This window comes from Streptomyces sp. Je 1-4 4N24, assembly GCF_026239515.1.
Lineage (GTDB): Bacteria > Actinomycetota > Actinomycetes > Streptomycetales > Streptomycetaceae > Streptomyces > Streptomyces nigrescens.
The window spans coordinates 2286190-2343860 of sequence record NZ_CP110836.1 but is presented as its reverse complement, the minus strand read 5'-3'; the positions used below and the strand labels follow the sequence as shown (position 1 = coordinate 2343860).

Here is a 57671-nt window from a genome sequence, read left to right as displayed (position 1 = left end):
GTCACCTGGCAGATATCATCGGTGACTTCGCTACCGCTGTGCGAACTGCCGCCCAGCGCAGCCGAGAAGCACGCATGCCTGCTGGAGGTGAACGCCCTTCCGGGCTCACTGGCCGGGGGTAATTGGCCTCATGGCCCCTGTCCGGACCCAGGCATCGAGGCCCGGCCCTGCGGCGAGCGGACCGCAGCACAGACCCGACCCGATTCCCAAGATGGTCCGCAGGAAGTTCGCGTCATGCCAAAGCCCGGCCCGCCGCGTCGACTGGCTGCACCGCTCGTCGCTGGCGCATGTCCGTTCCGTGAGCCGTTCGAATGAGCCTCGACTATGCTCGGACGAGATCGGGCAGCCAACCTATGTGGCGCAGTGTGGGTGCGACACGGCTCAGGACGAAGAACACGACTGGCGTCTCAGCATCGTTCCGCGGGAAGTAGAGAGCGTGCTGAAGGGAATCTGTGTCCTGCGGGCTTTCTAGATCGATCAGGAGTGAATCCGGCCGGTCAAAGGCCGTGTCCAGGGCTACCCCGGGACGCGTGGCCAGGTGGCGCAGGTCATCGAGGCCGCATACGTCAGCAAACTCAGCCGTGGTGAATGTCTTCTTGAAACGGGGACGATCACCGGGGACGGCGACCCATCCCATGATCCGCAGCTCTCTTCCTGCGGTTGCCTGGATGCCGGCACGCCGCCGATTGTGAAGATTGGACAGTGGCGCCGGCATCTCCGGCACGACGGCGGGCTGGTACAGGACGAGATCGCGCTCTCCGTTGTCCCACCGAGTGTCGTGGATCGTCAGTAGAGGGCGCCCGGGCAGCCGAACCCGCCACACGTCCGCCGTGCCCTCGGACTGCACGCCTGAGCATGTGCTGGCGCAGTCCTTGTGTGCTGTTCCTTCTCGTTGCAGCCTGAGCTGATCCATGATTCTCATGGCGCCGGTGTCCCTCCACCCGTGGGAGACACTCGTCGCCGCGCTCCCCTGAACGGATCGTATTCCTTTAACAGCGCTGATGAGTAGGGTTGTTGAAAATGGTGGCAATGCGAGCGGTGTCCGAAATCGAGGAGCAGCTGTGAAGGCACCGACGGCGAGCGGCGTCGTGGGTGCGTGTCTCATCGGGTGGAGCGGTCCTGGCCGTTCTTCGGCATCGCGGAGCGCGTCGATACAGAGCTCCGGCTACCCACCGATTGGAGCCGGCGGACAGGGGGACCGCCGTGACCGCGATCGCGTTGCGGACCGGGATGAGGCGGGATCCTGCGCCGGGAAGAGTGAGCACGAAGCATTCTCGCGAGGTGGCCTGACCTCGCGCACCGAGGTCAGGCTCTGGCGCACCGGCACCGGCACCGGCACCGCGCCTCTGACCGTGCCTCGTGACGGTCAGATCTGGGGATCCACGGAACGCAGCAGTTCGAGGAGTCCCTGTGCCGGAAGCAACTGGTCATCGGTGACGGGGTCGGGGCTGAAGTGCATCAGGCCGTTGCGGAACCGGCGGCAGTCCTCAAGTGCCGCCAGGAAGTGCTGCTGGTCGATGGCCCACCCCAGGGCGGCCCAGTTCTCGGGGGTCTTGAGCAGGTGCCCGTAGGCCCCGAAGGTCAGATTGGCAGCGGAGTTCACCTGTGCGGCGCGGCCCCGAGGGACGGCCGCCTTGATGCGGTCGAGCGGAATGCACCGGTCGACCACGCGGCGCAGACGCTGCTCGATCTCCTCCACGAGGACGAAGGGGCGTACGCGTGTGCCGAACTGAACGGTCAGGTCGGAAGCGGTGATCAGGCCGCAGACCTTGTGGTCGTGATCGCGCACCAGAACGTACCCGGACTGCTGGATGGTCCCGATCCAGTCGAGCAGATCGTCCGATCGGTCCGCTTCCTGGCCCCGTACCGTTGCCGCCTGGAGATCGGCTCCGGGATCGGCCATGCGGGCGCGCCCGATCGACTCCCAGCTGACAACGCCACGCAGCCGCCCGTCCGCGTCAAGGACCGGAAGCTGGCCGTAGCCGCGCAACACCATGATCGTCATGGCGGTCCCGAGGCTGTCCCCGACCTGTACGGACTCGGGCATGCGGTTGGCGGATTCGAGGTTGCTCACCCGGTACGCGACGGTCTGCACATCGGCTTCCTCGTCGGGCAGCTGACCGGCGGCGTGCGCGGCGCTCTGGACCGCGGCCGACAGACCGGTGCTCCCGGAGAGCCGGGTTACCGCGCTCGTTCCGGACTCGTCCGGTTCGGCGCCGCCCGCCAGTACCGCGATCTGACTGTCCAGCGTGCCCTCGGTGAAGGGCGGGACGGTGACGAGTCCGCGTGCTTCGAGGCCGTTCTTGATCTGTTCGGTGGCTGCCGGGTAGCGGCGCTGGACACCCCAGACACCGAGGAAGTCCCGGATGGACAGGGTGAGCGGCTCGTCTGCGCTGCGCCGGCGCACTTCCTCGTACAGCTTCGCGGGCTCGGTGAGGGTGGCGGCGAACTCGTCGGCGTCGGGGCGCCCCGGGTCGGGCTTGCCGTCGGCCAGAGCGGCCACCCGTTCCGCCGCCCCGAACCTGCTGAGTTCGAAGACGGTGAGCAGTGAGCCCATGCTGTCCAGGAGGTCGGACTGGACCGCTTGCCGGTCGAGGTCCGTGACGAGCCACTCCACCCGCCGTACATGGCGCATACCGTCGGCGGCCGCCGTGCGGTACTCGTAGTCCCCCGACACACGGCCGATGGCCACGAGCAAGGACTTCAGCGGGAGGACGACGAGATCTCCGGCCTGGATCTCGTGGACGAAGCGGTAGAGCTGACCGGTCCAGTTCCCGACCGTGTACGGGCCTTCGTCGGGATAGGCGGCGGCCACGGACGCCCTGATGTCGTCCCGTGTGGTGGTGTCGGAGAGATTTCCCAGACCGAGCCACCCGGCGAGGAGAACGCCGTCGTCCAGCGCCGCCTGTTCCCGCTCGCCGTTCTCTCCCGCACGTACCACCCAGGACCGCATACTGCTCTTCTCCATAAGAATCTGACGCATGATCAAGTGACGCGACCCTACAGCAATGAGCCGGTCAACTTCCTCTGGAAAAGGTCCACTTGAAAGCTGGGGAATGCTGCTTCTCAGTTGTCCATCCGGTTCCGGGCGCAGCCCGTAGACTGATCGGAAGCAGTGTGGCCGGGGTGAAGGTCGCGACGCGAGTGTGGGGGTACGAGAGCGCCAATGATGCCGCTGGACACCGATGTTGACCCATGTGTGGTGGGGCCGTTCGAACTGCTCGCCCGGCTCGGTGCGGGGGGTATGGGTGTTGCCTACGTGGCCCGCAAGATCCCCCTGGACGGTCTCTCGGACGAGCTGGCCGCGGCGTACCACATGATCGAACCCGATGGCGTCGAGGCCGACGACTCGCGGCTCGCCGTGGTCAAGATGATCCAGCCGGACCTGCTGGAACAGGTGCAGGCTCGTGACCGGTTCAGCATGGAGATCGACGCTGTACGCGCCGTCGTCAGTGAACGGGTGCCGGCGCTGCTCGCGGCAGACTCGGAGGCGGCGCAGCCGTGGTTCGCCATGGACTACGTCGCGGGGCCCTCCCTGCACACCATGATCAAGGAGGCGGGCGCCCTGGCCGTGGGGCCATGTGCTGCGCTCGGTCTGGCCTTGGTGGACGCCCTGCGGGCGATCCACAGCACGGGGCTCCTGCACCGCGACCTCAAACCGGGCAACGTCGTCCTCGGCCCGGACGGGCCTGTCGTGCTGGATTTCGGGCTCGCGGTACTCATCGAGCGGCGGACCAGCCAGGCCATCACCAGGCCGGGACAGGCCTGGGGGACATGGCCGTACACCTCGTACGAACAGCTCCACGACTTCATGAGTGCCAAGGAACCGACCGATGTGTACGCGCTCGGTGCCACGCTGTTCTTCGCGCTGACGGGAAGGCCGCCGTATACCGAGCAGCCCCTGCTCACGCCCCCCAACTGGAACGGCGTCGCCTCGCCCTTCCTCCCGTTGCTCGGACAGATACTCGTGGAGGCTCCGGGGCGGCGTCCGGACCTGGACGGCGTGGAGACCGGCCTTCGTGCCGTCCTCCTCGAAGCCGGTCTGACGCACGAGCTCGCGGCGGAGGAACTCAGGGCCCTCGTCATCGCTGCCGACTTGACGCCGAAGCTGCCCCCAGGGGCCCTCGCCGACCAAGCCGATCCGGCGGTCCGCGAGCTGGCCCAGAAGGCGGTTGACGAGGGCGCGGCACCGGATGCCCCCTGGGCCGAGGGCGCTGCCGTAGAGCTACCGGACGACGACCTGGGCTTCTACGGCATCGTGGACACGGACGAGATGGAGCGGGCGGCGGACGCGGCCGATCGGGCCGACAGCCCCGATGTCTATACGCCGACGCTCGTCGACCCCGCCCCGGCGCAGCCCGTGGAACCCGTCCCGCAGCCGGCGCCCGGCGACGACGCCCCTCCTCACCAGCCGGAGCCCGACAACGGCCGCCGCCCCACGAGCTACCGCCTCGCGCCGCCGCACTCCCCGAAGGAAGCGTCGTCTCCCACCCCGAAAGCGCCTCCCCGGGCCGCGCAGAATGTTGCTGCCCGGCTGTGCCGGGCGTACGCACACCGCGGAGACCTGTAACGCGGGCAAGAGGCGCGATGGGGGATCTGGTCGGGGTCCCTCGTCGCTCTGCCACCCCGTACCGGTCCTCCGGCATTCGCCGTACCGCTCCTCCGGCATTCGCTGACTGGTCCCGTACCGCTCCTTCGGAGCTCTAGGCTTCACTGGGACCCCACATCCCGGAGCAACCACCCGCGTCGCAGCGGCATCATTGCCGCTGTGCGCCCTCGCACGACCTGAAAGGACCCGCCCGACATGCCCGACGCAGTGCCCGGCAGCAGCTCCGAGGCCCGGCCCGCCGCCCAGGCCACGGCGGCCGAGGGACCTCCGCCGGCCGGCACGGTGATCGAGGTACGCGACGAGGAGTGGCTGGTCCGCAACAGCAAGCGACTGCCGTCCGGTGAGTTCCTCATCGAGGCGATCGGCGCCTCCGACCTGGTGCGCGGCCAGGAGGCCCGGTTCCTGGCGCCCACGATGGACGTGCCCCGCGTCCTGCGCCCCGAGGACACCCGGCTCGTCGCCGACAGCTCGCCGCACTTCCGGCGCAGCCGCCTCTTCCTGGAGGCCGTGCTGCGCAAGACGGCGCTGCCCCAAGGGGAGCGGCGTCTGGCGCTGACCGACGGTTTCCTGCTCGACCGCATGGACTACCAGCTGCGGCCCGCCGCCAAGGCACTGGCGAACCCGCTGCGGCCCCGGCTGCTGATCGGTGATGTGGTGGGTCTGGGCAAGACCCTGGAGATCGGGGCGCTGCTCGGCGAGCTGATCCGGCGCGGCCGCGGCGAGCGCATCCTGGTGGTCACACCCGCCCCGGTCCTCGAACAGTTCCAGCACGAGATGTGGACGCGCTTCTCCCTGCCGCTGGTCCGCCTCGACAGTGCGGGCATCGCCCGCATCGAGCGGAAGATCCCGGCGGGCCGTAATCCGTTCACGTACTACAAGCGCGTGATCATCTCCATGGACACGCTCAAGAACCCCAAGCGCTACCGTCCATGGCTGGAGAGCCTCCGCTGGGACGCCGTGGTCATCGATGAGTCCCACAACCTCATCAACCAGGGCAGCGAGCGCCGTGCTCTCGCCGATCTGCTCGCCGAGCAGACGGACGCACTGATCCTGGCGAGCGCGACTCCGCACAACGGCAACATGCCCGCCTTCACCGGCCTGATCCGCCTCCTCGACCCCATGGCGGTCAAGGACCCGCAGAACCCGAAGCCGGCGGAGCTGGAACATCTGATGCTGCGCCGGACCAAGGTCAGCGCCGAGGTGGCGGACCAGCTCAAGGGCCACTGGGCCCCGCGCGGCGGGTCCCACCCCGTGCGCTGCCAGGCCAATGCCCTGGAGGAAGAGGTCTTCCAGGAGCTCGCCGACCACTGGCTCAAGCAGCCCGACCAGCAGGCCGGCGCGGAGGACCGCCTCTTTCCGTACGTCCTGCTCAAGTCCTTCCTGTCCTCGCACCGCGCGCTGTTCGTCACGGTCCGCGAACGGCTCGCCAAGACCGGACACACCCTCCCCGAGCGGCACAAGATCACCGACGAGCCGCCGGCCGAGGTCGAGACGCACACACCCGAGGCGGCCTCCCTCCTGCGTCTGCTGGAGCTGGCCCGCGCGATCGACCGGGCGGCCACCGGGGACGCCGGGCTGACCGCCACGTCCAAGCTGGCGGGCCTGGTCGAGGAGCTGCGCCGCATCGGGGTGAAGGCGGGCAGCCCCCTGCGTGCGGTCGTCTTCTCCGAGCGCCGCGAGACCCTCGACTGGCTGGGCGAGGTGCTCCCGCCGTTGCTCGGCTGGACGGCGGAAGAGGACGCCAAGGCTGCGGTCAAGGTCCTGCACAGCACCGGTGTCTCGGACCGGGTCCAGATGGAATACGTCGACGAGTTCGCCCGTGCGGGCGGCGACGTACGGCTGCTGCTCACCGGCGACGGCGCCTCGGAGGGCGTCAACCTGCACCGTCAGTGCCACCACCTGATCCACTGGGACCTCCCGTGGAGCCTGATCAGGGTCGAGCAGCGCAACGGCCGCATCGACCGGTACGGGCAGACCAGGCCGCCCGAGTTCCGCGCCATGGTCCTGGAGTCGGCGACCGACGGGGCGCTGGACGACACTGACATCGCCGAGAAGGTCCTCGCCCGCGAGGAGCGGGTGCATGCGATCCTCGGCGCCGTCGAAGCGGCGACGAAGGCGAACGACGGCGCGCTGGAGGAGAAACGCGTCATGGAAGCACTGTTCAAGGGCGAGGCACCCCAGCAGGCCGTGGACGACCTGCAGACCGTTTCCCTGGACGACGGCGCCGCCCCCGCGGACCTGCCCCTCCCGCAGCAGCTGAACGCCGAGTTCGGTGCGGACTGCGATCCGTACGACGACTCGGCCACGTTCGGCTTCGACTTCGACGAGGACTACGAGGAGGACGCGGGCTTCGACTTCGACGACGCCGCGGACACCTCGGGCACCTCGGTCACCCCGGAAGTGCCGGCGGCGGACGCCTCCCGGGAAGCCCCGGCCGCGGACGGCGGCCACGCGCCCCTCCGCGTCGTCGAGGAGCTGCGGCTGTTCGCGGACCGGCGCGACTATGTCCTCGCCGGCCTGGACGAACTCGCGGACTTGGAACCGTTCCGTCTGGACACCACCGTGAACGGCACCGACCTCAGCTTCGACACCCCGGAGGACCTCGCCGACCGGCTCGACATCCTGCCCCCCGGTTATCTGCGCGACCACGGCATCACGCGCCGTATGAAGCTCACCTTCAGCCGGGAGGACGCGGCCGACTCCCTGCGGCGGGCGCGGGAGGACCTCGACTCCCCGTCGCTGTGGCCGGACGCCCACTACGTCGGTGAGCTGCACCCCGTCCTGGAGTGGATCACCGACAAGGTTCTGGTCCAACTGGGCCGTCAGCAGGCGCTCGTGATCCAGGTGAGCCGCGGCACCCGCGTGCCGGAGCCGGTCTTCCTCACCCAGGGCGTGTGGTCCAACCAGGACGGCCGCCCGACGGTCGTGGCCTGGCTGGCCGTCGACCGGCTGGGCCGCGACGGTGAGGATCCCCGGGTGCGGCAGCTGACCCGGCCGCTCCTCGCCGAGCTCGGACTGCGCCCCGACATGCCGGACCACTTCGCCCAGGGCGACCCGGCCGCGCTCCAGCACCACGTGCCGGCGGCCGTGGCCGCCACCCGCCGTGAGATGGACCGGCTGCGGGCCGAGGCGGAGAAGCACATCGACCGTCCGCTGCGGGAGTACGAGACGGAGGTCGGCCGCTGGCTGGAGCAGCCGCTGCCCGGCTTCAGCGGCGGGCGCAGCGCCCGCGAGCGGGCCGCCGAGAACCTCGAAGAGGCCGCGACCCGGCTGCGCACGACCGGCGACCCGATGATCCGGGTCCTGGCCGCCCTGGAGCCCAGCTCATGACCGCGGACACCGCGCCCGTCCCGGCACACACCCCGAACACCCCGGCGGACCAGGTCGACGATGGTCCCCGCCCCACCACTGACGCGATCCGGCAGGAGCAGCAAGCGTGAAGTTCGACGCGCTGATCAACGAGGGTGAGTACTTCCCGTCCTTCTACCTGGACGAGATCCTGCCCAAGCAGCTCAAGGCAGGCCGTCTGAAGGAGTGGACGGCCGAGGAGCGGCAGGGGCGCCCCACTCCCCGGCAGGGACTGCGGGACCTCACCTGGCCCTACCTCGACGTACGGATCACCGTGGGCGGCGAGGCCGAGAAGTTCAACCTCCTGCCCGACCCGGAGGCCATCGTCGCCCAGCAGACGGCGACCGAGGCGCTGAAGTCCCCGTCCGGTACGGAGGAGCCGCCCGTCTTCCGTCCCGAGACCGCGCCGCGCACCTACGGCGACAGCCCCGAAGAGGCATGGCGCGCGGACCTGCACGCCTGGCACGTCCGTATCCTGACCGCCCTCGGCTTCACCCCCACTCCCGGCCACCTCACCGTGCACGGCCCGGCCGGCCGCGCCGCCGTGCCCGTGGCCCACAGCGAGCCGGGTATCGCCGTGCTGACCGGCGGCTTCGCCGACGATGTCGCAGGCACACGGGGCGAAGGCTCGGCCAACCGCCTGGCCGCGCCCGTCCGAGTGGCCTCCGGCAAGACCCTCGCCACGGTCACCGATCTCGCCGCCTGGCTGCTCGCCGCCGACAACGCGCCCCGCTATCTGCTGCTCCTGTTCGGCGGGGTCATGGTCCTCGCCGACCGGGAGAACTTCGCGCGCGGTCGTCATCTGGCGGTCACCCTGGAGGTCGCCCTGCCCCGCAAGGGCATCAAGGGCGCGACCGCCGGCGAACTCGACGTGATCGCCGCCCTGTTCGGCGCGCCGTCACTGCGTCCGGCCCAGGACGGCGGGGACGACGACATCGCCCGTCTGGTGGCGGAGTCCCGTGACCACTCCGTGGGCGTGACCAACGATCTGCGCGAGGGCCTGAAGAAGTCCGTCCAGCTGATCGCCAACGAGGTCCTGGAACTCGCGGGCAAGAAGGGGGTCAGGCCCGCCGATCTCCCCGAGTGGCTCCCGGGCGCACTCGCGGAGCCCGGCGCACTCCCGCGCCTCCTCACCAACGAGTCGCTGCGCTACCTCTACCGCATCCTCTTCCTGCTCTACGCGGAAGCCCGCCCGGAGCTGGACATCCTCCCGATGAAGAGCGAGGAGTACGTCCAGGGCTACAGCGTGGCCCGGCTGCGTGAACTGGCGGTCCAGGAGAAGCTGTCCAGCACCTCCCGCGACCGCCACCACTTCCACGACTCCCTTGACCTGCTGTTCAAGAAGGTCTTCACAGGCCACCCCGTTGCCGACACCATCACCTCGCGCGAGGCCCTGCAGAGCACAGACCGCGCAGCGCCGGACACCGGGGCACCGGAGCTGTCCGAGGACGACGGCTACGAGGGCGTACGCATCGAGGCCCTGAAGTCCCGGCTCTTCGACCCGGCCTCGATCAAGCTCGTCGACCAGGAGATCACGCACCCCGACGACATCGCCCCCGACGGCACGGTCCCCGCCACGGCCCGCCGCCTGGACCTGCGCCTGCGCAACAAGGTCCTGCACCAGGTGCTGCGCAACCTGACCGTCGTCGAGGGCCGTGGGCGCGGCGGACGCGGCGGCTTCATCTCGTACGCGAACCTCAGCATCAACCACCTCGGCGCGGTGTACGAGGGCCTGATGTCCTACACCGGCTTCATCGCCGACGAGCCGCTGTACGAGGTCGCCAAGGGAGGTGACCCCAGCGGCGGCTCCTGGCTGATCCGGGCGAGCCAAGTCCAGTCCGGGCGTTATCCCGATGGCCCCAACGACAGCGTCTTCGTGAAGACGGAACTGAACCCGGAGACCAACCAGCGGGTACCGCTGCCGCACAAGGTCGACTCGTACGTGTACCGCTTGGCCGGGCGCGAACGCCAGACCAGCGCCTCGTACTACACACCGGAATCCCTCACCCAGGCCACCGTCGAGCAGACCCTGCGCTTCCGCCTCGACGAGAACGGCGAAGTCGACCCCAAGGAGCCGGAGAAGGCGTGGGTGAATGCGGCGGACGTCCTGAAGTGGCGGGTGTGCGAACCGGCCCTCGGTTCCGGCGCGTTCCTCAACGAGGCCGTCAACCAGCTCGCCGAGCTGTACCTGCGGCTCGCCCAGCGTGAGCGCGGCGTCGAGATCGATCCCGAGGACTACCAGCGCGAGCTGCAGAAGGTGAAGGCGTACATCGCCCTGCACAACGCGTACGGTGTCGACCTCAACGAGACGGCCGTCGAACTCGCCGAGATCTCCCTGTGGCTGAACACGATGCACCGGGGCATGAAAGCGCCTTGGTACGGCCTGCACCTCCACCGGGGCAACTCGCTGGTCGGCGCGGCCCGGAAGGTGTACCCCGGGAACAGCCTGAGCAAGGGCGGCTGGCTGACCACGAAGGCACCGCAGCGGCCCCGGCACGTTCCGCTGGGCGAGAAGCTGAAGACCCGCGAGGTGCACCAGTTCCTGCTTCCGGCGATGGGGTGGGGCTCGATCGGCGAGAAGGTGTCTCTGCGGACGCTGAAGAAGGGCACGCCGGAGGAGACGGTGAAGGCCGTCGTCGACGGTGATGTCGTGGACTGGCTCGAGCCCGAGCTGGTCGAGGCGATGCGCAAGTGGCGCTCGGCGATGCGGAGGAACCCGAAGGGCGACCCCAAGCGGGCGGCGCCGAAGAAGAAGGCGGCGCCGACCGCGGAGAAGCTGGCGGAGAAGGACGCCCGGCTGGGGCAGGGGGCGTTCGATTTTGGGCTGGAGATCTGGGAGCAGCCGTCGTTGGGGGTTGCTGCGGGGGAGGGCAACAGTGACGGCCGTGGCGGCGGTGCCGGTCGTGGTGGCGCCGGCGGCTCGGCGGGGGCCGCGGCCTCGGAGGAGGACGACAAGGAACCTGGGGCGGCGACGCAGACCGGACGGCTGATCAAACTCGCCCGGCGCGTCGAGTATCTGTGGGATCTGGTCGTGATGCGGCTGACGCTCTCCGAGCAGGAGATCTCACGGCATGTGGACGTCTGGGGCGCGGCGGTTCCGCGGGACGGACAGCGGCCGGGCGGCGGTGAGAGCCGTGCGCCGATGGATCGGGACGCCGTCCTGGAGGCGCTCCACCGCAAGGGCACGCCGTACTGGCGGCTGAAGCAGCTCATGGACGCCTGGTGTGCGCTGTGGTTCTGGCCGCTGGAGGAGATCGGGCTGCTCGACGGCTCGGATGAATTCGAGTACCGGCCGAACGGGGAGGACCGCACCGCGCTGAGGAAGGACGACCCCAGGCGTACGGTCCCTCTCAGATCCCTGGATGACTGGATCGAGTTCGCGGAAGCCGTGGTCGGGCGCGTCGATGTGGATACAGGGGAGGGGCAGCAGGCCTCGCTCCTGTCCTTTGAGGGCGTCAAGAGTCTCGACGAGCTGGATGACAAGGAGCATGAACTCGACCAGAAGATGATCGAGACTCTGGCCTGGTCCAGGCCAGCAGATCTGGGATCCACGTTCCCGTGGTACGGGACGATGATGCGGATTGCGGAGGAACGGGGCTTTTTCCACTGGGAGTTGGACTTCGCGCATGTCTTTGCGGAGGGCGGGTTCGACTTGATGGTGGGGAATCCACCGTGGGTCAAGCAGGAGTGGAAGGAGAGCGGTGTTCTCGCCGAGTTCGAGCCGTGGTTCGAGCTTGCGCAGAAGCCGACTAACGAGGCCTGGGACGAGCGCAAAGCCGAGGTCATGCAATGGGCGGGGGTCCGGTCGACGTTTCTGGGCGAGCTGGCGGACCATTCGGCGGTGTCGGGGTTCCTCGGGTCGGTGGACGCGTACCCGGAGCTGGTGGGGACGCAGCCGGATTTGTACCGGGCGTTCATGCTGCTGGGGTGGAGGGTCGTTGGGGAGCGGGGGGTTGCGGGGCTGATTCATCCGTCCACTCATTTCACAGGCGCGAAGGAGGCCGTGTTGCGGGGTGCGGCGTATCGCCACCTCCGGCTGCACGCAGATTTCGTGAATGAGCTCTTCCTCTTCGCCCGCCCCGTAGGGAACAGCAGCCACTTCAGCATCAATGTGTACGGCAGTGACAGAGACATCCACTTCCAGCACTTGAGCTGGCTCCTTCACCCCAGCGTGCTCGTCAAGTCTCTCCGACACAACGGAGAAGGCCCCCTGCCGGGCGTGAAGGATGCGGGCAAGTGGGACTTGCGCCCGCATCAGGACCGAATCGTCACTGTAGACAAGGCTCGTCTCGCCGAGTGGCGGGCTCTGGTCGGCGAAGAGAATCTGCCACTGGTCGAGCAGGCCAAGCTCCTATACCCCGTGACGCGAGCGGAGGAGTCGGCGATCACGGCGCTTGCGAGGTGGCCACACCGGCTTGCTGCGCTCGGTCCGCGCCTCAGTCCTGGCTTCCACGAAAAGAATGACCGCACTGCGGGGTATTTCACTTGGACCCCCGGACTGGTCGGCGGCTGGAAGGACGTCATCCTCCAGGGGCCGCTGATTAGCGTGGCAACGCCTTACCACCGGCAGGCTCCCGAGGGCGGTTCGAAGAGCGTGCGGGATTACGGGGCTTTGGACCATGTGAACATGTCAGCGAACGCGGTGCTACGCACCAACTACCGCCCGACTGGGGACCGTTCAAGATTCATCTCGCGACAGGACCGATGGTTGGATGGGAGCCGGTTCAATCAGTTGATCGCCGATCCGGAGGCAGTTGCGGCTGCGCAGGCAGACGTCAAGGCGGCTGATCCTGACTTGGGGCAAGGCGAACTCGACAAAGCCGTCGATGCGCTGCTGCGTGCGGCGAGTATGCGGCCATACTCAGAGTTCTATCGGGTGGCGTGGCGCGAAATGATCGCTTCCGATACGGAGCGATGCTTGTATGCAGCAATTATCCCCCCGGGTGCTACCCACATTCACGCAATGCGGAGTTCCGCGCTGCCGTCACCACGGCTCACGGCTCTTACTGCTGGGTTCTTCGCTTCGCTGCCGCTCGACTATTTCCTCCGGAGCTCAGGCCGCGGTCATCTCGACATGTCTGATGCCAAAGCCATGCCGGCGCCTACCCCAGGGCATCCCCTGGAGCAGGCCCTCCTCCTGCGCACCCTCCGCCTCAACTGCCAGGCGAACGCCTACGCCCCCCTCTGGGAAGAGCTGTACGACCCCACTTGGCAGCAGGACACCTGGGCCGCCGCCACCGAGTGGCCCGAAGCCACACGCCCACTCACCGAAGGCGTAGCCCCCGCCTGGACCCGCGAAACCCCCCTCCGGACGGAGTTCGCCCGACGCGCGGCCCTCGTCGAGATCGATGCCCTCGTCGCCGTTTGGCTCGGCATCAGCGCGGACGAGCTGGTGGCCATGTACGACGCCAGGTTCCCCGTGCTCCAGCAGTACGAGGAAAACATGTGGTTCGACGCGGCAGGTCGCCGTATTGCGAAGGCACACCAGCAGTACGGATACAGCCAGCCCAAGGGTGCCTGGAAGGAGCTGAGTTCACCCGAGGGGTTCCCGAACGAGTACAAGGTCCCGGGCGGTTACACCAGCCCCCTCTACCGGGCCCACCGCAAGGCCGAGACGCGTGCCGCCCACACGGAGTTCACCCGTCGCCTGCGCGAGGCCGGCTGGGGGCCCGGTGATACCCGGCCCCCAGGAGGCGAGAGCTGACAAGGCTCCCGCCTACGCGAGAGCCCTGCCGTCCGACAGGAACTGGCAGGGCTCTCGCGTACGTACGAGCGTCACACGCCCTGCCCCGACGAGGCCATCCCGACGAATCCCGCCCACGCCTCATGCGGCACCGTGATGATGGGCCCGGAGACGGCCTTGGAGTCCCGGATGTGCACAACTGCCGTACCGGCCGCGACCTCTACGCACTGACCGCCCTCGGTTCCGCTGTAGCTGCTCTTGAACCAGGCGAGGGCGGATGCGGCAGTCGAGGACTCAGCGTTGTTCATGGCGATCCCAGCACCCCTTCGATGAACTTCAGTGACTCTCGTGGAGAGAGAGCCTGCGATCGAATAATTCCATAGCGGGCGGCGGCGAGAACCGCCTGTTCCGGGTCGGTCTCAAGAGTGCTGGTTGCGTGGTTCTCGGCGTATACGAACTTCTTGCTGTCCTTCCGCGTGACGACCGTGAACGGCCCGTTCACGCCCGCGTTGTCCTCGCAGTCGACCGGCATGACCTGGATCTCGACGTTCCGCTTCTGGCCGATCAGCAGGAGTTGCTCCAACTGTCCCCGCAGCACGTCCTTGCCGCCGTACCGGTGCCGCAACACCGACTCGTCCATCACGAACCCCAGCAGCGGGGCAGGGCGTCGGTCGAAGATGTCCTGCCGAGTCAGCCGCGCAGCTACCCGGTGCTCGATCGTTTCCTGGTCCAGGGGTGGACGCCGCATAGCGAGCAGGGCCCTCATGTACTCCTCTGTCTGTAGGAGTCCGTTGACGACATGCGTGTCGTACATGAGCAGCTCAAGGCACTTCTTCTCCAACGCCGCCATCCCCTGAAAGAACACCGGATACTGCGCCCGCTCCACCTGCTCCTTCCACACGCACAGCAGCCCGTCCGCCCCCAACACTTCGTCGGCCCGGTCGATGGTCCGGGGCGACGGAATCCTCCGTCCCTGCTCGAACGCCGCGATCGTGGAAGCCGAGTACCCGAGCCGTTTCCCGAACTCCTCGCGCTCCATCCCCACCCGGAGGCGCAGGGTCTTCATGGTCTGCCCGAACGCCGTGACGATGCCCCGCCCGGCCTCGTCCTCGGGCCGCCGCCCGGCACCGTCGTCGCTCTCCCAGCCGTCCCCGAGGTTCACGACGGCTCCGCCGCCACCATCGTCCGGAAGGGATTCCGCTCCCGCTGCCCCACCCGTACGTTCCGTCATCGACACCGCCTCCCCGGACCAACGCCCCCTGCGGGACGCGGTCACGCCGCACGCTGCTTACCCGTACACACACCGTGCGTACAGCCCGTCCGCGTCGGTGCGTCACCACTGGTCACGCTACGCCACCAAGGGGACCGTGGTCGGCATGACGACCAAGCCCGACAGCATCACCGGCACCGCCCAAGCCGCCCCCTCCACCGCGTACTTGATCACCGCCCCCGACTCGGGCGAGCACGCCTTCGAGATGCGCTTCACCTCCACGCCCCTCGGGGCCCGCCTCGCCCGCCGGCTGGCCGCCGTCCGCCTGGACGCATGGGGGATGCCCTACGACACCGAGCCCCACGACGCGATCGTGCTGATCGTCGCCGAGCTGACCGCGAACGCTGTGCGGCACGGCCACGTGTCCGGTCGGGATTTCCACTTCCGTCTGAGCTGCGGGGCACGGGCCGGTACCGCCCGTGTGGAGGTCAGCGACACCCGCGGCGAATTCATGCCGCCCCGGCCGGTCGCCGTCCATCCCGCCCCGGGCATCGCGGAGTCCGGGCGGGGGCTTCTCCTGGTCGCCCACCTCGCCACCCGCTGGGACTGGCACCTACGGTCCGACGGCCCCGGCAAGACCGTCTGGGCGGAGTACGCGCTGCCGAGGGCAGGCGCGGCGGGCACGGTCCCCGGTGATCTGTGAAGAGCCGGGTGCACTGTCAGTACCAAGTCGTAGAGTGGAGCGTGATCACCCGAGGTAGTGAAGGCCGAGACGCGCCCCCCCGGGTGATCGGACTGCACACCGCGACACGGGATACGGGGGCCACCGCGCGTCATGAGACCCACACTGGCCGCGCAGACGCTGCGCGACACCACGGTCGAGTACCTGACGACGACGTTCGCGCTGGCCGAGCCCGACACCCAGGACGCCCTGGAGGACTTCCTCACCGACCCGGCCGACGGGCTTTTCCGCGGGCCCTATCTGCGCATCCGCCGCCCCTTCCGGCCGGCGGCGGACGGCTGGCAGCGCCATCTCGACTGGTATCCGGCGGACTTCCCGCCGCCGTATGCGCATCAGGCGGAGGCGTTCGCCCGGCTGACGAGCAAGGACGGGTACCGGCCGCAGCCGACCCTGGTGACCACCGGCACCGGCTCCGGAAAGACGGAGTCCTTCCTCATCCCCGTGCTCGATCACTGCCGGCGGGAGAAGGAGGCGGGCAAGCCAGGGATCAAGGCCGTCCTGCTGTATCCGATGAACGCACTCGCCGGTGACCAGGCGGACCGTCTCGGCGACCAGCTGACGGACGACCGGCTGCGGGAGGTGACGGCGGGGCTCTACATCGGCGAGGCGTCGTCCCGCGGCACGGCGCCGTACGGGCGGGTGGAGGTGGACCGGGCGGAGATCCGCCGCAACCCGCCGGACATCCTGATCACCAACTACAAGATGCTGGACCTGCTGCTCCAGCGGCAGCAGGACGCCTCCCTGTGGCGGGACGCCGACCTCGCGTATGTCGTGATCGACGAGTTCCACACCTACGACGGCGCGCAGGGCACGGACGTGGCGATGCTGCTGCGGCGGCTCGCGGCCGTCGTGGGGGCTGCTGAGGAGGGGCGGCCGCTCGGGTCGATCTGTCCGGTGGCGACCTCCGCGACCCTCGGGTCCGGGAACGCGGCGGGCGGGGCCGACGCCATGCTGCACGTGGCCTCGCAGGTGTTCGGGACGCGGTTCCCGGAAGATGCGGTGGTGGGGGAGGACCGGCGGGACATCGAGGAGTTCCTGTCGCCCGTCGACGACTTGCTGCCCCTGCCGTCGCCGGCCGAGCTGGCCGGCCTGCCCGATCCGACGCGGACGCCCGCCGGTATGGACGCCGTCGCCCGTGCGACCGTCGGGTGCGACACGGCCGATCCCCGCGAGCTGGGGCGACGGCTGCTGGCCCACCCCCTCACCCACGCGCTGTTGCATGCGAAGGACGAGCCCCTGACCTCCTTCGAGGCGCTCCAGGCGTTTCCCGCCGCGTCGGCGTGGCGGGCCGCGGCCGTTCAGGAGCCGGAGACCGCCGCGGCTGCCCTGGCGCGGTTCGTAGCGCTGATCTCGGTGGCCCGGGACCCGGAGGCGCCCGCCGGGAAGGAGCGGCCGCTGCTCCTCGTGGAGACACATCTGTGGCTGCGGGCGCTGTCGCGCGTACTGCGGTTCGTGGCGCCGGAGCCGGTGTTCTCCTGGTCGGACGCGGACCAGGCCGCTCTCACCGGACAGGCCGGACAGGAGCGCACGGACGAGGAGCGGCGGGCCGTGGCCCGGGCCGCGCAGGTGGAGCGGCGGCGGCATGCCGAGCGCTCCGGGCGGCTGCCCGCGGCCTACTGCCGCCACTGCGGCCGCTCCGGGTGGGCGGCGATCTGCCCCGACCGCAATCCGCAGAATCTGGTGCATGACCCGGACGAGGTCTATCGCTCCAGCGTGGTCGGCGGGGCCGCCAAGGGGCGGGTACGGGCGATGATCGCGGCCACCCCGGCGGAGGCGGCCGAGCAGGCGCGTGCCGCGCTGGCCCGCCGGGCGGCTAGGCGCGCCCGCCGGGGCGCCGCGCATGACGCGACCCTGCTGGTCCTGGAGGACAACGGCCGGGCACTGCGCAGACTGGACCCGGAGGAGGTCCTGCTCGACGAGGACCGGATCGCTCCGGCGCCCGAGAACGGCGTCTATGTATGGGTCTGGTTCGATAATCAGGAGCAGAGCGACTACGCCCAGCAGGACCGCTGCCCGGCCTGCGGTCAGACGCAGGGCATCCGCTTCCTCGGCGCCGGTGTCGCCTCGCTCGCCTCGGTCGTGGTGACCCAGCTCTTCACCGGAGGCGAGCTGCCGAAGCGGGACAAGGACAAGCGCGACCGCCGCAAGACGCTGATCTTCAACGACTCGGTGCAGGACGCGGCCCACCGTGCGGGGTTCGTGGCCAGCCGCTCCTGGAAGTTCTCGCTGCGCTCCCTCATTCATGAGCAACTGACGGAACGCATCCGCACCACCCCGGAGCTCGGGGCCGACGGTGTCCCGCTGAACGAGCTGATCTCTTCCCTGGTCAGCCGGGCCGCTGTCCCGGAGGAGCGGCTCCTCGCCTCCGTCGTACCGCCGGACCTGCACGACGTGGACCGGGTCAAGCGCCTGCTCGCGGGCAAGAAGCGCATTCCGGAGTCCACCTGGGAGCTGGTCGGCGAGCGCCTCGCCTTCAACACCCTGCTGGAGTTCGGCCTCTACTCCCGCCTGGGCCGCACCCTGGAACTCACCCGCACGGTTGCGGCCGAGGTCCACCTGCCCCACCCCGAGGCAGCGGCCAAGGCGGCGGAATCCCTCTACCGCGTCCACCAGGACAAGCTCCTGCCGATGGCCGCGGCGGACGCGGAACCGGGCGCGGGGGAGGGGAACGCCCTCGGCGCGGGAACGCCGCAGGTCGTCATCCCGGCCGAAGGGCCGGCGCGCCTGCGCTACTTCGAGGGCTATGTACGCGGACTCCTCGAACACATTCGGCAGATCGGCGGCATCCACCACCGGTGGCTGAACGCCTTCATCAACGAGGAGGGCCGCTCCCGGTACCCCGTCTCCAGTCTCCGTCCCCCGGGCATGCCCCGGTTCGGCCGCAACGAAGCCCCCGCCTTCGTACTGGTGGGCGCCCGCAGCGGACGCACCGACTTCGAACGGGTGGACACCCGGGACAGCTGGTACGTCGACTTCACCCAGCGGTGCCTCGACCTGGACCGGGAGACGGCAGCGGCCTATCTGGCGGCGCTCTTCGATCAGTTGGCCGGTGACGGGATCGGCGCACTGGCCCGGCGGCGGACCAACCCGGCGGACAAGCAGCTGGGACACGGCGTCTACGGGCTGACGCCCGGGCACGTACGGCTCCGCCCGCTGGACGACGAACAGACCGCGCGTGCCGCCCTCACCTGCCCCGAATGCGGCTGGACGCAGACCGTGCCGCCGGAGCGGGCATCCGTATGGCAGGGCACGCGCTGCCCGCTCAAGCGCTGCGAGGGAGCGCTCGCCCAGCCCTCGGCAGCGGTCGGCGGTCGCGCGACCCGTGACTACCGTTCCGACTACTACCGGCGTCTGTACCGGGAGGCCGAGCCGTACAGCGTGGTCGCGGCCGAACACACCGGCGTCCTCAAGCGCCGGGAGCGCGAGGAGGTGGAAAAGGGGTTCCGCCGTGGGGTCCAGCACACCGACCCGAACGTCCTGTCCTGCACCCCGACCCTCGAACTCGGCATCGACATCGGACAGTTGGAGGCGGTCATCCTCGCCTCCCTGCCGCCGTCCACGGCCGGTTATGTGCAGCGGGTCGGCCGCGCGGGCCGCGCCACCGGCAACGCCTTCATGGTGACGCTGGCCGACACCAGCCCCCGCGCGCTGTACCACCTCGCCGAACCCCAGCACCTCATCGCGGGCCCCATCCTGCCGCCCGGGTGCTTCCTGTCCGCAGGTGAGCTGCTGTGCCGTCAGTACACCGCGTACCTGATTGACCGCGCGGCCCGGGGTGACCTGGAAGGTGTCATCCCCCTTCCGGATCGGGTCACCCAACTGGTGGGCCGTGCGGGCTGGTTGACACAGTTCCGCAAGGGCGCCGCCGGACGCATGGACCTCGCGGAGAAGTTCCTGCGCCTGTTTCCCGAGATCGACGGGGTCCCGAGCTCCGGCGCCTCCCGCGATGCCCGCAAGGCGCTGCGGCGCTACGCGGAGCACAAGCTGGCCGATGATCTGGTCGCTGCGGAGCGAGCCTGGGAGGAAGAGCGCGCCGAACTCGCCCGGCGCCGCCTCCTGATCAACGACGCGGCCGACGCGCTTCAGGAGGCCGTGGAGGACGAGGCGCGCGAAAAGCGCAACCTGGTCCGCGAGGCGACCGGTGTCACCAAGCTCCTCGCGAAGATGGCCCAGACGGATGCCCAGAGCTTCCTCGTCGAACACGGGCTGCTGCCCAACTACAGCCTCGTCGAGGACGGCGTACGTCTGGAGGCCATGCTCAGCTACAAGGAGCCCGCGCGAAAGGCCCGTTCGAAGGACGAAGGCGAGACACCCAACGCCCGCTGGAGCAACGACCCACGGACGTACGACCGGCCCGCCGAGGCCGCCCTCACCGAACTGGCCCCGGGTAACGCCTACTACGTACGTGGCTACCGGCACGTCGTCGACGGCTTCGATCTCGGCCCCAACAGGCGGGACACCGCCGACGGCACGCCGTCCGGGCTGCAGACGTGGCGGGTGTGCAACGAATGCGGTCACGTCCGCACCGGTGAGCGCGCCGAGCAGGACACCTCCGCCTGCCCGCGGTGCGGCGGCACCGGCATCGGCGGGCGCTTGGCCCTGCACCGGGTGGTGGTGCCCCGCAAGGTCACCGCCCATGACAAACGGGACGACGCGCGGATCGTCGACGACCGCGACAGCCGCACCCGGACCGCGTACACGACCGTTACCGCTGTTGACATCGACCCGGCCGACATCAAGCAGACCTGGCGGCACCAGAAGACCACCTTCGGTGTGGACCATGTCCGCGAGGCGGTCATCCGCCGCTTCAACCTCGGCAAGCACCGGCACGGCCGGCGCAACGACACCCACTTCGCCGGTACCGAAGTGGCCATCACCGGATTCACCGTGTGCCCGCGGTGCGGCGGCGCTTCGGACCGCGAGCCCGGCCACGGACCCACCCAGGAATCGATCAGCCAGTCCCTGCTCGGCCGAGCAGAGCTGGCCCACCACCGGCCGTGGTGCCCCACCCGGCGCCGTGACAAGCAGGCCAGGCCGGAAGACGTTCAGGTGATCACCGCCACCGAGCACAGCACGGAGGCCCTGCGCATCCTGCTGCCGGCCGCCACGCTGAACGTCCCCGAGCGGCTCGCCTCCTTCTCCGCCGCCCTCCACCTCGGCCTGGCCCAGCGCTACGGCGGCGACCCGGCGCACATCCGCTCCGCGCCCGCCACCGAACCCGACCGCGAGACCGACCTCACCCGCAACTACCTGGTCCTGTACGACGCCCTGCCCGGCGGCACCGGCTATCTACAGCGCCTTGTGGACCGCGACGGGGAGGAGTTCCGGGCCGTACTCGCCGCCGCCCAGCAGGAGCTGCGGAAGTGCCCCTGCGCCGACACCCCGCGCCGGGCCTGCCACCGCTGCCTGCTCGGCTATGCCCCGGAGCGCGACTACAAGGACGTCGACCGGCAGGAAGCCCTGTGGATGCTGGACCATCTGCTGGGCTCCGACGGCCGCAGCGGATGGGACGTTCGCAAGGACTCGGCCGACGCCGAACTCCGCTTCGCCGACCAGGCGGAGAGCGACCTGGAGCGCCGTTTCATCGAATGCCTCCGCCGCTGGCTCGCGGCCCCGGGCAACGCGGTCTCGGCGGACCACGCCTCGACGCCCACTGGCCGGAACGGCGTACAGTTCACCCTCACCAGGCCGGACGGCAGCCCGGTCCACTGGGAGGTCGTCGCCCAGAAGGACCTCCACGGCTACCGCACCCGCCCCGACCTGCTGTTCCGCCCGGTCGCCGGAGACACGACCAGCGATGGGGCGCCACCGTTGCCGATCGCCGTCTACCTGGACGGCTACCGCTGGCACGCCTCCTCCCACACCAACCGCATCGCCGGCGACGCGGCCAAGCGCGCCCGGCTGCGCGCCGACGGCATACTCGTCTGGCAGATCACCTGGGACGACGTCGCCGCCTGGGACCGTGACCTGAAGGACGAGCCGGCGCCGGGCCCGGACGCGGCACCCGACCCGCTCGCCGCCGTCATCGCCGGTGCCGAGGCCGACGCGGCGTGGCCGCCGTACGACGTGACGTCCGTCGCGGGCCCCGGCGCCAGGGTGCGCGAGCAGTGGCGAAAGGCGCGACGCGACGCCTCGGAAGTGGACAAGCTCCTGTTCACCGGAGCCATTCCCGCCCTGCTCGGCTTCCTGCGCGATCCCCGGCTCAACAAATGGCAGCAGCTCGTCCAGCTCGCCGTCAGCGCGCCCGCCGCCCTGCGCAAGAGCGAGCTGGTCGACGCGGATCCGGTGACCGCCGCCGGGTGGATCGGGGCCGCCGTACGAGGTGAAGCCGCACCGTCCGTCTCGGGGCAAGGTCTCAAACTGCTGTCCTTCCAGGACGGCTCCGGGCTACCGCTCGTCCTCGCCGGAGCGCGGCGTGCCGACGGTAAGGGGCTGCGCTGGAGCGCCCTCGCTGTGCTGGACGACCGGCCGGAGGCCGTCGAAGGCGACCGGGCCGACCACCGCCGCCGGTGGAAGGCGTGGCTGTGCTGGGGCAACCTCATCCAGTTCCTCGACCCCACGGGCAGCGGCCAGGCGGACGGTCTCGCACTCGCCCGCACCACGCTCGACACCTTCGACGCCACCCTGCTCGCTGCCACGGCCGGCCCGGTCAGCGGGCTGCTGCCGGCACTGCGCGACGAGGCCCGGGGCACCGGGCTCAGCCCGTCCGACGTGGACGTCCACTTTCCGGTGGAGGCGAAGGAACAAGCAGCCGCCAAGCCTTCCGAACCCGACGACGGCATGACTCCTCTGGAGCGCACCGCGTGGGAACTGGTCCTGGGGCAACTGTCGAAGTGGGGTGACCCGGAGGTTGCGGAACTCGCCACACGGCTGGCGGCCCACGGCGATGTCCCCGCCGGCAAGGCGAATTGGGACGTCGACGGTGTGCCACGCACCGTCGAACTCGCCTGGCCCGGCCCTAAGATCGGGGTAGTCCTGGCCGAAGACGCCGAGGACACCGAGTACATGGCGCGGTGCGCGGCAGCAGGCTGGCAGGTGCGCTCGCCGGATGCCTGGGAAGTCGAGGAACTCGCCCGTCTGCTGGGCGAGGAGGGGGTCGCGGGATGAACCATGGGGCGGGCCGTCCGGCCGGTCGGGCCAGGACGCGGGTCCAGGTGGGCCGACAGGCGCACGGTGACCTGGAACGCCGGGGCGGGGCCGTGGCGGACGCGGTGGGAGACTTCGTCCACCGGCTGCGCGCCGACCGCACCAACCGGGCGCTGCGCCTGTCCTTCCTGCGGGCCGCGGGGGACAACGGAGACCTGCATCTCGCGCACGCCGACACCCGCTGTATGGTCCTGCTCCTGTCGACGGACGCCGGTGACGAGATGCGGGTCCTGGCGGTGCGCGACGGAGCTCGGGCCCGCGACGAACTCGCCCGGCTCACGGTGGAGATCAACGCGGTCTCGGGTGCCGTCGAGGTCGTCGACCAGAGCGAAGTCAGCGCCAACGTCGTTGCCCTCCTCGACCGGACCGAGGACCAGGCCTCGGACGAGGCCGGCACGCCTGCCCCACCCGACACCACCACGCCCGAAACCGGGCCCCCGCCCCTCACCGGCAGCCTGCGGACGCCCCTCTTCGGCCGGTACGACGACCGCACCCTCACCGGCCTCGGCGTGATCCCCTCGCTGCTGCCCGCCCTCCGCGAGATCACCACGGACGAGCAGTTCGGGAAGCTCCTCGCCCACAACCTTCCCGAACTCACCCGTGATGTCCTCCTGGCGCTGCGCGACCGCCTGGAGCCGGAGGATGTGCAGCGCCACATCACGGACAAGTGGCGTGCCGACGAGGACGTCAACACCGGCGACTGGGCGCGGGCGGCCAGGCGTGCCGTCTCCCAGGCGGAAACCGACGACGACGCCGTCCTCGGCGCGCTGGGCAAGAGCTTCGACGCCTGGCGGCTGTTCCTCCACCCGGAACAACAGCGCCTCGCCAGGGGCAACTTCAAGGGCTCGGCAAAAGTGACCGGCGGCCCCGGCACCGGCAAGACCGTCGTCGCGCTGCACCGCGTACGCCATCTCGTCGACCGGCTGCCTCCCGGCCACTCCCGCCCGGTGCTCCTCGCCACCTACAACACCAATCTCGCCCTGGACCTCAGGGACCGGCTGGGGCAACTGGGCGGCGACGCGCTGCTGAGCCGCGTCGACGTCCGATCGGTCGACGCACTGGCCCGCGAGGTCGTCCAGGAGGCCTGCCCGGAGCTGGGCCGGCCGCTGGACGACGAAGCGTCCATGAATGTGTGGCACACGGTGCTCGCCGAGACGGGCCTGCTCGGATACGACGCCGATTTCCTGGACGCCGAGTTGAAGCATGTGTTCCTCGCCGGCGGCTGCGGCTCGTGGGACGCCTACCGGCGCGTCGGCCGCTCGGGACGCCCGCGTATCAGCACGGCCCAGCGGTATGACGTGTGGCAGCTGGTGCAGGCGTACAAGGACCATTTGGACACCCCGCCACGGCAGACGACGTACGCGCTCATCGCCGATCGGGCGGCCGGACTCGAACAGCATCGGATGGCCCGTGTCGAGGAGCAGGCCCGCTACAAGGACGAGGCGGGCGGCCGTGACCTCATCCACCGGGAAGCGGGCAGCGGCATGTGGCTCCGGCCTCGCTATCAGCACATCGTGGTGGACGAGGCGCAGGACCTGTCCGCTTCGCACTGGCGCATGCTGCGCGCCATGGTCCGCAAGGGGCCGAACGACATCTTCCTCGCGGGAGACGCCCACCAGCGCATCTACGGCAACCGAGTCGTTCTCAGCCACCAAGGCATCGAGATCCGAGGCCGTGCCTCGCGCCGCCTCACCCTCAACTACCGCACCACCCGCGAGATCCTGGGCAGTGCGAACCGTCTGATCTCCGGCGCATCCTTCGACGACCTGGACACCGGAACCGACAACCTCGACGGCTACCGGTCCGTTCTGACCGGACTTGCCCCTCAGCTCTGGCGCGCGCCCGACCGGCTCTCCGAAATGCGTGCCGTGGCCACGCTCATCAAGGAGCGCCATGACGGCCACGGCACGCCGTACTCAGCCATGGCAGTCAGCGTGCCCGAAGGCAGCTCCGCCCAGGAGTTCGCCAATGTCCTCGCCAGGGAGCCGTACTTCCTTCCGGTGGTGGAACTCGGCAAGGAGGGAGTGCGCTCCGACCTGGACGCCGTGCGCATCGGCACCATGCACCGTTTCAAGGGGCTCGAATTTCAACGCGTGTTCCTGACCTGTGTGGGCGAGGGGCAGGTGCCGCACCAGCGCATCGAGCGCTACCGCCGCGACACCCCGGACCGCTACCGCCAGGAAGAGCAGCGGGCTCGCTCTCTGGTGTTCGTCGCCGCCACCCGCGCCCGTGACGAGCTCGTCGTCACATGGAGTGGCAGGGCCAGTCGTTTCCTTCCAACGGACGCGGACAAGACTGCCTACCACGCGACGGACCTGCTCAGGCAGGAGGGACCACCGTCCGATTCTTCGGGATCCGCTGCCGCCTGAGCGCGTGGTCCGTGCCAAAAGGCGTTGCTCACATGGAACCCGTTCGGAAGCAACTTCGCTGCCCGGACGGTCTCGGTACGTATCTTCTTCGCCAGCTTGCGTGATCGGGAAGCTCGAGCGAGGGATCGGTCCCTGAGGGACACCTGTGCGGGCGCTGCGCGCATGGCAGAACTCCGCGTGCAGGGCAAGACTGAGCTTCCCGACCGCGACGAGACGCTGATGCTCTTCTACGAGCGGGGCGGCGAGTTCTTGTACGACAACGGCGGTGGTCTTGATCTAACCGGGGTGTCGTTCCGCCCCAAGGGCCTGCGGCACAACCTCGGCAGTGTTCCCCTCGTCGTACTCCGTGGTGACGTACTCGATGCCCTGGACGCCGGGGGACACGTTTCCTTCTACGCAACGGGCGAGGGCGGCCGGGGTCCCGTCCTCAGGTACCGCCTACTGCCGGGCGGCGAGTCCGGGGAGAACCTGAAGTGACCGAGAACTCTTCACGCAGGGTGTTGGAACGGCTGCGTGCCATTGACTGGGCCGATGATTTCGCGGCATCCGCACATACGCGCGAAGGGGTTCGCGCCGGCGCTGCCCGTTTCCTCCAACTGAAGCCGACGGTGTGGCATATTCACGTCCGATCCGCGACCGTATGCTGCATGAGTTCCGACGAATCCGAGATGCGTGAAGCGGTCCGCGAGCTGGCGACGGCATTAGAGACGATGCTCAACCTGGTCAAGGCTGACGCGCTTCCCGTAACGCCCGAAGCTCACAGCCTCATGCGGAAAGTGATGGTCTTCCTCGACGAGTCGACCGACCAGATCACCGATCCTGACAGGTCCGGTGAGATCCTCCCCTTGGCCACCGCACTCAACAGGCTGGTCCTCTCGGCGCGGGAGCAGATCCTCGACGATGCAGTCGCCGCCTCGCCGTTGCCGGACCATCCGGACATGTGAACACCCCACGCCGGGCCTGGGACGAACAGGGCGAGGTCGGGAGGCTACTTCACGGCGCACAGCCAGGGTTGACCAGGGTCTGCGGGAGTGGGGGCCGCCCAGATGCGGCCGAGCTGGGCCGGCGGCCGCAGCACCGCGCCTCCGTCGTCCCCGGTCCTGGCTGTGGCGGCACTGCTGTGTCCTCCCGGGAGAACCACCGGCCGCTGCCGGGCGCGGTCCGCCTGCCCATGGACGCCGATCGCGGTTCACGAAGGGGGAGTCTGCCGACAGCCGCCGGGCTGCGTGGGAGGCTGCCGTGTGGCTACCTCACATCACTCGGTGGCTTGGGGCGGAACCCCCAATCCGCTGTCGGTGCGCCGCCACCCCGCCTGCGGCGCACTCGCGTCGCTGGCCACTCCGGGCGTGCTCCACGGTGGCTGGACGCCAATCGGACGCCGGCCTGTGTCCGTCGCCCCGCCCACCGTCGCCCCGCCCACCGTCGCCCCGCCCACCGGGGCGACGGTGGGCGGGGCGACGGATCGGACGGGAGTCGCCGCGATCAGACCGCCGCAGCCGGGTACGTCGGGTACTCCACCCCGGAGACGTGCTGGACGACGCGGATGACCTGGCAGGAGTAGCCGAACTCGTTGTCGTACCAGAGGTAGAGGATGGCGTTGTCGCCCTCGACCTTGGTGGGGCCGGCGTCGACGATCGAGGCGTGGCGGGAGCCGATGAAGTCGCTGGAGACCGCGTCGGGGGCCGTGGTGAAGTCGATCTGGCGCTTGAGCGGCGAGGTCAGCGAGACGTCGCGGAGGTAGTCGAGGACCTCCTGGCGGGTGGTCTCGCGTCCGAGCTGCAGGCTGAGGATCGCGATCGAGACGTCCGGCACCGGGACGCGGATCGAGCTGCCGGTGATCGTTGCCTTGAGGTCGGGCAGCGCCTTGGCGACGGCGGAGGCGGCACCGGTCTCGGTGATGACCATGTTCAGCGGCGCCGAACGGCCGCGGCGGTCGGAGTTGTGGTAGTTGTCCAGCAGGTTCTGATCGTTGGTGAACGAGTGGATGGTCTCCACATGACCGCGCAGGACGCCGTACTCGTCCGCCATCGCCTTCAGCGGCGGGACGATCGCGTTGGTGGTGCAGGACGCGCAGGACAGGATCTGGTCGTCCGGCTTGATCATGTCGTGGTTGACGCCGTGGACGACGTTGGGGACGTCGCCCTTGCCCGGCGCGGTCAGGACGACCTTGGCGATGCCGGGGCGGAGGTGCTTCGACAGGCCCGCGCGGTCGCGCCACTTACCGGTGTTGTCGATGAGGATGGCGTCGTTGATGCCGTACGCCGTGTAGTCCACCGACGTCGGGTCGTCGGAGTAGATCACCTTGATCTCGTTGCCGTTGGCGATGATCTTGCTGTTCGCCTCGTCAACGGTGATCGTGCCCTGGAACTGGCCATGGATGGAGTCACGGCGCAGCAGCGAGGCGCGCTTGACGATGTCCTGGTCGCCGCCCCCGCGGACGACGATGGCGCGCAGCCGCAGGCCGTTGCCGGAGCCGGCCTTCTCGATGAGCAGGCGGGCGACGAGGCGGCCGATGCGGCCGAAGCCGTAGAGCACGACGTCGCGCGACTCGCGGCGCTCGATCTTGTTCTCACCCGTGGCGCCGGCGACAGCCTCGGCGGTGAACTCCTCCACCGACAGACCGCGGTCGTCGGTCCGGTACGTCTCGGCGAGCAGGGCGATGTCGATCTGGGACGGGCCGAGATCGAGCGAGGTCAGAGCCTGGAGGAACGGCATCGTCTCGGTGACCGAGAGCTCCGTGCCGGCGATCTGCCGGGCGAAACGGTGGGTCTTGAGGATGCTGACCACCGACTTGTTCACCAGGGAGCGGCTGTGCAGCAGGACCGTGACGTCCTGCTCCCGGTGCAGCTTCCCGATGATCGGGATCATCGATTCCGCGATCTCCTCGCGGTTTTTCCAGTTGGTGAACGAGTCGTCATTGACAGTCACAGGCTTATCTTTCGAGCTAGGCGGTGCTCATATGCTAGCGCCCCGCCACTTTAATCATTCAAACGGTCCCGGTGGGGAGCGGGATGGTGCGGGTGGCTGCCATGGTCATGCCGTGTGCGCCCGGATGGGGCGGCGCGGGGTAAAGGCCCTGGCTAGCGGCGTCGCGGACGTGTCCGTCGGCGGCATCCGCGAAGCCGGACGGGAGGGTGTGGGCGGCGGGCCCGACGTGAATGTGACATCGGTGACCCATCGGAGCCAGCGCCCGGGCGTCAATCGGATGTCGTGGGTCCAGGCAGGTCGCGATCTTCTGGTGCATGACGTGCATCGGGATCACGGTGTGGGCCACGGCGCCCAGGTCCGCGATGAGCGACCGGCCGGTGTCCTTCCGCTGGAGCTGGTTCGTGTCGTCGCGGATGGAGGCCTTGATCTGCACACCCCGGTCCGCTGCCGCCCGCAGCTCGGGCAGCAGCGGACCGGATCCGGTTCGCGACCCACGGGGTCACAGCCACAGCGACTGCCGCGCCTGCCGGATCTTGCCGCTGAACGTGCCGTAGAAGTCCGCTCGTCATCGACTTCCGTCACCTCCGCGTGCCGGCTCAGCGCTCAGCACCTCGGCGAGCGCGGTGCCGAACTCCCCTCGTGAGGGGGCGCATGGGGTGGGGTGAGATCAGGTGCCTGGTGTGGAGCACCGGGACGCCCGGGGTGCCGGTCAGCGCCGCCAGCTGAGCCAGGGCCCTCACCGGCCGTGCGCCCCCTCGGCCGGTCAGCCGGTGGCATGGCCTGGCGTCCGCCATTGGCGTGGCCGACGGCAGGGCTTCGGAGGGCTTCGGAGGGCTTCTTCCCTGTCGGGTTCGGCAGGAATTCCTTAGAGGATGGCCGAAGGGGCGGGGTATTTCTGAACTCCTGGCCGTGGCATTGCCTGCAGAAAGGTGGTCGGGAGCGGACTGCGTCTGTCCGGGAATGGGGCCGGGGTGGGAGGGGCTGTGCGATGGTCGCTGTTTTGGAGACGGGTGCGGGGGCAGCAGGGCACTGTCGGGGTGACCGGCACGGTGGAGGGTTTCGTAATTGCTTTCCTTTGGTGGGAGTGGTGGCGAGGCCAGGCCTTCTTTTGCGTCGTGTGGAAGGGATGTTGCATGGGTGCCAGTGTCTGGGGATACCTTCCCGATTCCGGGTACAGGGCGGGCACGGTCCTTGTGGGGTTCAGCGTCGAAGCTGTCGACGGGAGCATCGGTGAGGTCGACAAGCATTCCGACGAGGTGGATTCCGCGCACCTTGTCGTCGATACGGGACCGTGGATCCTGGGGCGGCGCGTCGTGCTGCCGGCCGGCACCGTGACCGGCATCGACCAGCAGGAGAAGAAGGTCTACGTGGGCCGCACCAAGGAAGAGATCAAGGGCGCGCCCGACTTCGAGAGTGCCGGGCACGAGAGCGGTGCGGATCACCTGCACCAGGTCGGCGTCTATTTCGGTGGATTTCCTCTGGTGTGAGGCGTGTTGCGCCGGGCGGCGGGGCCGGCTGCACCCCCGGGTTGGCGCGCCCACCCGCGTTCGCGCGCCCGCCCGTTTCGTGGGACATACCGTGCGCAGCCGGGCTCCGCTCCGCGGTGTCCTTCCTGTGACGTCCTTCACCGGAACCATGGTGCGGCCGGCTCCTGTACGCCGTTGCGGGTGAGGTCAGGGGCCGCGCCGGTGCTTCAGCGCCGAGTCGTGGAAAGTTGCAGAGTGAACTCCGCGGTCCGGGGAAGCCGTCAAAGAACCTTCTCGTCGAAGTAGCCTTTTGCGTGGCCCTCGCAACGGGTGGCGGGTGAGCTCCATGGCGTTGTGGTCGATCGGGCGTGAGGTGAGAGGTGTGACGGGCACGCAGCAGACCCCGGTGAACAAGGCGGCGGAGGCGCGGGACAGCGTTCAGGAGCTGCTGAGCGCACACCGTCCGCGGGTCGATGAACTCTCCATGATCGACGCACTGCTGGTCACCTCGGAATTGGTCACCAATGCCCAGCGCCATGGTGCTGGACTCGCCGGTTTCTCCGCCCGGATCGGGGCCGGTGTTCTGGAAGTGACCGTCGCCGATAACAGCCCCCGTCATCCCGCCACGGCCGTCGGAGGCGAAAAATTCGGGGTCGGTGGATATGGGTGGCCGATGATTCAGAAACTCACCTCCTGTGTCGTCATTGTCCCCGCCGACGGCGGCAAGGCCATTACCGTGACCGTGCCTCTCAGGTGTGACCGCACGGCCGACTGAAGGCGCTGCCGCAGAGGCGGTATTTCGTGGTGAGCCGGTCCTCTGCACGCATAGGCACTGTCACTGTCGCGATGCCGGCCAACCGGCCAACCCCTGAAGGGCGGCGGGCCGATGAAGGGTGCCAGAGGGTGCCGTCCCGTCGTAAGGGAACCCTTTTGGTGGTGCGGGAAAAGTCGAGGCGACGATGCCTCATGCTCGGCTCCCGCCGGCTGAGTGTTCGCCCGCTGTGACGTCCGCAATGAGGCCTGAGAGTATTGCCGTCCTGCCGTTGCGAGAAGGAAGTGCCCCGGCCGGCAAAGCCCGCCCGGAGGGTGGGCGAGGGATACAGCGTCGCTATGACGGTTCGGGCGCATTGAGGTGGAAAAGTGTGATGCAGGGAGTACCTGTAAGAGCGGCCGAGGCGCGCAACTTCGTGCACGACCTGCTGCACAAGATAGGCAGCCCGGTCGATGATCTGGCCCTCGTCGACGCCCTCCTGGTGACCACGGAGTTGGTCACCAATGCCCAGCGGCACGGGGGCGGGCTCACCGGCTTCACCGCGCGGATCGTCGAGGGGCACCTGGAAGTGGCGGTCGAGGACGGCAGCGCGCACTGCCCCACCGCCGCCTCCCCGCGCGACCCCGGAGCAACGGGTGGATACGGCTGGCCCCTGATACAGCGGCTGGCCCGCAGTGTCGACATCACCGTGACCGTGACCGGCAAGACCATTCGCGTCACCTTGCCCCTTTGATGCCATCTGATGCCATCTGATGCCGTCGTCCTGTTCTTGACCAGTACGGGGTGGGGTGCGGATTGCCAAGCGGCACCGGCATCGACGCCGGCCTGCTGGCCCTCCATCGCCGGACCAGCGCCGCCGGGGTCCAACTCCCTCTCGACGACCGCCCGCCCGCGCTGGACCGCCTCCTGACGGTCACGGGCACCCTCGGCCCCCTCACCTCTCCGCCCGGACGGAACAGCTCCACCACGGGCTGACGCGCGCCACCACGGAACGGCGGCTCCTGCCGAAGGGCTTCGGCTCATGAACGTGGTCCGCCGGGGCATACGCGAGTTCAGCGGTTCTTCCCGGCCAGGGCGGGGCGGGCGCTCACAGGCCGACGCCGCCGGACGAGGCGTAGGTGCCCGCGAATTTCCGGGCGGGTGCGTACGGACGGCCCGTTCGGATTCCCGCGTGCCGCGGCCGTACCGCCCTTGCCGAGAGGGACAGTTGATGAGAGGCGACAGCACGGCAGGAGAAGCGTCAGCGTCAGGGGGCGCGGGATATGAACGACCGGCAAAAGGCGTCGGACGGAGTGGTGGGCGAGGACTATCTGCCCCTTGCCGAACACGGGCTGATCGGCGATCTGCGGACCGCGGCGCTGGTCGGGACCGACGGCCGGATCAGCTGGTTCTGTGCCCCGCGGTTCGACTCACCCAGCATTTTCGGAGCGCTGCTCGACGCCGGGAACGGCGGACACTGGCAGATCAGCCCCGTCGGCGACGTCGCCAAACGCCAGCAGTACTACTTTCCCGACACCAATATCCTCATGACGCGGATGCTGACCGAGAACGGCATCGTCGAGATCCAGGACTTCATGCCGATACGGGCGGAGGGGGACCGGAATCATCGGCAACGTCTGGTGCGGCGGGTGGTCAGCGTGCGGGGCAGTTCGCGTATCCGGACCGTCATCGCACCGCGGATGAATTACGGCCGGGACCCGCACAAGGTGGAAACCCAGCCGCACGGTGTGCGTTTCACCAGTGAGGCGCTGGAACTCTCGCTCCAGGCAAGTGTGACCCTGCGGACCGAAGGCCAGGACGCCATCGGCGACTTCGACCTGGCGGAAGGCCAATCCGCGCTGTTCGTGCTGGAGTCCGACAAACCCTCTCGCGCCGAACCGGCCGTCGATCTGGTCGATACCCGGGCTGCCGAGGAGCTGTTCTGGTCCACCGTACGGTGCTGGCGCCAGTGGCTGAGCCAGTCCACCTACACCGGCCGCTGGCGCGAGATGGTGCACCGCTCCGCGCTGACCCTGAAACTCCTCACCCATGAGCCGACCGGAGCCATCGTCGCCGCACCGACCCTCGGGCTTCCCGAACAACTCGGCGGCGAACGGAACTGGGACTATCGCTATGTCTGGATCCGCGACGCGGCCTTCTCCCTCCACGCCCTGCTGCGCCTGGGCTTCACCCGCGAGGCGCAGGCCTTCATCAGCTGGCTGACCTCGTGTCTGCGCCCTGCGCACGACGGTGACCACGGCCCCCTAAAAGTGCTGTATTCCATCGACGGCGATGCCGAAATGACCGAGCATGTCCTCGGCCACTGGGAGGGCTACCGAGGATCCGCCCCGGTCCGGGTCGGGAACGGTGCCGCCGGGCAGCTCCAGCTCGATATCTACGGCGAACTCTTCGACTCCGTCTATCTGTTCAACAAGCACGGTGTCGGGATTTCACATGAGAGCTGGAGGGATCTGTGCGCCATTCTCGACTGGCTGCTGGAGCACTGGGACAGCCCCGATGCGGGCATCTGGGAGACCCGTGCCGGACAACAGCGGCACACCTATTCGCGGTTGATGTGCTGGGTGGCGGTGGAGCGCATGATCAGAATGGCCCGGCAACGTGGTTTGCCGGGTGATCTGGGCCGCTGGATGTCGGTACGCGACACGATCTGTCACCAGATCATGGACCAGGGCTGGAACGCGCAGGAAGAGACCTTTGTCCAACGCCTCAGCGGCGAGCCGGGGCAGCCGCCGGAGCACATTCTGGACGCCTCGCTCCTGGTGATGCCCATGGTGAAGTTCTTGTCTCCGGACGATCCGCGGTTCCGCTCCACCGTGAAAGCCATCGGCGAGAACCTCGTCACCGACAGCCTGGTCTTCCGCTACGACCCGAAGGTTTCTCCCGACGGCCTGGACGGCACGGAGGGGACCTTCTCGATCTGTTCGTTCTGGTGGGTCGAGGCGCTCTCCCGCACCGGCCGGATCGAGGAAGCCAGGGTGGCGCTGGAGAAGATGTTCACCTACGCCAATCATCTCGGCCTGTACGCGGAGCAGATAGGGATGACGGGCGAACACCTGGGGAATTTCCCCCAGGCGCTCACCCATCTCGCGCTGATCAGCGCGGCCACCAGCCTGGACGACTTCATGGGCTGAGCCGCCCTTCCCCGGCCGCCGGCGCCCGCCACCGGCCGGCTCCGGGGTTCCTCGGATACCGCCGCGCAGGAAACGCCCGCTGCCGACGGAATGGAGTCCGTTGCCGGCTCGACTGCGGGCATACTGACCGGCGGTGCCACAGGAGCACAATGTCCGGAGCGAAGCGCTGTCCATCCCAGGAAAACTGAAGGGCAGAAAGACCGTGGCTGACTTTCTCACCGACATCACCACCCTCCGCGACCGCGCCCGCCGCGAGATCGAAAAGGGACCGGTCACCGAAGCGTACGGAGCCGATCTGGAGCGCGTTCTGCAGGTGCTGAACGAGGCGCTGGCCACGGAAATCGTGTGCACCCTGCGGTACAAGCGGCACTATTACACGGCTTCCGGACTCTACTCGGAGCCGGTCGCCGCAGAGTTTCTGGAACACGCCACACAGGAGCAGCAACACGCCGACAAGGTGGCGCAGCGCATCGTTCAGCTCGGCGGGAAGCCCGACTTCAACCCGGAAACCCTGACGCAGCGGTCGCACGCCGGGTACGACGCCAGCGACGACCTCCTGGAGATGATCAAGGAAGATCTGGTCGCCGAGCGCGTGGCCATCGCCTCGTACACGGAAATCGCGAAGTGGCTGGGTGACGGCGACCCGACCACGCGACGCGTATTCGAAGAACTGCTGGCACAGGAGGAAGAGCACGCGGACGATCTGCGGGGGCTGCTGGAACGCATTCCCCAGGACAGGAAGACCGATTGACGGGCGCCGCGGGCATACGGCGCCGCGGGCAATGCAGCACCGCCGGCAATACGGCACCGCCGGCAATACGGCGCCTCGGGGGCTGTCGTGACCGGGAATCACGGCCGTCGGTGCCGCGCCCCGGTCCGCACGGACGGGGGCGGGGCAGCCGGCAGCGGTGCTCGATCCGGCGTAATTGGCCTGATCATGGCGGTCGGCGGAGGTGCTTCGTGATGCCGGGTGAGGGTGGGCGGCGGTAGGTGCGTCCGCCGCTCCGGGCCCGGGTGAGCAGGGCGGGGAGCCTCAGGATCCCAGCGCGCCCGGCATGTCGTCGGCCGGCGTGAAGTATCCGGCGGTGCCGGTGACATCGAAGAGCCGGCGGACGACCTCGTGGAACGGGCCGGCGACGACCAGCTTGCGCTGCTGCCGGTGATGGGCACGCTGGGCGGCGAGCAGGGCATGCAGCACCGTGGAGTCGGCGAAGTCGGTGAGCGACAGATCGACGACGGTACGTGGAACGCCGGAATCCTCCGCCAGCGCGCAGGCCTCTTCCAGCAGAGGGGCGCTGTCGTGATCGAGGGACCCGCTGACGCGGACGACAAAGGCCTCGTCCTCGACAGCGTGGGTCACCACAGCCGGTGTATGAACGTACATGGGCGACAGAATGCCATGCCCTACTTTCTTGTCTTGGGTTCGAACTGGTCACTCGTAAGATCAGCGGGACTCGGGGGCTCCGGGTATGGCTGGCATGGCAGCGCCGTGAGATGGCCGGAAAGGCTTGGCCGCCCGGAGCCCCGCGACGACTCGACCGCCAATTGGGAGATGCGACTCGATCGCTGTGTAGGGCAACGTCGGCGAGGTCGTCTGCTGGGCTGTGAACGTGCGATGAGTTGGCGGAGGTGACTGTGCCCCGAATATGGGCCGGAATGGACATCGGCAAGGAACACCACCACTGCGTGGTGATCAACGCGGACGGCGAACGTCTGCTGTCCCGCCGGGTCCTGAACGACGAGACGGCCTTGCTGGAACTGATCGGCGACGTCCTGGCCCTCGACACCGATGTGCTGTGGGCCGTCGACCTCAACCACGGCGGAGCGGCCCTGCTGATCGGGCTGTTGCTCAGCCACGACCAGCCGATGGCCTACCTCACCGGCCTGGCCGTGCACCGCGCCTCGGCTTCCTACCGGGGCGAGGGCAAGACCGACGCCAAGGACGCCTTCGTCATCGCCGACCAGGCCCGCATGCGCCGCGACCTGGGCCTGCTGCGCCCCGGTGACGAGATTGCCGTGGACCTGCACACACTCACCACCCGCCGCACCGACCTGATGTGCGACCGCACTCGCCAGATCAACCGGCTGCGGGCCCAACTGCTGGAAATCTTCCCGGCGTTGGAACGCAATCTGGAGCTGACCAACAAGGGGCCCGTCGTTCTGCTGACGGGCTACCAGACCCCGGCGGCGATCCGCCGGGCAGGCGCGAAGCGCATCGAGACGTGGCTGCGCAACCGCAAGGTCCGCAGTGCCGCCGCACTCGCCAGGACAGCGGTGGAGGCCGCCGAGTGCCAGCACACGTCCCTGCCCGGCGAGAAGCTGGCCGCCGCCATGGTGGTGCGCCTCGCGAAGGGGGTGATGGCCCTCGATGAGGAGATCGCGGAAGTCGATGCGCTGATCGAGGCCCGGTTTTGCGAGCACCCGCACGCCGAGGTGATCCTCAGCCTGCCCGGCATGGGCAAGCAGATGGGGGCGGTGTTCATCGCCGCCACCGGCGGCGACATGGACGCGTTCGGCAGTGCCGACCGGCTTGCCGGCTACGCCGGCCTGGCACCGGCCCCGCGTGACTCCGGCCGCGTCAGCGGGAACCTCCGCAGACCCCGCCGTTTCCACCGCGGCCTGCTCAACGCGATGTATCTCTCCGCGCTGTCGAGCCTGAAGAGTTGTCCGGCCTCGAAGGCGTACTACGCGCGCAAACGGGCTGAAGGGAAAGGGCACAAGCAGGCGCTGCTGGCACTCGCGCGCCGTCGCGTCAATGTGCTCTGGGCCATGATTCGTGACGGTGCGTGCTATCAAGCCACACCACCTGTCACGGCAGCGGCTTGACATCAGCATTGGGAAGCCTTTCGGGCACAGGTTCTAGTGCGGACTCCGGTTCGGCCAGGCCGAAGACCGTCCCCTGTATGGCCCCGCCGTCAGCCGTCGCAGCGCGTCCGGGAACGGACGTGATCGCCCTTGTCCGGAGTGCGCCGCGGCGACGGAAACAATTCTCATGAATCATTCAGGAATTCCGCGGATGGTCCTCTCCGGTCCACCGGCTGCGCCACTCAGCGGGGTGATTGTTCCACCGCTGCGCATAAGGGCCGTAGTGCCGGGCAACAGGCCTGCTCAACGACCTGAATCCCGGAGGTGGAGCATGAACACGGTTTTCGAGGACGTATGTGACACACCCCTGCAGGCGCCTTGTGACGCCCCGTCACCGCGAGCCGGAAGATATTCCACCACGCTTCCGCGCATCGAGGACACCGGAAGTGTGACTCCCCATGACGCCAAGGCGCTGACGCCGCTGTTCTTCGAGCGGCTCGCGGAGCTCGAAGAGGGCACTCCCGAGTATCAGTACGCCCGCAATACGCTCATCGAGATGAACTTGTCCCTGGTGCGCTATGTGGCCTCCCGGTACAGAAGCCACAGTGACCAAATGGAGGACATCGTCCAGGTCGGCACCATCGGCCTCATCAAGGCCATCGACCGGTTCGACCTCTCCCGCCGAACGGATTTCGCGGCGTTCGCCATTCCCCATGTCCTCGGGGAGATCAAGCGGTTCTTCCGCGACACCAGCTGGGCCGTCCATGTCCCGCGCCGTCTGCAGGAACTCCGCATCGACCTGGCCCAGGCAATGGAGCATCTGTCCGCCCTCCTGGACCGGGAACCCACCGTCAAAGAGCTGGCCGAGCACCTGCAGCTCACGGAGGAGGAGATCATCGAGGGCATCGTGGCCGGCAACGGCTACACGGCCGTCTCCCTGCACCTCTCCTGCGACAGCGAGGCGACGCAGGGCGCCGGCGCACCCGCCTTCGCCGACCTTCTCGGCGCGACCGACCCCGCCACGGAGCACGTCGAGGACCGGTACGCCCTGGCCTCACTCCTGGAACAGCTCGGTGAGCGTGACCGGCTGATCGTGCATCTGCGCTTCGACCGGGAGATGACCCAGGCCCAGATCGGGACGGTGCTCGGTATCTCCCAGATGCATGTCTCCCGACTGCTCGCCCGCATCATCAAGCAGCTGCGCAAGGGCATGCTCGGCCAGCAGTGACCCCGCCGGGTCCGCCTTCGGCATCCGGGCCGCACAGCTCCCGACGGTGCGTCACGAAAGCCGCCCGCAGTGCCGGGCCGGGCTCACCCGCTCCTGTGCGAGCTCGCCCACTCCTGCGCAGCGCAGAGGCCCTGCACAGGAGGCGCGCCGCAGGGGAGTCGGCAGGACCACAGCTGTCGTACGGCATGGATGGTTCCACTGTGGCCGGGTACCGGGCTTCGGAAGATCCGCTGACGTGCGGATGGGGCAGCAGACGAAGGGGCGGCATGGCCGGAGAAGTCAGCGGGCGACGGACACAACCGGCCCGGACGGGGCGGATGGCCCGCGTCCGGCGGTGGTGGGGGCGGGCGCTGGGGTCGGAGGGCCATGAGCGTTCCACGGTGCTCCTCATCGCCAAGGGCACCTTGGCGGCGACGATCGCCTGGGTGATCTCCTACCACGTCCTGCACGCACAGTCGCCCGCCTTTGCCCCGTTCTCCGCAGTGCTGATCATGCAGGTGACCGTCTACCAGTCGCTGCTGCAGTCCTCGCGCTACGTGGGCGCAGTGGTGGCGGGCGTCGCGGTGCAGGCCGCGCTGGGCTTTCTCGTCGGACCCGATGTGCCGGCGTTCGCCCTGGTGGCGCTGGTGGCGCTCACCATCGGCCGGTGGCCGGCGCTCGGCTCGCAGGGCTCCCAGGTGGCCACCGCGGCGTTCTTCGCCTTCTCCACCTATGTCTCCGCCACCTCGGCCCTCGACAAGATCACCCAGCTGGGGCAGATCATTCTGCTGGTCCTCATCGGCTGCGGGATCGGCGTCCTCGTGAACGTCACCGTGCTGCCGCCGCTGCGCTACCGCAGCGCCGAATACGGCATCCGCACCCTGGCACACGCCCTGTGCGACCTGGTGAGCGACATCTACCCGGCGTTGCGTGAGCGGGGACTCGACGAGGAGCGCACCGGGCGGTGGCGGGCGCGGGCCGAACAGACCGGAGAACTGGTCACCCAGGCCAGAACGGGACTGCGGATGGCCCGGGAGAGCCTGCACTACAACCCGCGCCGGCTCTTCCGCCGCGGCCGTGCACACACCTACTTCGAGGGGTATGCCGCGGTGCTGGAGGCGCTGGAGCGCACCCTGCGCCAATTCGCCGCCCTGACCCGCAGCCTGGACAAATGGAGTGCGGACGAAGACCGTTACCACTACGGCGCCTTTCTGGCGAGCTACGCCGATTTCCTGGAGTCCCTCTCCCGGATCACCCGCGTCTTCGCGGACCTCGACGAGGACCGGCTCGGCGACCAGACATCCCAGCTGCACCAACTGGCCGACGAGGCACAGAACTACCGCCGACGGCTGGCCGAACAGGCGGAGCGGGACGGCCTGCCGCTCACGGACCCCGGCCGCCCGTATGGAGTGCTGGTCATCGAGGCCGCCCGTCTGATGGAGGAGTTCCAGTACACCTGTGACGTTCTCCAGCACCATGTCGAACGGTGAACCGCCGGCTGCGCGAGACGGTGTCCCGGTGTACACCACACGGCCGCACGGGGTGAACAGGCCGGACATGCCGGACAGGCCGAACAGGCCGAACAGGGAGGGCAAGGACAGGGAGAAGGGGCCACCGCAGGAGAGCGGTGGCCCCTTTCGCGTTCCGTGCGCCGACTACGCCCGATCATTTCCTGAAGGCGTCCTTGGCCTTCTCCTTTGCTCCACGGAGATCCCCCCTGGATTCCTTGGCGGAACCCTCGGCGGTGGCGCTTTCGTTTCCGACGGCTCGTCCCACTTCCTTCTTGACCTTGCCGATGGCCTGCTCGGCGAGGGCCTTGGCCTTTTCGCTGGCACTCATTGTCCGGTCCTTCCGTTGGCGGCATTGTTCGCGTGCCCCCGCATGGCGCTGTCAAACGACGGAGCGGATACGGGGAGTGGATATGGGGGAGTGGTGATGACCCGGAGCGCACACTGCGATGGAGGTGAGTCCCCTGCGGGAGCAGTGCACGCCCCGGGCCGTACTCTTCGTCTCTCCAGGGGAGTGGTGATGATGCCTCAGCAGACGCAAATATCGGGGTGGGCCGGACAACACCGTGTTGTCCGGCCCACCCCGGATATGCGGGCTGTGGCGGCTACCAGCGGTACCACCGGCCGCGCTTGCCGCCGGCTCCCGCGGAACGCAGGACAAATCCCAGCAGCCAGATGACGAGTACGGCTACCGCCACGTACCAGAGCGCCTTCAGGGCGAATCCGGCGCCGAAAAGCAGCAGTGCGAGCAGAAGAACGACAATCAGGGGGACCATGGTTATCAACCTCCGAGACATCGTGTGCCCGGCCCGGGGGCTCACATACAACGTTTCTTCGAAGAGAAACCGGGCACATTCGCGCGGCCGACGCGTCTTACCCCGGAAAGGCAATCATCGTGCCGGCGCTTTGGGGCGTTCATGCCCGCGCTGTGGGGTGAACGAGGCTCCTGCGGCCGCACAGGCCTCACAACTACCGCCGTTCGGCCTGCTGTTGACTCCGCGTCCACTTCGAATGCATGGCCCGGATGGATTGGGGTAGGCGGGCGGCTGCAGCGTCCGCAGGTGCCGGGCGCGCGGGAAGGCGAGATGACCACCATCGTGAGCGAGACCACGACCGAGCAGCGACAGACCCACACGGCCTCTGCACTGCCGGAGGTGACGCAACCGCAGAAGGTGGCTCCTCGCGACGCGAGGGAGTTGTCGAAGCAGTTCTTCGAGCGGCTTCAGGCTCTCGAAGAGGGCACGCACGAGTACCAGTACGCGCGTAACACCCTCATCGAGATGAATATGTCGATGGTGCGCTATGTTGCCCGCCGCTACCGCAATCGCGGCGACGACATGGAAGACGTCATCCAGGTGGGCACCATCGGTCTGATCAAGGCCATCGACCGGTTCGACCTCGCGCGTGAGGTGGAGTTCTCCACCTTTGCCGTCCCCTACATCCTGGGCGAGATCAAGCGGTTCTTCCGTGACACCGGCTGGGCCGTCCATGTGCCCCGCCGCCTTCAGGAGCTGCGCAGCGACCTGGCCAAGGCCAAGGAGCACCTCGCCGCCAAGTTCGACCGCGACCCCACCGTCCGCGAACTGGCCGCCCACCTCGATCTGTCGGAGGACGACGTCATCGAGGGCATCGTCGCCGCCAACGGCTACACCGCCGGTTCGCTCGACACGCCCGCCGACCCCGACCCGTCGGAGCAGCGCCGCACTCTCGTCGACGTTCTGGGGGAGAACGACCCGGCGCTGGAGGCCGTAGAGGACTTCCATGTGCTCGCTCCGCTGCTCGGCATGCTCGACGCCCGGGAGCGGCGCCTCATCGAGCTGCGCTTCGGTCAGGAGATGACCCAGTCGCAGATCGGCGAGGAGCTCGGTGTGTCCCAGATGCATGTCTCCCGGCTGCTCACCCGCACCCTGTCGAAGCTTCGTGCCGGCATGCTCACCGAACGCTGAGACCGCCCTGCGCGGTGTGCGGAAATGCGGGGCCCCGTTGATCCGGCGCAGCAACTTCCTTTGATGGGTAAGAGGGGTGGGGACCGGGCATCCGCGGACGACAGACGCCATTTCGTCACGCCACTTCGTGCGGGAAGGAACCGGAAGATGCCGATGGCCCACCCTGCGGTGCTGCGGGAACTCGTCCAGGAATACGAGACGTTGGAGTTGCTGCACGCGCGGCAGGGCAAGGCCGAGGTGCGCCGGCGGATGGACGACATCGCCTCCACCCTGTGCGTTTCCACCGGCACCCGCGATGTGGACGCGGCACTGATGGCCGCCCGCCACCGGCCGCCCGGCGACGGGGTGAAGGGCGCCTCCCTCGTCGCGGGCTGACCGGCCGGCGGGCCCGCCGGCCGCCGCTTCCTTTCAGCACGGTGCCCGCCGTCGGCCGCGCTGGGTCACCCGGCTGCGCCCGACCACCCGGCCGAGCAGCGCTGCCAAAGCGGCCAGTGCGGCGATCGTGGTCAGCGCCCCCGGGAGCCCGTACACCTCGGCGAGGAACCCGATCGACGGCGGGCCGAGCAGGATGCCGGAGTACCCCAGGGTCGACGCCACCGCGACCCCATGGGGGCCGGCGAGGGCGCCGGCGCCGCCGACCGCGACCGGGAAGACATTGGCCAGGCTCAGTCCGGTCAGCGCGTAGCCCAGGTACACCAGCCACAGCTGCGGGGCCAGCGCTCCCACCAGCATTCCCACCGCTGCGAGGAGACCACCGGCCACCAGGACGGGAGTGTCGCCCAGCCGCTCCAGGAGCCAGGTGCCCGACATCCGGGAGACCGTCATCAGCAGCGCGAACACCGCGTATCCGGCCGCTGCCGCACCCGGCCCCGTGTGCAGGTCAGCGGAGAGATGCAGCGAGCCCCAGTCGGCCAGCGCGCCCTCGCCGTACGCCGTGCACAGGGTGATCAGCCCGTAGCCCGTGACGAACAGCCGGGTACGGCCCCCCGCCGTCCGGCCGCGCTGCGGCGCCGCGTCCGTCCCGTCGCGGCGTGGGACCTGGCCGGTGGCCGGTCCGGGCGTCCGCAGCAGCACCCGGCCCGCGTACGCGGTGACCACGAGCCCGGTCGCCGTGAGCAGCAACAGGTGCCACAGCGGGCTCAGTTGCGGGGCGAGGAGCCCGCCGAGTCCCGCGCCCACCAGTCCGCCCGCACTGAACGCCGCGTGGAACGAGGGGAGGATCGGGCGCCGGACCGCCTCGGCGAGATCCACGGCCGCCGCGTTGAAGGCGACGTTGAGGCCCCCGTACGCGGCTCCGAACAGCAGCAGGACGAGGCCGAGATGAAGGGCCGAATGCGTCAGCGGGGGCAGGGCGACCGACAGCGACAGCAGGGCCGCCGTCACCACCGTCACCGGATGGTTGCCGTAGCGGCGGCACAGCTTGCCGGTCAGCAGCATCGTGGCGACCGATCCCACCGACACCCCCAGCAGGGCCAGTCCGAGTGCGCCGGCCGAGGCATGGATCTGTTCCTTGATGGCGGGGATGCGCACCACCCACCCCGCGAACACAAAGCCGTCGAGGGCGAAGAACAGGCTGATCGCCCGGCGCAGGCGGGCCACGTGCGGGGGAGTGGTGGCCGGAGCGCGCCGGCCGGTGTCCATCAACTGGTCCATAGGGGCCTCCGAGCGTTCAGTGGCGGACACGGTGGGCGAGCAGGGTGCCGGCCGTGGCGAGCGCCAGCCCGCCGAGGGTGAGCGGGCCGATCCGCTGTCCGAGCAGCAGCGCACCGAGCCCCGCCGTGCTCATCGGGACCAGCTGGAACAGGCTGCTGACCTGGCTCGTTCCATGGCGCTGGAGGAGGCGGTAGAGCAGACCGACGCCGACGACGGAGTTGACCAGCGCACTCCACAGCAGCACCGGCCAGTACGCGGCGGTGAACCGCACGTCCCAGCCCTCGGCGAGGAGCGCGGGCACCAGCACCACCAGCGAGGCGGCCAGCAGCTGCACGGCATTGCCGCTCACCGGCTCCATCTGCCCGCAGAACCGCTTCTGGTAGACGGTGCCGGCGGAGATGCCCAGCAGTCCCAGCGTGAGAAAGCCCAGTCCCGGCAGTGAGCTGAGGGACAGCTGGATCCCCTCGGCGACCGCCAGGGCCACTCCGCCGAGCCCGAGGACGAGGCCCAGCAACTGGCCCGCCGAGATCCGCTCGTGGAGCAGTGGTACCGCCAGGAGTGCGGCGGTCAGTGGGTAGAGGCCGATGATCAGGGCCGCCGGCCCGGACGGCACTCCGAGGTTCATCCCCGCGTAGATGCTGGAGAACTGCACGGCCTGCACCAGCACTCCGGCGACCGCCAGATGCAGCAGCCGGCGCCCCCGGGGCAGCCGCTGACGGCGGAGCCCGGCGACGGCCAGCAGTACCAGACCGGCGACGGCGAAGCGTAACGCCGCGAAGGTGTAGGGCGCCGCGTACCGCAGACCGAGCGTGCCGGAGAGGAACCCCGAACTCCAGACGATCACGAGGGCCAAGCGGGCGGGCAGTTCGGCAAGGCGCCCCGCGGGCCGTACGGCGGTGTCCGGCACACCGCTCCGGGCCGCGGACCGCTCGCCACTCCCGAGCGGCGGACTGGGACTGATCACTGCTGACACTCCCTCTGTTCGTGTTCAATAAAATGCACGGTAGAGCAAAATATCGTTCACGGCGAGGGTTTGTGGCCCGCTGGGCCGCAGCGCTGGTCACGACGCACGCCCGGGAACGCGAACCGGAACGCGAACCGGAACGCGAACCGGGGCCCGGACGGCAAAAAGCCCCACGGACCGTCATCCGCGGGGCAGTTGGGGAGGGAGTGAGGGAGCGGAAAGGCTCAGTAGAGGCTGGAGAACAGCACGGCGACCATCTGGGCCGGCTCATCGGTGTCATTGCGGAAGGTGTGCGGATGGCCGGCCGACCACTGGATGCAGTCGCCGGCGCGCAGCTCGTGGTCCCGGCCGTTGTACCGGGCGACCAGGGTGCCCCGGGTCGCCATGATGAGGTCGGAGCCCTCGTGCTGGAGGTCCTCGGTGAGGCCGCTGTGCGGTGCGAAGTCCCCCGTCACCACCTGATATCCGAGCTCCGGGGAGCGCAGCACCCGGTAGACGACACCCGGCGCCCGGTTCAGGGTCTCCTGCTTCTCCCGGGGGAACACCGAGGGGGTGGCCCGCCCCCGGGAGAACCCCAGGAACGAGCCGACATCGTGGTCGAACACCTTGGCCAGACGGCCGAGCCGCTCCAGCGCGATATCGGTCTCGCCCCGCTCCAGACCGGCCAGGAAGGACACGGACAGCCCGCACTCCGCCGCCACTTGGCGAAGCGACATCCCCCGCTGCGTACGGAGCCGGTGCAGCACCTCGCCGGGCGGCGGGAATCCGAGTTCCGGATCCCGCGCGGGAGGGGTGGAGGGGGCGGGGTCTGCCATGCCCGCATCCTAATGCCGCAGGCCGGGGCGCCCGGTCGTGTCCTGCCGTCCGCCCGGGGTTGCCGTCGCCGGAGCGCCGTGCCGCATGCAGGGTGAGGCGCACCGGACGGCGGCTCGGTCGGCGGATGAGCGTTCCCGGCCTCGGGCCAGGGCCGCCGCCGCGGTGGCTGTCCTCAGTCCTGCTGGTGGGCGTCCTGTGCCGCGTCGACGAAGTCCTCCAGGGCTTTCCAGAAGGGGCGGTAGGCGGCATCGAAGGCGTCGTGGCCCTCGGGGTCGCCGGTGAGGTCGGCCCTGATGGCGGCGTAGAAGGGACGGGTGGCCTTCTGGAGGGTGAGGGCCGCGGCGGCGGCCGCGGGCGGGCCCTCCAGTTCGACGACCCGTGCGCAGCGGCGGATCTTCGCGTACTCGGCGACCTCCCGGTCCTGCAGTTCGCCGAGCGTGGAGGTGCGGGTCTCGGAGCGGGGGAGCCGGAGCACGGTGGAGACCTCCCAGAACAACTCGCCCATCCGGTGGGTCTGTTCGATCAGATCCAGATAGGCGGTGCGGCGGCTCTCCCGCAGCCGCTCGGCACGCTGTGAGCGCGCGGCGATCTCGGCCTGGATCCGGGCGGCCCGGGTGCTGCCGCGGCTGGTGACCCAACTGGCGAGCACCGCCGTGCCGCCGGTCACCGCCGCGATGGCCAGAGTCCATACCGTGCTGTCGCCCACGCGGCGCCACAATACCGAGCCGCTGCGGTGCACCGGCCGCCGCTACGACGGGAACTCGCCCGGCGGCACCGTACTCGTGGAGGCATTGCCGCCGAACACCTTGTTCAGGGTGAAGGTCAGCACCGTGTACTGCGTCCCGCCGGCCACCCGCACCGTCCGGAAGTTCGCCCTGTCGTCGAACTTCTCGAAGCTGCATCCGCGGGTGAAGGAGCTCTTCCGGCCGTTCCAGTCCTCACCGGTGGTGAAGTACACCGTGTACGAGCCGCTGTTGACGCTGCGTACGGTCGCCTTGGCGCCCTTGCGGACGTACACGGAGAACGCCGTCCGGGTGCCGCGGGTCAGGGTCACCACCGCATCGGAGCCGGTGCCGTTGTTGATGGTCAGCCGGCCCAGACCGCCCCGGCTTCCGTCGCGTACGAAGGCGCCGTTCGCCTGCCGCCGGTGCCGGGCCCGCTCCGTGCGCGGCAGCCGCAGCGAGGCGTCATAGCCGAGGGCGTTCAGCGCGCGGCCGGCCGCCTTGACGCTCTGTGGGCCGTGGGCCGTGTCGAGTTCGACGCGGGGCGAGGTGGCACAGCGGCCATCGTTGCCGCGGGCGCTGCGCAGGTCCTGCCCCAAGGCGCGGAGGGCGGTGGTGAGTTGACTGTTGCCCGCGAGGGCGTCGTCCGGTGCGGCGGCCGTCTGCAGGGCATCGGCGGCGGCCTCGGCCCGGGTCGCGGCGGTGTCCAGCGCCTTGCTCAGCGACGTGCCCTCGCGCGCCCCGTCGACCGTACCCAGCGCGCTGTTGAGGGGGCGGAGGGCGCCGGACAGCGCGCTGCGGTAGGCGTCGGGGTCGGCGCTCGGCGTCGGGCCGGGGGACGGCGCCGCACCGGCCGCCGAACTGCCGGCGCCGCCCGCCGGCAGTTCGTTTCCCCCGTCCGACGAACAGGCCGCCAGCGGCAGCGCCAGGGCGAGGGCCGCCGCTCCGAGCGCGGTGGCCCGGCCCGCCCGGCGCGGCCGCCGGAGCCGCGGCGTCGGGCGTGCGGCGGCCGCGGTGCGGGCCCCGTCGGCCGCCGGTGTCCTGCCCGTATCCGCCGATGTCACTCCCGTATCCGCCGGTGTCCGGTCCGTTGTGCGCGCAGACGTGTACCTCACCATGATTCCCCCGAATCCCCCGGTATCCCCCGACATCCGGCAACTGCCGAAAGAACCAGGCTTCTCCGCGTACCAGGAGCTGTCAAGTCCGTTGCTCGGTACGGCAGTTGGCCGCCGACCGCAGCCGCGCGGAGATCTCCCGGAATTCCCGCTTCCGCACCGGTGTGCCGATCACCTGCGCCTCTGTAGAGTCCCCGCCATGGCAGCGCTGAGTGATCTCCTCCCCGTGGCGGCCGTACGCCTCGACGTCCGGGCGGCGGACTGGCGGGCGGCGATACGTGTGGCGGGCGGACTGCTGACGGAGACCGGCGCCACCACCGACGACTACACCGCGGAGATGATCCGCAACGTCGAGGAGAACGGGCCGTACATCGTCATCGCGCCCGGCTTCGCCTTCGCCCACGCCCGCCCCTCACCCGCCGTGCACCGGACCGGACTGTCATGGGCCCGCCTGGCGCAGCCGGTGGAATTCGGCCATGCGTCGAATGACCCGGTGTATCTGGTGGTGGGTCTGGCCGCCGAGGACTCCGGGGCGCATACGGCGGCGATGGCGGCCCTCGCGAAGCTGCTGGCCGACCCGGCGACGGCTCGGGCCCTCCAGGAGGCCGCCGATCCGGAGACGCTGCGTGCGGTGCTAGCCGGGGAGACGGGGGAGATGGCGGAGACAGGGGTGGCGGGGGAGCGCGGTGCGCGCCCGCGTGGCGGGGCGGCCGCCGTCCACAAGATCCTCACGGTGTGCGGCAACGGCGTGGGCACCAGCCTGTTCCTCAAGAACACCCTGGAGCAGGTGCTCGACCGCTGGGGCTGGGCCCGCCATGTGACGGTGGAGGCGACCGACACCATCTCGGCCAAGGGCAAGGCCTCCGAGGCCGTCGCGATCCTCACCTCCCGGGAGATCGCCAGGACGCTGGGCGACGTCGGTGTACCGGTCACGGTCGTCGAGGACTTCACCAGCGGCCGCGAGGTCGACCGCGCACTCCGCGCCACCTACGACGTCTGAGCGGCGGCGCCCGGCCCCGACACACGACGCCCCATCGAACGAGCCGGGAGGACGGACGGCACCATGGACTGGCTCATATCCCTCGCCACGTTTCTCGTGAACGAGATCCTCAGCCAACCCGCGTATCTGATCGGCCTGATCACGGCGGCCGGTCTGATCGCGCTGAAGAAGACCGCGGGCCAGGTGGTCGGCGGTGCCCTCAAGGCGACGCTGGGCTTTCTGCTGATCGGCGCCGGCGCGGGACTGGTGGTCAGCTCCCTCGCGCCGCTGGGTGGCATGATCCAGGGCGCGACCGGTGCACAGGGCGTGATCCCCACCAACGAGGCGATCGTCGGTATCGCCCAGGCGCAGTTCGGCGCCCGGGTCGCCTGGCTGATGATCCTCGGCTTTGCGGTCGCCCTGGTGCTGGCCCGCTTCACCCCGCTGCGCTATATATTCCTGACGGGCCATCACATGTTGTTCATGGCCACCCTGCTGACGATGGTCCTGGCGACCTCCGGCCGGTCCTCGGTGGGCGTGGTGGTCGTCGGCGGACTGCTGCTGGGCATCCTGATGGTGGCGATGCCCGCCTTCGCCCACCCCTGGACCAAGCGCATCACCGGCAACAACAGCATCGCCATCGGCCACTTCGGCACCGCCGGCTACATCCTCTCGGGCGCCGCCGGACAACTCGTCGGCAGGCGCAGCCGCAGCACCGAGGACATGAAACTGCCCGAGGGCCTGCGCTTTCTGCGGGACTCGATGGTCGCCACGGCACTGTCCATGGTGCTGATCTACGTCATCATGTCGCTGGCCTATCTGGCCAAGGCCGGCCGGGCGACGGCATTCAAGGCGTTCGCGGCCGAGGGCGGCAGCGCTGCCACGGACCTCGGCAACTACGTCATGCAGTCCGTCATGCAGGGCCTGCAGTTCGGGATCGCGGTCGCGGTGATCCTCTTCGGCGTCCGCACGATCCTGGGCGAACTGGTCCCGGCGTTCCAGGGCATCGCCGGCAAGCTCGTACCGGGCGCGGTGCCGTCCCTCGACGCCCCGATCGTCTTCCCGTACGCACAGAACGCCGTGCTCATCGGCTTCCTCGCCAGCTTCCTCGGCGGACTGGTCAGCCTCGCGCTGCTCACCTGGATCGGCCATCCGGCGTTCGGCCTCGCGCTCGTCCTGCCGGGCCTCGTACCGCACTTCTTCACGGGCGGTGCGGCCGGTGTCTACGGCAATGCCACCGGCGGCCGGCGCGGTGCGGTCGTCGGCGCCTTCCTGAACGGTGTGCTGATCACCTTCCTGCCCGCGCTGCTGCTCAAGGTGCTCGGCGCGTTCGGCAAGGAGAACACCACCTTCGGCGACGCGGACTTCGGCTGGTTCGGGACCTTGCTCGGCAACGCCGCCAAGGCGGGCGCCACCGGGGGCAGCATCGCGATGCCGGCGATCGGTGCCGTACTGCTCGGCGCCGCGATCCTCTTCCAGAAGCGCGTCGTGGACACCGGCTGGGACCCGGGCGCCCGCCGTGACGCCCTGCTGCCGCGCGAGGCATCCGCGCCGGCCGGCCCGGCCACAGCGGTGGTCCGGACCCACACGAAGATCGCGCCGCCACCGGGCGCGCCGACTCCGCCGCCCCCTCCGGAAGGGAGCTGAACACCTCGCGGGAGCCGGGTTGCTCACCCGTCCCGGGCCACTCACCCGTCCCGGGACGCGGCTCGGTAGGCGTCGTGCACCGGGGCTGGCACCCGCCCCCGGGCCCAGGCCCTGAACCCCATGGGCCCCGAACCCCACGGGCCCCGGGCGGCCGTTCACCCGTCCCGGGACACCGCCCGGAGCGCCTGCTCCACCGCCGCGGTCAGATAGGCCCGGTCCGCGGCCTTCTCCATCACCCGCAGTCCCTGGGTGAACGTGACCAGGAAGCGGGCCGCGCTCCGTACGTCCGTACCGGGCGCCAGCTCCCCGTTCGTGCGGGCCCGCAGCAGCAGGGCGAAGAAGGCCTCCTCCAGCGACCCGAGCGCGGCCCGCAGCCGGGCGGCGGCCTCCGGGTCACCGGGGAGGAGTTCCAGCACACCGTGGGTGACCATGCAGCCGGCGCCCTCGGGATCCGCGAGCGCGGCCTCCACATACGAGAGCAGGAAGGCCCGCAGGGCGGGCAGCGCCGGTCCGGTGCCGGCCAGATCGTCCCGCGCCCTTGCGGCCTCGGCCGCGCTGTAGCGCTCCAGGGCCTTGAGGTAGAGGTCGTGCTTGGAGCCGTAGGCCGCGTACATGCTGGAGCGGTTGATGCCCAGGGCCGCCACGAGATCCTGTACCGAGGTGCCCTCGTACCCCTGGCGGCGGAAAGTCTCCATCGCCACTACGAGGGCGGCGTGCGGGTCGAACTCCTTGGGCCGGGCCATGGGCCGCGATGCTACCGGCTTCCCGGACGGTCGCTTCCGTCGGCGGGGGACGGCGAAGCGGCGTGACCGGCGGGCCCTCCCCGGTGGGCCGTTCGATACCCGCCCCCGCGCGCGTCCCGGGGCGCGTTCCCGCCTCGGACCTAAAATCGGGACATGCCCGCAGGGGAGTTCCCGACCCGCTCGCCGAGGAACGGGCCGGTGTCCAGCGGCTGATCCGGAGGGCACATGACCACCGACGACGAGGGAGGGCGGGGACGGCTGACCGGGCCCGCGGGGCCGGACGAGGAGCCGCACACCCCGGCCGCCCCCGCTCCCGACGCCCCCGGTCCGAACGCGCCCGTTCCCGACGCCCCCGGCCCGAAGGCGTCCGTTCCCGACGCCGTGACCTGCCGCGCCCTGCGCTACGCCTTCGGCGAGACCAAGGCCGTGGACGGAGTCGACCTCTCCGTGCGCACCGGCGAGGTCTTCGGGCTGCTCGGCCCGAACGGCGCGGGCAAGACCACCGCGATCCGCTGTATCACCACCCTCCTGCCCGTCCCGGCCGGCATGGTGCGGGTCTTCGGGCACGATGCGGCGAAGGAGCGGATGGCGGTGCGCCGGCTGCTCGGATACGTCCCGCAGCAGCTGTCCGCGGACGCCGGGCTGACCGGCCGGGAGAACGTCGCACTGTTCGCCCGGGTCTTCGACGTCTCCCGCCGTGAGCGCACCGCACGCGTCACCCAGGCGCTGGCGGCGGTCGGCCTCACCGACGCGGCCGGCCGGCTCGCCAAGACGTACTCCGGCGGCATGATCCGCCGCCTCGAACTCGCCCAGGCCCTGGTCAGCGCGCCCCGGCTGCTGATGCTCGACGAGCCGACGATCGGCCTGGACCCGATCGCCCGTACCAGCGTCTGGGAACACATCAACGCCGTACGGGCCGCCACCGGCATGACCGTCCTGGTGACCACGCACTACATGGACGAGGCCGACCAGTACTGCGACCGCCTCGCCCTGATGCACCAGGGCCGGATCCGCGCCCTCGGCACCCCCGACGAACTGCGGTCCGCCCTGCGCGCCCGCCGCCGCGCCGCCCGGACACCGGCCGCCGCTCACCCGGCACCCCCCACCCCGGCAGTTGCTCCGGACACTTCCGCCACGACAGCCCCGGTCTCGGCTCCGGACACTTCCGCCGCGCCGGCCCCGGCCTCGGCGCCCACCACCCCCTCCGCTCCGCCATCGGCCCCATCGCGCCCGTCCGACACCGAACCGACCCTGGAGGACGTCTTCCGGGACGTCGCCGGCAGCGGCCTCGACGAGCAGTCAGGAGACTTCCGCGATGTCCGAAGCACCCGCCGCACCGCAAACCGGGTCGGCTGACACCGCCACCGGCCGGCTGGACCTGCTGCTGGTCCCGCCGCGCGCCCGCACCGGCTGGCGGGTGCTGACCGCCCGTGTCGTCGCCATGTGCGTGGTCGAACTGCAAAAGCTGCGCCACGACCGCACCGAGCTGTACACCCGCGCCGTCCAGCCCGCCCTGTGGCTCCTGGTGTTCGGTGAGACCTTCACCCGCCTCGACGCCATCCCGACCGGCGGCACCCCGTACATCGACTATCTGGCGCCCGGCATCATCGCCCAGTCCGCCATGTTCATCGCGATCTTCTACGGCATCATGATCATCTGGGAGCGGGACGCCGGCATCCTCACCAAACTGCTGGTCACCCCGACCCCGCGGTCGGCCCTGATCGCCGGCAAGGCCTTCGCCGCCGGCGTGAAGGCGCTCATCCAGGCCGTGGTGGTGATCGCCATCGCCGCACTGCTCGGCGTGGCCATGACCTGGAACCCCCTCCGGCTGCTCGCCGTTGCCGTCGCCGTGGTCCTCGGCTCGGCCTTCTTCTCCTGTCTGTCCATGACGATCGCCGGAATCGTGCTCACCCGGGACCGGCTGATGGGCATCGGCCAGGCCATCACCATGCCGCTCTTCTTCGCCTCCAACGCCCTCTACCCGGTGGCGATCATGCCTGGCTGGCTCCAGACGGTCAGCATGATGAACCCGCTGAGCTATCAGGTCGACGCCCTCCGCGGTCTCCTCCTCGGCTCCCACGCCCACCTGGCCCTCGACTTCGCCGTCCTGGTGGGCGCCGCCGCCCTCGGCATCGCCGCCGCCTCGTCCCTCCTGGGACGCCTGGCCCGCTGACGCGGTCGTGGCTTCCGGGCGGCGGGCTTGCACACATACGTCCGGACGCCAGCCACGCTCCGGGGGAGAAGGCGGGGCAGCGGATCCGACTGTGGCGGGTGCTCAGCGGAGGGCGGTGAGGCCTGTCTTCGTGGCGTCCTTGATCAGAGCGTCATCGGAGGCCGCGTCCTTGGAGCCGCGATCGGACAGGACGGCGACGACGATCGGAGAGCCGCTGGTCGGCCAGACGACCGCGATGTCGTGGCGTGTGCCGTATCCGCCGTTGCCCGTCTTGTCGCCGACCTTCCATCCGGAGGGGACTCCTGCCCTGATGTAGGGGCCGCCGGTCGTGTTCCCACGGAGCCAACTCGTGAGGAGTTGGCGGCGGCCTTCGGGCAGCACGTCTCCGAGGGCGAACCGGCGCAGATCGGTGCCGAGCGCGCGTGGAGTGCTGGTGTCCCGGGGGTCGCCGGGCTTCGCTTCGTTCAGCGCCGGTTCGGTCCGGTCGGTCCGCGTGGTCTTGTCTCCCATGTCGCGGAGCGCCTTTTGCAGCCCGGCAGGTCCACCGAGCTGGTCCAGGAGCAGGTTGGCGGCCGTGTTGTCGCTGTACTCCACTGCGGCCTTGATCAGATCGCGCAGCGTCATTCCCTTGCCCACGTGCCGCTTGGTGATCGGTGCGTGGTCCTGGAGGTCCGAGGCGCGGTAGCTGATGACACGGTCGAGCTCGTCGTCCGTACTGCGCTTGAGCAGCGCGGCGGCGGCGAGCGCCTTGAATGTCGAGGCGTGCGCGAACCGCTCGCCCGCGCGGTAGGTCACCGTGCGGCCCGTCCCGGTGTCCAGCATGTAGACGCCGAGGCGGGCGTGGTAGCGGCGCTCGACCTGGGCAAGGGCCTTGGCGGCGCGGTCCCGCGAGGCGGCCGGGTCGGCCGGTGCCGAGGCGGTGGATGACGACGGCCGGGCCGGACCGGTGTCGCCGCTCCCGGCGCATCCGCTCACCAGGCCCGATGCGAGTACGAGAGCGACCGCAGGTATGGCTGTCCTGTAAGAGATCACGTCCGACAGCCTTCCGGCAGCAGTTCATGCGGTCAAAGACACCAATGATGCTTCACATGCTGTTTTGGCATACGGTGCTGCTTGTGGATCTGGTGGCTGCGTGTCGGGTGTTCGTGCAAGTGGGCGAGCGCGGCAGCTTCACGCTCGGCGCCGAGGCCGCCCGGGTGCCGCAGTCCGTGGCGAGTCGACGGGTTGCCGCGCTGGAGGAGCATTTCGGGGAGCGGCTGTTCGACCGCTCGACGCGGCGGGCGGCGCTCACCCCGTTCGGACGCGACATGCTTCCGTCCGCGAAGCGGCTCGTGCAGTTGGCGGAAGCGTTGGAGTACCACGCCGAGCAGGCGAAGCTCCGGCCGCTCGGCCTCGCGGTGCCCGAGACATGCTCGGTACGGCACTTGGCGATGCTGGACGCGGCCGCTCGCGACAAGGACACCGTCCTGGACTTCCGTTCCGCCGGCCCGGCGGAACGTGCGGAACTTCTCCGGTCCCGTGAAGTCCGGGCCGCCCTCCTGGCGGTGCCACCGGCAGACGCCGACTGGACGGTGCCGCTCGGTGTCGCTTCCCCGACGGACCACGGCACGGCGCCGCTCCACCTCGAAAGCCTGCGGCCCGGCAGGGCACAACGATCGTTCCGGCGTATCTGGATCCAGCCGGAAGACGATGTTCCGCACATCCGGGACCGTGTGGAGCAGACCGGTCATCGCGTCGCGCTCGTGCCTGCACAGATCGCGGTGGCCGCATCGCTGACCGCCGCCGTGGCCGCGACGATGCGCGCGGACGACTTTCTCCTGTGCTCGGCTGCGCAGGCGGATGAGCTGGGGCTGGGGTGGCGGCGGCTGGCGGGAACACCCGTTGCCCGCGGCTACAGCGTGTCAGCGGTGACCGGTGACGACGCGGAGCGGGTGCGGGTCGGTTTCCGGGGGCAGGTGGCCCGCGCCCTGGGAGCGCCCACGGACGGCAAGGAGCGGGCATGAACGCCGAGCGAGTAACGCAGGAACTCCGCGGTGTTCTCGCCGGAGCGGGCCTGTCGGGGTCCTTCCTGGTGCGTGATCTGTTCACCGGCGAGGAGATCGGCATCGACCCTGATGTCGAGTTCCCGGTCGCGTCGTTGGTGAAGGTGCCGCTCGCCGTCGCCGTGCTGGACCGCATCCACGACGGGCGCCTCGACGGGGCCGCGATGATCGACGTCGAGCCGGGGCGCATCGCGTCCCCGGGGCCGGTGGGACTCAGCAGGTTCCGCCACCCCGCACGCATCGCGATCGACGACCTGCTCTACCTCAGTACGGCGCTCAGCGACAGCGTCGCCGCGGACGCGCTGTTCGCTCTGGTCCCGCCCACCGAGGTGAACCAGACCCTGCGCGACGCCGGTATCAGCGGCATCGCGGTGCGAAACCCCTTGCGTGACCTTGTCGAAACCCCGGCTGAGCAGTTCGACCCGGACGACGTGCACCTCGCCCACTCCCTCGCGATCGGCTCACGCACGGCAGGACGAGGCCACCCCATCCCACAGCTCGATGTGAGCAGAGCCAACTCGGGTTCCGCACGGGCTTTCGTCGACCTCCTGGAAGCCCTGTGGGTCCCCGGACGGCTTCCGTCCGGCGTTGCCGCACATGTGCGCTCCCTCATGGCCCACAACGTCATGCGGCACCGTCTCGCGCCCGACTTCAGCTCGGACGCCTCGAAGTGGTCATCGAAGACCGGCACCCTGCTGAACCTCCGGCACGAGGCGGGCGTGGTCGAGCACGACGACGGCGGCACCTTCGCCATTGCCGCACTGACCGAATCCAAGGTCCCGGCGGCAACCCAACCGGCCGCCGAAGCACTCATGGCGCAGGTCGCGAGGGCACTGCACGACCATCTGCGCGCCCAGTAGATCGCCGTTTCACAATCCGCGCACGGGTGGGGCGCGTGCGATGTCCCCAGCCAGGTGGCGGTGGAGTCCCGCGCGCAGATCAGGACGACGGCCCCGTCAGCGGCCCGCCGGCGTCCCCGTCAGCGGCACTCGGACCGCGCCGGCCAGTCCAGCACGGTGAGTTCGGGCCATTGCTGCCTCCAGCGGGCCGCCTTGGTCTCGTAGACCTCCTGCGGGGCGAGCACCGGATTCGGGCGCACGACGAGATTGAACACATCAGCCAGACCGTGTGGCGCGTAGGTGTCGAGATTGCGATCCCCGGCTCCTCCAGACAGGGCCCGCCGCTTCCTTGCGCCTCAGATGAAGTACAGGTCCTCCATCGAGCAGACGGACAGATCGCTGTGTTGTACCCGGAAGGCGGTGGTCTGCATCTCCTCCCATCCCCAGGGGTCGGAGTGCCCCAGTGCCAGGCCGGCCAGGGAGGCCCATTCGATCTCGTGGAGGGGCTGGTCCATGTCGATGTCGGCGGCGGTGAGCATCCAACTGCTCAGGCCGAGGGAGGCGATGACGGCGTGGGGGGCGCCCAGGACGACGAACGGTTCGTCGTCGGGCCAGCCGGCGGCGTGGAACATGGCGCCGTCGGGGAGCATCACGACGGTTTCGGTGTGTTCCATTCCGCCGTAGTAGGTGACGCGGCCCACGATCCGCGCCGCGGGGAAGCGCTCCCGCATCCGTTCGGCTTCGGCCAACAGCGGGTTTCCGTTGCCGTCGTCGGCGAAGACGGGGGTGGAGATGGCCCGCATGCCGCCCCACGCGGCGGCATGAACGATGTCCAGATCGGAACGCACCGACGAGGGCAGCGGCGTCTGCACGGAGCGCGGCCCGAGATCGTCCAGGACCTCCTCGATGCCGCCGAACGACTCGACGAACAGGCGTGCCTGATCGGGGTCGTTGGCCGGGAGGCTGCGGGCGTCGATGTTGAACGGCGGCTGAGCCACGGTGAGATGGCACAGGCCCATCGAGCCGCGAACCACCCGGTCCGGGGCAGAAGTCCAGTACTTGGTGTCGCTCATGCGAGCCACCGTAGCGGCCGGCGCTGACAACGCTCCCCGGGGCTGCACGCATCAGTCGCGGGAAGCCGGCGGCGGCAGCGGGGGCGGCCCCTGCGTCAGCGCCTCGGGCGGCACCGGCAGCCAGTGACGCAGATTCTCTCCACCGGTTCGAGCGGTGTCCGTGAGAGCCGGGCTCGCGTCGCCGAGCCCGATGCGTGGGTGCTTGCACGTCGATTACTCAGAGCCAGTCCCGCCGCTTGAAGACGACATACAAACTGGTGCAGACGATTGCCATCAGGACGATCGCAAAGGGGTATCCGAACGCCCAGTGCAGCTCCGGCATGTGATCGAAGTTCATGCCGTAGATCGTCCCGACCAGCGTCGGGGCGAACAGGATGGCCGCCCAGGAGGAGATCTTCTTGATCTCCTCGTTCTGCTCGAAGCCGGCCTCGGCCAGGGCGCGCATCTCGGCGTTCTGCTGTTGGTTCACCAAGGTCGCGTTGACGGTGAGGATGTCCTGCAGAGCCTGCCGGAAGCTGTCGACGCGCTCCGTGGTGTGGAGTACGTGATCGGCCACATCGCGCAGATAGCGGCGCAGTTCCTCGTCGATGGCGTATTTCTCGAAGCCCGCGGTCAGGCCTTCCAGCATGGCGTTCAGCGGGCGGGTGGCGCGCTGGAACTCGACCACCTCACGGGAGAGTTCATAGATGCGACGGGAGACCCGGGGGTCGCCGCCGAAGACCTCGGTCTCGATTTCGTCGATGTCGGTCTGGACACCGTCGACGACCGGTGCGTAGCCGTCGACGACCGCGTCGAGGATCGCGTAGAGGACGGCTTCGGGACCGCGCTTGAGGAGTTCGGGGGTGTCCTCCATGCGCTGGCGTACGGCGGAGAGGTCGGGGGCGCCGCCGTGCCGCACGGTGATCACGAAGTCACGGCCGACGAAGACGTGCAGCTCGCCGAAGTCGACCTCCTCGGCGTCGTCGAGGTAGCGCGCGGCGCGCAGAACGACGAAGAGCGTCCCGCCGTAGCGCTCCAGCTTGGGTCGCTGGTGGGCCTCCAGGGCGTCTTCGATGGCGAGCGGGTGGAGGTCGAACTCCGAGGCCAGGGTGACCAGTTCGGCGCGGGTGGGGCGGTGCAGACCGATCCAGGCGAGAGTGCCGGAGGTGGTGCGCTGCTGCCGGAAGGCATCGGCGAGCGTGTCATGGGTGCTGACGCGGCGTCCGTCGCGGTAGAGGGCGGCGCTGATGACGCTGCTGGGGGTTTCGGCCGTCGGTTCCGGCGAATCCGAGTCGTCCGGTTTCTCGGCCGGCGGGGGCCCGGCGGGCCGCTTCTTCGCGGGTTTGCGCAGGCCGCGCAGTCCACGCGGCCGACGACCGGGAGGCTCAGAGCTCACGGCGGACCGACCTCCGTCACAAGGGGGATGAACAGGCACACAGAATCTCGACGCAGGATATCTGCCGAGGATGTCAGCACAGGTCAGCGGCCATGGTGCAGGATGGAACCGGACGTGACGCGGCGTGTGTCGCGTCCGCCGAGCTTTGTATGTCTATCTCTAGAATTGTGCGATGCAGATACCGCAGACAGCCAGCGCTCCCCCGGGTGAGGTGATTCGGTGAACGGCCCCGATGCCACCGACGAGCAGTGGGAAGGGCTTGCCGAGGTCGTCCCGCTCCGCGGCAGCAGTGAATGGCCTTCCTGGCCCGACCACCGTGCCCTCCCCGATGACGAGCCGACGGAGGAGACGCGGCGGTTCATCGTCATCCGCGTCCAGACCTTCGCCGACGCCCGCGAGGTCGCCGAGTACCTGATGGCACAGATCCCCGTCCTGCTGGACCTCACCAGCGCCGACACCGACGTCGCCAAGCGCATCCTGGACTTCTCCAGCGGAGTCGTCTTCGGGCTCGGCAGCGGGATGCACCGCGTCGACACCAATGTCTTCCTGCTCGCCCCCGTCGGCACCGAGGTCGCGGAAACGGCGCTCGGGGGCGTCCCCCGTTCGTAGGAAGAGCTGTTGGGCGTAACGGTTCTCCGGTCGGGGTGCTGCATAGCGTCC

The 57671-nt window shown here is 69.5% G+C and carries 44 protein-coding genes and 1 pseudogene; 26 read left to right on the top strand and 19 right to left on the bottom strand.

The features are described 5' to 3' along the window. Window positions 1-322: 322 nt before the first annotated feature. Together SLV14N_RS09915 and SLV14N_RS09910 are read right to left on the bottom strand one after the other, a co-directional pair. Complete coding sequence (locus tag SLV14N_RS09915; protein WP_263269068.1) at window positions 323-913, bottom strand: hypothetical protein; 591 nt, start codon at window positions 911-913, stop codon at window positions 323-325. Between the two features lie 453 nt (window positions 914-1366). Next, on the bottom strand, window positions 1367-2983 hold the full coding sequence (locus SLV14N_RS09910) for a CBS domain-containing protein (RefSeq protein ID WP_265873052.1): 1617 nt from the start codon (window positions 2981-2983) through the stop codon (window positions 1367-1369). Between the two features lie 183 nt (window positions 2984-3166). Between SLV14N_RS09910 and SLV14N_RS09905 the strand changes: the two genes are divergently transcribed. The 3 genes from SLV14N_RS09905 (at window position 3167) to SLV14N_RS09895 (ending at window position 13661) form a co-directional block, all read left to right on the top strand. After that, on the top strand, window positions 3167-4570 hold the full coding sequence (locus SLV14N_RS09905; RefSeq protein ID WP_263269066.1) for a serine/threonine-protein kinase: 1404 nt from the start codon (window positions 3167-3169) through the stop codon (window positions 4568-4570). Window positions 4571-4804: 234 nt separating this feature from the next. Next, on the top strand, window positions 4805-7939 hold the full coding sequence (locus SLV14N_RS09900) for a DEAD/DEAH box helicase (RefSeq protein WP_263269065.1): 3135 nt from the start codon (window positions 4805-4807) through the stop codon (window positions 7937-7939). A 106-nt stretch (window positions 7940-8045) separates the two neighbouring features. Continuing rightward, window positions 8046-13661, top strand: a complete 5616-nt coding sequence (locus tag SLV14N_RS09895; protein ID WP_263269064.1) for a DNA methyltransferase — start codon at window positions 8046-8048, stop codon at window positions 13659-13661. Window positions 13662-13732: 71 nt separating this feature from the next. Here SLV14N_RS09895 and SLV14N_RS09890 read toward each other — a convergent pair whose 3' ends face one another. Further along, complete coding sequence (locus tag SLV14N_RS09890) at window positions 13733-13948, bottom strand: DUF397 domain-containing protein (protein WP_263269063.1); 216 nt, start codon at window positions 13946-13948, stop codon at window positions 13733-13735. Further along, entirely contained in the window at window positions 13945-14871 is a 927-nt protein-coding gene (locus SLV14N_RS09885; protein WP_263269062.1) for a helix-turn-helix transcriptional regulator, read from the bottom strand. Before SLV14N_RS09885 ends, SLV14N_RS09890 begins: the two co-directional genes overlap by 4 nt. Before the next feature lie 145 nt (window positions 14872-15016). Here SLV14N_RS09885 and SLV14N_RS09880 point away from each other — a divergent pair, with 145 nt between their 5' ends. The 5 genes from SLV14N_RS09880 (at window position 15017) to SLV14N_RS09860 (ending at window position 26051) form a co-directional block, all read left to right on the top strand. After that, complete coding sequence (locus SLV14N_RS09880) at window positions 15017-15553, top strand: ATP-binding protein (RefSeq protein ID WP_263269061.1); 537 nt, start codon at window positions 15017-15019, stop codon at window positions 15551-15553. 132 nt (window positions 15554-15685) lie between these two features. Further along, on the top strand, window positions 15686-22699 hold the full coding sequence (locus SLV14N_RS09875; RefSeq protein ID WP_263269060.1) for a DEAD/DEAH box helicase: 7014 nt from the start codon (window positions 15686-15688) through the stop codon (window positions 22697-22699). Continuing rightward, window positions 22696-25107, top strand: a complete 2412-nt coding sequence (locus SLV14N_RS09870; RefSeq protein WP_263269059.1) for a 3'-5' exonuclease — start codon at window positions 22696-22698, stop codon at window positions 25105-25107. The genes SLV14N_RS09875 and SLV14N_RS09870 overlap by 4 nt, the downstream gene beginning before the upstream one ends. A 162-nt stretch (window positions 25108-25269) precedes the next feature. Beyond that, window positions 25270-25584 (top strand): hypothetical protein, encoded by a 315-nt coding sequence (locus tag SLV14N_RS09865; RefSeq protein ID WP_263269058.1) that lies wholly within the window; start codon window positions 25270-25272, stop codon window positions 25582-25584. Then, the gene (locus SLV14N_RS09860; RefSeq protein WP_263269057.1) at window positions 25581-26051 is read left to right on the top strand and encodes a hypothetical protein; all 471 of its coding nucleotides are present in this window, start codon (window positions 25581-25583) and stop codon (window positions 26049-26051) included. Before SLV14N_RS09865 ends, SLV14N_RS09860 begins: the two co-directional genes overlap by 4 nt. 538 nt (window positions 26052-26589) lie before the next feature. Here SLV14N_RS09860 and SLV14N_RS09855 read toward each other — a convergent pair. After that, the gene (locus SLV14N_RS09855) at window positions 26590-28035 is read right to left on the bottom strand and encodes a glyceraldehyde-3-phosphate dehydrogenase (RefSeq protein ID WP_208680615.1); all 1446 of its coding nucleotides are present in this window, start codon (window positions 28033-28035) and stop codon (window positions 26590-26592) included. Between the two features lie 58 nt (window positions 28036-28093). After that, window positions 28094-28468, bottom strand: coding sequence for a hypothetical protein (locus tag SLV14N_RS09850; protein WP_263269056.1), 375 nt, complete (start codon window positions 28466-28468; stop codon window positions 28094-28096). Window positions 28469-29168: 700 nt separating this feature from the next. On the opposite strand from SLV14N_RS09850, the gene SLV14N_RS09845 reads away from it, so the two are divergent. The 6 genes and pseudogenes from SLV14N_RS09845 (at window position 29169) to SLV14N_RS09820 (ending at window position 34155) form a co-directional block, all read left to right on the top strand. Further along, window positions 29169-29522, top strand: coding sequence for a PRC-barrel domain containing protein (locus SLV14N_RS09845; RefSeq protein ID WP_263269055.1), 354 nt, complete (start codon window positions 29169-29171; stop codon window positions 29520-29522). Window positions 29523-29883: 361 nt separating this feature from the next. Then, entirely contained in the window at window positions 29884-30276 is a 393-nt protein-coding gene (locus SLV14N_RS09840; RefSeq protein ID WP_259670215.1) for an ATP-binding protein, read from the top strand. A 370-nt stretch (window positions 30277-30646) separates the two neighbouring features. Beyond that, on the top strand, window positions 30647-31006 hold the full coding sequence (locus SLV14N_RS09835) for an ATP-binding protein (RefSeq protein ID WP_208680611.1): 360 nt from the start codon (window positions 30647-30649) through the stop codon (window positions 31004-31006). A 77-nt stretch (window positions 31007-31083) separates the two neighbouring features. Next, window positions 31084-31248: pseudogene (locus SLV14N_RS09830) on the top strand (anti-sigma factor antagonist); the annotation flags it as partial. A gap of 287 nt (window positions 31249-31535) precedes the next feature. Beyond that, window positions 31536-33404 (top strand): glycoside hydrolase family 15 protein, encoded by a 1869-nt coding sequence (locus tag SLV14N_RS09825; RefSeq protein ID WP_263269054.1) that lies wholly within the window; start codon window positions 31536-31538, stop codon window positions 33402-33404. A 202-nt stretch (window positions 33405-33606) separates the two neighbouring features. Continuing rightward, window positions 33607-34155 carry a bacterioferritin gene (locus tag SLV14N_RS09820; protein WP_208687801.1) on the top strand — a complete coding sequence of 183 codons (549 nt, stop codon included), beginning with the start codon at window positions 33607-33609 and terminating at the stop codon, window positions 34153-34155. A 282-nt stretch (window positions 34156-34437) separates the two neighbouring features. Here the strand turns inward: SLV14N_RS09820 and SLV14N_RS09815 are convergent, their stop codons facing one another. Next, window positions 34438-34764: an STAS domain-containing protein gene (locus tag SLV14N_RS09815; protein WP_369292819.1), complete on the bottom strand. Its 327-nt coding sequence runs from the start codon at window positions 34762-34764 to the stop codon at window positions 34438-34440. A gap of 269 nt (window positions 34765-35033) precedes the next feature. Between SLV14N_RS09815 and SLV14N_RS09810 the strand changes: the two genes are divergently transcribed. From SLV14N_RS09810 to SLV14N_RS09800, 3 genes are all read left to right on the top strand, one after another. Further along, window positions 35034-36230, top strand: a complete 1197-nt coding sequence (locus SLV14N_RS09810; RefSeq protein WP_265873041.1) for an IS110 family transposase — start codon at window positions 35034-35036, stop codon at window positions 36228-36230. Between the two features lie 346 nt (window positions 36231-36576). Beyond that, a complete protein-coding gene (locus tag SLV14N_RS09805; RefSeq protein WP_263273088.1) occupies window positions 36577-37437 on the top strand; it encodes a SigB/SigF/SigG family RNA polymerase sigma factor in 861 nt (286 codons plus the stop codon). 266 nt (window positions 37438-37703) lie between these two features. Continuing rightward, window positions 37704-38906: an aromatic acid exporter family protein gene (locus SLV14N_RS09800; protein WP_263269052.1), complete on the top strand. Its 1203-nt coding sequence runs from the start codon at window positions 37704-37706 to the stop codon at window positions 38904-38906. 175 nt (window positions 38907-39081) lie between these two features. On the opposite strand, the gene SLV14N_RS09795 is transcribed toward SLV14N_RS09800, so the two are convergent. Both SLV14N_RS09795 and SLV14N_RS09790 read right to left on the bottom strand, forming a co-directional pair. Beyond that, entirely contained in the window at window positions 39082-39255 is a 174-nt protein-coding gene (locus tag SLV14N_RS09795; RefSeq protein WP_208680605.1) for a CsbD family protein, read from the bottom strand. A 274-nt stretch (window positions 39256-39529) separates the two neighbouring features. Then, the gene (locus tag SLV14N_RS09790) at window positions 39530-39700 is read right to left on the bottom strand and encodes a hypothetical protein (protein ID WP_018088795.1); all 171 of its coding nucleotides are present in this window, start codon (window positions 39698-39700) and stop codon (window positions 39530-39532) included. Between the two features lie 309 nt (window positions 39701-40009). Between SLV14N_RS09790 and SLV14N_RS09785 the strand changes: the two genes are divergently transcribed. Both SLV14N_RS09785 and SLV14N_RS09780 read left to right on the top strand, forming a co-directional pair. Beyond that, the gene (locus SLV14N_RS09785; RefSeq protein WP_263269051.1) at window positions 40010-40870 is read left to right on the top strand and encodes an RNA polymerase sigma factor SigF; all 861 of its coding nucleotides are present in this window, start codon (window positions 40010-40012) and stop codon (window positions 40868-40870) included. A gap of 147 nt (window positions 40871-41017) precedes the next feature. Beyond that, complete coding sequence (locus SLV14N_RS09780; protein ID WP_208680603.1) at window positions 41018-41245, top strand: DUF5133 domain-containing protein; 228 nt, start codon at window positions 41018-41020, stop codon at window positions 41243-41245. 33 nt (window positions 41246-41278) lie between these two features. Here the strand turns inward: SLV14N_RS09780 and SLV14N_RS09775 are convergent, their stop codons facing one another. The 5 genes from SLV14N_RS09775 to SLV14N_RS09755 form a co-directional block, all read right to left on the bottom strand. Beyond that, window positions 41279-42523 carry an MFS transporter gene (locus tag SLV14N_RS09775; protein WP_263269050.1) on the bottom strand — a complete coding sequence of 415 codons (1245 nt, stop codon included), beginning with the start codon at window positions 42521-42523 and terminating at the stop codon, window positions 41279-41281. A gap of 16 nt (window positions 42524-42539) precedes the next feature. Beyond that, window positions 42540-43487, bottom strand: a complete 948-nt coding sequence (locus tag SLV14N_RS09770; protein ID WP_263269049.1) for a DMT family transporter — start codon at window positions 43485-43487, stop codon at window positions 42540-42542. 224 nt (window positions 43488-43711) lie between these two features. Then, window positions 43712-44302: a helix-turn-helix domain-containing protein gene (locus SLV14N_RS09765; protein WP_093643421.1), complete on the bottom strand. Its 591-nt coding sequence runs from the start codon at window positions 44300-44302 to the stop codon at window positions 43712-43714. 173 nt (window positions 44303-44475) lie between these two features. Beyond that, a complete protein-coding gene (locus SLV14N_RS09760) occupies window positions 44476-45009 on the bottom strand; it encodes a hypothetical protein (protein WP_263269048.1) in 534 nt (177 codons plus the stop codon). Window positions 45010-45051: 42 nt separating this feature from the next. Beyond that, a complete protein-coding gene (locus SLV14N_RS09755; protein WP_263269047.1) occupies window positions 45052-46089 on the bottom strand; it encodes a hypothetical protein in 1038 nt (345 codons plus the stop codon). Window positions 46090-46339: 250 nt separating this feature from the next. Here SLV14N_RS09755 and SLV14N_RS09750 point away from each other — a divergent pair, with 250 nt between their 5' ends. Both SLV14N_RS09750 and SLV14N_RS09745 read left to right on the top strand, forming a co-directional pair. Beyond that, window positions 46340-47140: a PTS sugar transporter subunit IIA gene (locus tag SLV14N_RS09750; protein WP_208680599.1), complete on the top strand. Its 801-nt coding sequence runs from the start codon at window positions 46340-46342 to the stop codon at window positions 47138-47140. A gap of 63 nt (window positions 47141-47203) precedes the next feature. After that, on the top strand, window positions 47204-48766 hold the full coding sequence (locus SLV14N_RS09745; protein ID WP_263269046.1) for a PTS ascorbate transporter subunit IIC: 1563 nt from the start codon (window positions 47204-47206) through the stop codon (window positions 48764-48766). 155 nt (window positions 48767-48921) lie between these two features. Here SLV14N_RS09745 and SLV14N_RS09740 read toward each other — a convergent pair whose 3' ends face one another. Further along, a complete protein-coding gene (locus SLV14N_RS09740; protein ID WP_263269045.1) occupies window positions 48922-49509 on the bottom strand; it encodes a TetR/AcrR family transcriptional regulator in 588 nt (195 codons plus the stop codon). 225 nt (window positions 49510-49734) lie between these two features. Here SLV14N_RS09740 and SLV14N_RS09735 point away from each other — a divergent pair, with 225 nt between their 5' ends. Both SLV14N_RS09735 and SLV14N_RS09730 read left to right on the top strand, forming a co-directional pair. Next, the gene (locus tag SLV14N_RS09735; protein WP_208680596.1) at window positions 49735-50865 is read left to right on the top strand and encodes an ABC transporter ATP-binding protein; all 1131 of its coding nucleotides are present in this window, start codon (window positions 49735-49737) and stop codon (window positions 50863-50865) included. Next, entirely contained in the window at window positions 50825-51682 is an 858-nt protein-coding gene (locus SLV14N_RS09730) for an ABC transporter permease (RefSeq protein WP_208680595.1), read from the top strand. The genes SLV14N_RS09735 and SLV14N_RS09730 overlap by 41 nt, the downstream gene beginning before the upstream one ends. Before the next feature lie 102 nt (window positions 51683-51784). Here SLV14N_RS09730 and bla read toward each other — a convergent pair whose 3' ends face one another. Continuing rightward, window positions 51785-52714 carry a class A beta-lactamase gene (gene bla, locus SLV14N_RS09725; RefSeq protein WP_263269044.1) on the bottom strand — a complete coding sequence of 310 codons (930 nt, stop codon included), beginning with the start codon at window positions 52712-52714 and terminating at the stop codon, window positions 51785-51787. Between the two features lie 56 nt (window positions 52715-52770). Between bla and SLV14N_RS09720 the strand changes: the two genes are divergently transcribed. Next, complete coding sequence (locus tag SLV14N_RS09720; RefSeq protein WP_208680594.1) at window positions 52771-53685, top strand: LysR family transcriptional regulator; 915 nt, start codon at window positions 52771-52773, stop codon at window positions 53683-53685. Continuing rightward, complete coding sequence (locus SLV14N_RS09715; RefSeq protein ID WP_208680593.1) at window positions 53682-54584, top strand: serine hydrolase; 903 nt, start codon at window positions 53682-53684, stop codon at window positions 54582-54584. The genes SLV14N_RS09720 and SLV14N_RS09715 overlap by 4 nt, the downstream gene beginning before the upstream one ends. Before the next feature lie 119 nt (window positions 54585-54703). Here SLV14N_RS09715 and SLV14N_RS09710 read toward each other — a convergent pair whose 3' ends face one another. The 3 genes from SLV14N_RS09710 to SLV14N_RS09700 form a co-directional block, all read right to left on the bottom strand. Continuing rightward, the gene (locus SLV14N_RS09710) at window positions 54704-54898 is read right to left on the bottom strand and encodes a nucleotidyltransferase family protein (protein ID WP_259670735.1); all 195 of its coding nucleotides are present in this window, start codon (window positions 54896-54898) and stop codon (window positions 54704-54706) included. Window positions 54899-54919: 21 nt separating this feature from the next. Further along, window positions 54920-55636: a DUF6333 family protein gene (locus SLV14N_RS09705; RefSeq protein ID WP_263269043.1), complete on the bottom strand. Its 717-nt coding sequence runs from the start codon at window positions 55634-55636 to the stop codon at window positions 54920-54922. Window positions 55637-55853: 217 nt separating this feature from the next. Next, entirely contained in the window at window positions 55854-57011 is a 1158-nt protein-coding gene (locus tag SLV14N_RS09700) for a magnesium and cobalt transport protein CorA (protein WP_208680592.1), read from the bottom strand. A gap of 219 nt (window positions 57012-57230) precedes the next feature. On the opposite strand from SLV14N_RS09700, the gene SLV14N_RS09695 reads away from it, so the two are divergent. Next, on the top strand, window positions 57231-57620 hold the full coding sequence (locus tag SLV14N_RS09695; protein WP_018088814.1) for a cell division protein SepF: 390 nt from the start codon (window positions 57231-57233) through the stop codon (window positions 57618-57620). The last annotated feature ends 51 nt before the right edge of the window (window positions 57621-57671 follow it).

Excerpts from the sequence above, each read along its gene's own strand:
- SLV14N_RS09905 (WP_263269066.1), top strand. The coding sequence starts at position 3,167 with ATGATGCCGCTGGACACCGATGTTGACCCATGTGTGGTGGGGCCGTTC.
- SLV14N_RS09880 (WP_263269061.1), top strand. The coding sequence starts at position 15,017 with ATGACGACCAAGCCCGACAGCATCACCGGCACCGCCCAAGCCGCCCCC.
- SLV14N_RS09715 (WP_208680593.1), top strand. The coding sequence starts at position 53,682 with ATGAACGCCGAGCGAGTAACGCAGGAACTCCGCGGTGTTCTCGCCGGA.
- SLV14N_RS09740 (WP_263269045.1), bottom strand. The coding sequence starts at position 49,509 with ATGGCCCGGCCCAAGGAGTTCGACCCGCACGCCGCCCTCGTAGTGGCG.
- SLV14N_RS09870 (WP_263269059.1), top strand. The coding sequence starts at position 22,696 with ATGAACCATGGGGCGGGCCGTCCGGCCGGTCGGGCCAGGACGCGGGTC.
- SLV14N_RS09735 (WP_208680596.1), top strand. The coding sequence starts at position 49,735 with ATGACCACCGACGACGAGGGAGGGCGGGGACGGCTGACCGGGCCCGCG.
- SLV14N_RS09775 (WP_263269050.1), bottom strand. The coding sequence starts at position 42,523 with ATGGACCAGTTGATGGACACCGGCCGGCGCGCTCCGGCCACCACTCCC.
- SLV14N_RS09800 (WP_263269052.1), top strand. The coding sequence starts at position 37,704 with ATGGCCGGAGAAGTCAGCGGGCGACGGACACAACCGGCCCGGACGGGG.
- SLV14N_RS09835 (WP_208680611.1), top strand. The coding sequence starts at position 30,647 with ATGCAGGGAGTACCTGTAAGAGCGGCCGAGGCGCGCAACTTCGTGCAC.
- SLV14N_RS09765 (WP_093643421.1), bottom strand. The coding sequence starts at position 44,302 with ATGGCAGACCCCGCCCCCTCCACCCCTCCCGCGCGGGATCCGGAACTC.
- SLV14N_RS09795 (WP_208680605.1), bottom strand. The coding sequence starts at position 39,255 with ATGAGTGCCAGCGAAAAGGCCAAGGCCCTCGCCGAGCAGGCCATCGGC.
- SLV14N_RS09910 (WP_265873052.1), bottom strand. The coding sequence starts at position 2,983 with ATGCGTCAGATTCTTATGGAGAAGAGCAGTATGCGGTCCTGGGTGGTA.
- SLV14N_RS09845 (WP_263269055.1), top strand. The coding sequence starts at position 29,169 with ATGGGTGCCAGTGTCTGGGGATACCTTCCCGATTCCGGGTACAGGGCG.
- SLV14N_RS09865 (WP_263269058.1), top strand. The coding sequence starts at position 25,270 with ATGGCAGAACTCCGCGTGCAGGGCAAGACTGAGCTTCCCGACCGCGAC.
- SLV14N_RS09780 (WP_208680603.1), top strand. The coding sequence starts at position 41,018 with ATGCCGATGGCCCACCCTGCGGTGCTGCGGGAACTCGTCCAGGAATAC.
- SLV14N_RS09785 (WP_263269051.1), top strand. The coding sequence starts at position 40,010 with ATGACCACCATCGTGAGCGAGACCACGACCGAGCAGCGACAGACCCAC.
- SLV14N_RS09730 (WP_208680595.1), top strand. The coding sequence starts at position 50,825 with ATGTCCGAAGCACCCGCCGCACCGCAAACCGGGTCGGCTGACACCGCC.
- SLV14N_RS09915 (WP_263269068.1), bottom strand. The coding sequence starts at position 913 with ATGGATCAGCTCAGGCTGCAACGAGAAGGAACAGCACACAAGGACTGC.
- SLV14N_RS09790 (WP_018088795.1), bottom strand. The coding sequence starts at position 39,700 with ATGGTCCCCCTGATTGTCGTTCTTCTGCTCGCACTGCTGCTTTTCGGC.
- SLV14N_RS09705 (WP_263269043.1), bottom strand. The coding sequence starts at position 55,636 with ATGAGCGACACCAAGTACTGGACTTCTGCCCCGGACCGGGTGGTTCGC.
- SLV14N_RS09720 (WP_208680594.1), top strand. The coding sequence starts at position 52,771 with ATGCTGTTTTGGCATACGGTGCTGCTTGTGGATCTGGTGGCTGCGTGT.
- SLV14N_RS09875 (WP_263269060.1), top strand. The coding sequence starts at position 15,686 with ATGAGACCCACACTGGCCGCGCAGACGCTGCGCGACACCACGGTCGAG.
- SLV14N_RS09750 (WP_208680599.1), top strand. The coding sequence starts at position 46,340 with ATGGCAGCGCTGAGTGATCTCCTCCCCGTGGCGGCCGTACGCCTCGAC.
- SLV14N_RS09885 (WP_263269062.1), bottom strand. The coding sequence starts at position 14,871 with ATGACGGAACGTACGGGTGGGGCAGCGGGAGCGGAATCCCTTCCGGAC.
- SLV14N_RS09745 (WP_263269046.1), top strand. The coding sequence starts at position 47,204 with ATGGACTGGCTCATATCCCTCGCCACGTTTCTCGTGAACGAGATCCTC.
- SLV14N_RS09825 (WP_263269054.1), top strand. The coding sequence starts at position 31,536 with ATGAACGACCGGCAAAAGGCGTCGGACGGAGTGGTGGGCGAGGACTAT.
- SLV14N_RS09900 (WP_263269065.1), top strand. The coding sequence starts at position 4,805 with ATGCCCGACGCAGTGCCCGGCAGCAGCTCCGAGGCCCGGCCCGCCGCC.
- SLV14N_RS09890 (WP_263269063.1), bottom strand. The coding sequence starts at position 13,948 with ATGAACAACGCTGAGTCCTCGACTGCCGCATCCGCCCTCGCCTGGTTC.